The sequence below is a fragment of the Salipaludibacillus sp. CF4.18 genome (genome assembly GCF_051262595.1).
GTDB lineage: Bacteria > Bacillota > Bacilli > Bacillales > Salisediminibacteriaceae > Salipaludibacillus > Salipaludibacillus neizhouensis.
The window spans coordinates 1-57,671 of the sequence record NZ_JBIMEV010000022.1; the positions used below are offsets into that span (position 1 = coordinate 1).

54 protein-coding genes (1 of these 54 running past the window's edge) are annotated in these 57,671 nt (G+C 40.2%); 22 read left to right on the forward strand and 32 right to left on the reverse strand.

Annotated elements, in window-relative coordinates:
- Nucleotides 1-872 (reverse strand): agmatinase (gene speB, locus ACHABW_RS13900; protein WP_435755858.1); only part of this gene is annotated, 872 nt, incomplete at its 3' end.
- 14 nt (nt 873-886) lie between these two features.
- Nucleotides 887-1,714 (reverse strand): spermidine synthase, encoded by an 828-nt coding sequence (speE, locus tag ACHABW_RS13905; RefSeq protein ID WP_435755859.1) that lies wholly within the window; start codon nt 1,712-1,714, stop codon nt 887-889.
- Between the two features lie 511 nt (nt 1,715-2,225).
- Here speE and ACHABW_RS13910 point away from each other — a divergent pair.
- Nucleotides 2,226-3,089 carry an STAS domain-containing protein gene (locus ACHABW_RS13910; RefSeq protein ID WP_435755860.1) on the forward strand — a complete coding sequence of 288 codons (864 nt, stop codon included), beginning with the start codon at nt 2,226-2,228 and terminating at the stop codon, nt 3,087-3,089.
- Nucleotides 3,090-3,331: 242 nt separating this feature from the next.
- Nucleotides 3,332-5,434, forward strand: coding sequence for a transglycosylase domain-containing protein (locus ACHABW_RS13915; RefSeq protein WP_435755861.1), 2,103 nt, complete (start codon nt 3,332-3,334; stop codon nt 5,432-5,434).
- 121 nt (nt 5,435-5,555) lie between these two features.
- Here ACHABW_RS13915 and ACHABW_RS13920 read toward each other — a convergent pair whose 3' ends face one another.
- Together ACHABW_RS13920 and ACHABW_RS13925 are read right to left on the reverse strand one after the other, a co-directional pair.
- Complete coding sequence (locus tag ACHABW_RS13920) at nt 5,556-5,678, reverse strand: hypothetical protein (protein ID WP_435755862.1); 123 nt, start codon at nt 5,676-5,678, stop codon at nt 5,556-5,558.
- Between the two features lie 618 nt (nt 5,679-6,296).
- A complete protein-coding gene (locus tag ACHABW_RS13925) occupies nt 6,297-6,833 on the reverse strand; it encodes a YwhD family protein (RefSeq protein WP_110938822.1) in 537 nt (178 codons plus the stop codon).
- A gap of 205 nt (nt 6,834-7,038) precedes the next feature.
- Between ACHABW_RS13925 and ACHABW_RS13930 the strand changes: the two genes are divergently transcribed.
- Nucleotides 7,039-7,227 carry a 2-hydroxymuconate tautomerase gene (locus tag ACHABW_RS13930; RefSeq protein WP_435755957.1) on the forward strand — a complete coding sequence of 63 codons (189 nt, stop codon included), beginning with the start codon at nt 7,039-7,041 and terminating at the stop codon, nt 7,225-7,227.
- A 40-nt stretch (nt 7,228-7,267) separates the two neighbouring features.
- Here the strand turns inward: ACHABW_RS13930 and ACHABW_RS13935 are convergent, their stop codons facing one another.
- The 3 genes from ACHABW_RS13935 to ACHABW_RS13945 all read right to left on the reverse strand — a co-directional run bounded on the left by ACHABW_RS13935 (nt 7,268) and on the right by ACHABW_RS13945 (nt 9,539).
- Nucleotides 7,268-7,789 carry a YwgA family protein gene (locus tag ACHABW_RS13935; protein ID WP_435755863.1) on the reverse strand — a complete coding sequence of 174 codons (522 nt, stop codon included), beginning with the start codon at nt 7,787-7,789 and terminating at the stop codon, nt 7,268-7,270.
- 2 nt (nt 7,790-7,791) lie between these two features.
- Nucleotides 7,792-9,096 carry an HD domain-containing protein gene (locus tag ACHABW_RS13940; protein WP_435755864.1) on the reverse strand — a complete coding sequence of 435 codons (1,305 nt, stop codon included), beginning with the start codon at nt 9,094-9,096 and terminating at the stop codon, nt 7,792-7,794.
- Between the two features lie 221 nt (nt 9,097-9,317).
- Nucleotides 9,318-9,539: a DUF1450 domain-containing protein gene (locus ACHABW_RS13945; protein ID WP_435755865.1), complete on the reverse strand. Its 222-nt coding sequence runs from the start codon at nt 9,537-9,539 to the stop codon at nt 9,318-9,320.
- Nucleotides 9,540-9,688: 149 nt separating this feature from the next.
- On the opposite strand from ACHABW_RS13945, the gene ACHABW_RS13950 reads away from it, so the two are divergent.
- On the forward strand, nt 9,689-10,525 hold the full coding sequence (locus ACHABW_RS13950; protein WP_435755866.1) for a lipoate--protein ligase family protein: 837 nt from the start codon (nt 9,689-9,691) through the stop codon (nt 10,523-10,525).
- Between the two features lie 216 nt (nt 10,526-10,741).
- On the opposite strand, the gene ACHABW_RS13955 is transcribed toward ACHABW_RS13950, so the two are convergent.
- Nucleotides 10,742-11,602, reverse strand: a complete 861-nt coding sequence (locus tag ACHABW_RS13955; RefSeq protein ID WP_435755867.1) for a Ku protein — start codon at nt 11,600-11,602, stop codon at nt 10,742-10,744.
- A gap of 237 nt (nt 11,603-11,839) precedes the next feature.
- On the opposite strand from ACHABW_RS13955, the gene ACHABW_RS13960 reads away from it, so the two are divergent.
- A complete protein-coding gene (locus tag ACHABW_RS13960; RefSeq protein ID WP_435755959.1) occupies nt 11,840-13,660 on the forward strand; it encodes a DNA ligase D in 1,821 nt (606 codons plus the stop codon).
- A gap of 210 nt (nt 13,661-13,870) precedes the next feature.
- Here ACHABW_RS13960 and pta read toward each other — a convergent pair whose 3' ends face one another.
- Entirely contained in the window at nt 13,871-14,836 is a 966-nt protein-coding gene (pta, locus tag ACHABW_RS13965) for a phosphate acetyltransferase (protein WP_435755961.1), read from the reverse strand.
- 350 nt (nt 14,837-15,186) lie between these two features.
- Between pta and ACHABW_RS13970 the strand changes: the two genes are divergently transcribed.
- The 6 genes from ACHABW_RS13970 (at nt 15,187) to gerQ (ending at nt 21,531) form a co-directional block, all read left to right on the forward strand.
- Entirely contained in the window at nt 15,187-17,115 is a 1,929-nt protein-coding gene (locus tag ACHABW_RS13970; RefSeq protein WP_435755868.1) for an FAD-dependent oxidoreductase, read from the forward strand.
- Between the two features lie 92 nt (nt 17,116-17,207).
- Nucleotides 17,208-18,044 (forward strand): enoyl-CoA hydratase/isomerase family protein, encoded by an 837-nt coding sequence (locus ACHABW_RS13975; RefSeq protein ID WP_435755869.1) that lies wholly within the window; start codon nt 17,208-17,210, stop codon nt 18,042-18,044.
- Nucleotides 18,045-18,232: 188 nt separating this feature from the next.
- Nucleotides 18,233-19,357, forward strand: a complete 1,125-nt coding sequence (locus ACHABW_RS13980; protein WP_435755870.1) for an RNA-guided endonuclease InsQ/TnpB family protein — start codon at nt 18,233-18,235, stop codon at nt 19,355-19,357.
- A gap of 224 nt (nt 19,358-19,581) precedes the next feature.
- Complete coding sequence (gene hemQ, locus ACHABW_RS13985) at nt 19,582-20,325, forward strand: hydrogen peroxide-dependent heme synthase (protein ID WP_435755872.1); 744 nt, start codon at nt 19,582-19,584, stop codon at nt 20,323-20,325.
- A 214-nt stretch (nt 20,326-20,539) separates the two neighbouring features.
- On the forward strand, nt 20,540-20,971 hold the full coding sequence (locus tag ACHABW_RS13990) for a cell wall hydrolase (protein WP_435755874.1): 432 nt from the start codon (nt 20,540-20,542) through the stop codon (nt 20,969-20,971).
- Between the two features lie 80 nt (nt 20,972-21,051).
- Nucleotides 21,052-21,531, forward strand: coding sequence for a spore coat protein GerQ (gene gerQ, locus ACHABW_RS13995; protein ID WP_435755876.1), 480 nt, complete (start codon nt 21,052-21,054; stop codon nt 21,529-21,531).
- Nucleotides 21,532-21,627: 96 nt separating this feature from the next.
- Here the strand turns inward: gerQ and ACHABW_RS14000 are convergent, their stop codons facing one another.
- The 7 genes from ACHABW_RS14000 to ACHABW_RS14030 form a co-directional block, all read right to left on the reverse strand.
- Nucleotides 21,628-21,999 (reverse strand): DUF423 domain-containing protein, encoded by a 372-nt coding sequence (locus ACHABW_RS14000; protein ID WP_183040947.1) that lies wholly within the window; start codon nt 21,997-21,999, stop codon nt 21,628-21,630.
- 146 nt (nt 22,000-22,145) lie between these two features.
- A complete protein-coding gene (locus ACHABW_RS14005) occupies nt 22,146-22,460 on the reverse strand; it encodes a YwdI family protein (RefSeq protein WP_110938282.1) in 315 nt (104 codons plus the stop codon).
- A gap of 216 nt (nt 22,461-22,676) precedes the next feature.
- Nucleotides 22,677-23,366, reverse strand: coding sequence for an NAD-dependent epimerase/dehydratase family protein (locus ACHABW_RS14010; protein ID WP_435755879.1), 690 nt, complete (start codon nt 23,364-23,366; stop codon nt 22,677-22,679).
- Between the two features lie 102 nt (nt 23,367-23,468).
- On the reverse strand, nt 23,469-25,133 hold the full coding sequence (locus ACHABW_RS14015; protein ID WP_435755881.1) for an ATP-binding protein: 1,665 nt from the start codon (nt 25,131-25,133) through the stop codon (nt 23,469-23,471).
- A 2-nt stretch (nt 25,134-25,135) separates the two neighbouring features.
- Complete coding sequence (locus ACHABW_RS14020; RefSeq protein ID WP_435755883.1) at nt 25,136-25,618, reverse strand: cache domain-containing protein; 483 nt, start codon at nt 25,616-25,618, stop codon at nt 25,136-25,138.
- A gap of 154 nt (nt 25,619-25,772) precedes the next feature.
- Nucleotides 25,773-26,642 carry an NAD(P)-dependent oxidoreductase gene (locus ACHABW_RS14025; protein WP_435755885.1) on the reverse strand — a complete coding sequence of 290 codons (870 nt, stop codon included), beginning with the start codon at nt 26,640-26,642 and terminating at the stop codon, nt 25,773-25,775.
- A gap of 83 nt (nt 26,643-26,725) precedes the next feature.
- Complete coding sequence (locus ACHABW_RS14030) at nt 26,726-27,418, reverse strand: uracil-DNA glycosylase (RefSeq protein WP_435755887.1); 693 nt, start codon at nt 27,416-27,418, stop codon at nt 26,726-26,728.
- Between the two features lie 381 nt (nt 27,419-27,799).
- On the opposite strand from ACHABW_RS14030, the gene ACHABW_RS14035 reads away from it, so the two are divergent.
- A complete protein-coding gene (locus ACHABW_RS14035) occupies nt 27,800-28,105 on the forward strand; it encodes a response regulator (RefSeq protein WP_435755889.1) in 306 nt (101 codons plus the stop codon).
- Nucleotides 28,106-28,189: 84 nt separating this feature from the next.
- Here the strand turns inward: ACHABW_RS14035 and ACHABW_RS14040 are convergent, their stop codons facing one another.
- Together ACHABW_RS14040 and ACHABW_RS14045 are read right to left on the reverse strand one after the other, a co-directional pair.
- The gene (locus ACHABW_RS14040; RefSeq protein ID WP_435755891.1) at nt 28,190-29,137 is read right to left on the reverse strand and encodes an aminoimidazole riboside kinase; all 948 of its coding nucleotides are present in this window, start codon (nt 29,135-29,137) and stop codon (nt 28,190-28,192) included.
- 362 nt (nt 29,138-29,499) lie between these two features.
- Nucleotides 29,500-31,497 (reverse strand): methyl-accepting chemotaxis protein, encoded by a 1,998-nt coding sequence (locus ACHABW_RS14045; protein ID WP_435755893.1) that lies wholly within the window; start codon nt 31,495-31,497, stop codon nt 29,500-29,502.
- Nucleotides 31,498-31,764: 267 nt separating this feature from the next.
- On the opposite strand from ACHABW_RS14045, the gene ACHABW_RS14050 reads away from it, so the two are divergent.
- The gene (locus ACHABW_RS14050; protein WP_435755895.1) at nt 31,765-32,115 is read left to right on the forward strand and encodes a YojF family protein; all 351 of its coding nucleotides are present in this window, start codon (nt 31,765-31,767) and stop codon (nt 32,113-32,115) included.
- A gap of 167 nt (nt 32,116-32,282) precedes the next feature.
- Entirely contained in the window at nt 32,283-32,954 is a 672-nt protein-coding gene (gene bshB2, locus ACHABW_RS14055; RefSeq protein ID WP_435755897.1) for a bacillithiol biosynthesis deacetylase BshB2, read from the forward strand.
- Nucleotides 32,955-33,180: 226 nt separating this feature from the next.
- Here bshB2 and ACHABW_RS14060 read toward each other — a convergent pair whose 3' ends face one another.
- Nucleotides 33,181-33,699 carry a hypothetical protein gene (locus tag ACHABW_RS14060; protein WP_435755899.1) on the reverse strand — a complete coding sequence of 173 codons (519 nt, stop codon included), beginning with the start codon at nt 33,697-33,699 and terminating at the stop codon, nt 33,181-33,183.
- Nucleotides 33,700-33,790: 91 nt separating this feature from the next.
- Nucleotides 33,791-35,644 (reverse strand): LTA synthase family protein, encoded by a 1,854-nt coding sequence (locus ACHABW_RS14065; RefSeq protein WP_435755901.1) that lies wholly within the window; start codon nt 35,642-35,644, stop codon nt 33,791-33,793.
- Nucleotides 35,645-35,925: 281 nt separating this feature from the next.
- Between ACHABW_RS14065 and ACHABW_RS14070 the strand changes: the two genes are divergently transcribed.
- From ACHABW_RS14070 to ACHABW_RS14085, 4 genes are all read left to right on the forward strand, one after another.
- Nucleotides 35,926-37,164 carry an aminopeptidase gene (locus tag ACHABW_RS14070; protein ID WP_435755903.1) on the forward strand — a complete coding sequence of 413 codons (1,239 nt, stop codon included), beginning with the start codon at nt 35,926-35,928 and terminating at the stop codon, nt 37,162-37,164.
- 334 nt (nt 37,165-37,498) lie between these two features.
- A complete protein-coding gene (locus tag ACHABW_RS14075; protein WP_435755905.1) occupies nt 37,499-38,863 on the forward strand; it encodes an alanine/glycine:cation symporter family protein in 1,365 nt (454 codons plus the stop codon).
- A 301-nt stretch (nt 38,864-39,164) separates the two neighbouring features.
- Nucleotides 39,165-40,541: a YjiH family protein gene (locus ACHABW_RS14080; protein ID WP_435755907.1), complete on the forward strand. Its 1,377-nt coding sequence runs from the start codon at nt 39,165-39,167 to the stop codon at nt 40,539-40,541.
- A gap of 499 nt (nt 40,542-41,040) precedes the next feature.
- Nucleotides 41,041-41,400, forward strand: coding sequence for a DUF2512 family protein (locus tag ACHABW_RS14085; protein ID WP_435755909.1), 360 nt, complete (start codon nt 41,041-41,043; stop codon nt 41,398-41,400).
- 354 nt (nt 41,401-41,754) lie between these two features.
- On the opposite strand, the gene ACHABW_RS14090 is transcribed toward ACHABW_RS14085, so the two are convergent.
- From ACHABW_RS14090 to ACHABW_RS14135, 10 genes are all read right to left on the reverse strand, one after another.
- The gene (locus tag ACHABW_RS14090; RefSeq protein WP_435755911.1) at nt 41,755-42,135 is read right to left on the reverse strand and encodes a RidA family protein; all 381 of its coding nucleotides are present in this window, start codon (nt 42,133-42,135) and stop codon (nt 41,755-41,757) included.
- Nucleotides 42,136-42,275: 140 nt separating this feature from the next.
- Entirely contained in the window at nt 42,276-43,238 is a 963-nt protein-coding gene (locus tag ACHABW_RS14095; protein ID WP_435755913.1) for a biotin-dependent carboxyltransferase family protein, read from the reverse strand.
- On the reverse strand, nt 43,235-44,002 hold the full coding sequence (locus ACHABW_RS14100; protein ID WP_435755915.1) for a LamB/YcsF family protein: 768 nt from the start codon (nt 44,000-44,002) through the stop codon (nt 43,235-43,237). The genes ACHABW_RS14095 and ACHABW_RS14100 overlap by 4 nt, the downstream gene beginning before the upstream one ends.
- Nucleotides 43,983-44,750, reverse strand: coding sequence for a 5-oxoprolinase subunit PxpB (pxpB, locus tag ACHABW_RS14105; RefSeq protein WP_435755917.1), 768 nt, complete (start codon nt 44,748-44,750; stop codon nt 43,983-43,985). The genes ACHABW_RS14100 and pxpB overlap by 20 nt, the downstream gene beginning before the upstream one ends.
- A gap of 246 nt (nt 44,751-44,996) precedes the next feature.
- Nucleotides 44,997-45,953 (reverse strand): type I pantothenate kinase, encoded by a 957-nt coding sequence (coaA, locus tag ACHABW_RS14110; RefSeq protein WP_435755920.1) that lies wholly within the window; start codon nt 45,951-45,953, stop codon nt 44,997-44,999.
- A 295-nt stretch (nt 45,954-46,248) separates the two neighbouring features.
- Nucleotides 46,249-46,431, reverse strand: coding sequence for a hypothetical protein (locus ACHABW_RS14115; protein ID WP_435755922.1), 183 nt, complete (start codon nt 46,429-46,431; stop codon nt 46,249-46,251).
- A 49-nt stretch (nt 46,432-46,480) separates the two neighbouring features.
- On the reverse strand, nt 46,481-47,344 hold the full coding sequence (locus tag ACHABW_RS14120; protein ID WP_435755964.1) for a transglutaminase family protein: 864 nt from the start codon (nt 47,342-47,344) through the stop codon (nt 46,481-46,483).
- A gap of 32 nt (nt 47,345-47,376) precedes the next feature.
- Entirely contained in the window at nt 47,377-48,330 is a 954-nt protein-coding gene (locus ACHABW_RS14125) for an alpha-E domain-containing protein (RefSeq protein WP_435755924.1), read from the reverse strand.
- Nucleotides 48,323-49,783 (reverse strand): circularly permuted type 2 ATP-grasp protein, encoded by a 1,461-nt coding sequence (locus ACHABW_RS14130; protein ID WP_435755926.1) that lies wholly within the window; start codon nt 49,781-49,783, stop codon nt 48,323-48,325. The genes ACHABW_RS14125 and ACHABW_RS14130 overlap by 8 nt, the downstream gene beginning before the upstream one ends.
- Nucleotides 49,784-49,947: 164 nt before the next feature.
- Complete coding sequence (locus ACHABW_RS14135; protein ID WP_435755928.1) at nt 49,948-50,715, reverse strand: SDR family NAD(P)-dependent oxidoreductase; 768 nt, start codon at nt 50,713-50,715, stop codon at nt 49,948-49,950.
- 185 nt (nt 50,716-50,900) lie between these two features.
- Here ACHABW_RS14135 and ACHABW_RS14140 point away from each other — a divergent pair, with 185 nt between their 5' ends.
- From ACHABW_RS14140 to ACHABW_RS14155, 4 genes are all read left to right on the forward strand, one after another.
- Nucleotides 50,901-52,415: an FAD-dependent oxidoreductase gene (locus ACHABW_RS14140; protein ID WP_435755930.1), complete on the forward strand. Its 1,515-nt coding sequence runs from the start codon at nt 50,901-50,903 to the stop codon at nt 52,413-52,415.
- 269 nt (nt 52,416-52,684) lie between these two features.
- Nucleotides 52,685-53,854 carry a M20 family metallopeptidase gene (locus ACHABW_RS14145; protein ID WP_435755932.1) on the forward strand — a complete coding sequence of 390 codons (1,170 nt, stop codon included), beginning with the start codon at nt 52,685-52,687 and terminating at the stop codon, nt 53,852-53,854.
- 140 nt (nt 53,855-53,994) lie between these two features.
- Nucleotides 53,995-54,252: a PilZ domain-containing protein gene (locus ACHABW_RS14150; protein WP_435755966.1), complete on the forward strand. Its 258-nt coding sequence runs from the start codon at nt 53,995-53,997 to the stop codon at nt 54,250-54,252.
- Between the two features lie 366 nt (nt 54,253-54,618).
- Nucleotides 54,619-55,293, forward strand: a complete 675-nt coding sequence (locus tag ACHABW_RS14155; protein ID WP_435755935.1) for a type 1 glutamine amidotransferase domain-containing protein — start codon at nt 54,619-54,621, stop codon at nt 55,291-55,293.
- 194 nt (nt 55,294-55,487) lie between these two features.
- On the opposite strand, the gene ACHABW_RS14160 is transcribed toward ACHABW_RS14155, so the two are convergent.
- Together ACHABW_RS14160 and ACHABW_RS14165 are read right to left on the reverse strand one after the other, a co-directional pair.
- Nucleotides 55,488-57,137: a glutamine--tRNA ligase/YqeY domain fusion protein gene (locus tag ACHABW_RS14160; RefSeq protein WP_435755937.1), complete on the reverse strand. Its 1,650-nt coding sequence runs from the start codon at nt 57,135-57,137 to the stop codon at nt 55,488-55,490.
- A 311-nt stretch (nt 57,138-57,448) separates the two neighbouring features.
- Nucleotides 57,449-57,671: the end of a class I SAM-dependent rRNA methyltransferase gene (locus tag ACHABW_RS14165; RefSeq protein ID WP_435755968.1), read on the reverse strand. 968 nt of this gene lie beyond the right edge of the window; the window shows 223 of its 1,191 coding nt (coding positions 969-1,191); the start codon falls outside the window, past its right edge — the gene reads right to left on this strand; its stop codon occupies nt 57,449-57,451.

Here is a 57,671-nt window from a genome sequence, read left to right on the forward strand (position 1 = left end):
TATTTTACAAATCCCAGCAGCATCTCACGAATGAACTTACTTGCAGCTATCGCTGTCTGTTCGGAGGGATCATATGCAGGTACTACCTCGACGAGATCACACCCGACAACCTTTATTTCTGAACCAGCAATCGCATGAATCGCTTCTAATAACTCCTTAGAAGATATTCCACCTGCTTCTGCCGTGCCTGTTCCAGGAGCAAATGCAGGATCTAGTACATCGATATCGATGGTGACATAAACAGGCCTGCCTGCTAATTCCGGTAACATCTTTTTTAATGGTTCTGCCACGTCAAATTTACTCATATGCATTCCTGATTCTTTTGCATATTGAAACTCTTCGCGCATGCCTGATCGTATTCCGAACGAGTATACATTTTTAGGACCGATCAGCTCACATGCTTTACGAATCGGTGTCGAGTGCGAAAGAACTTCTCCCTCGTATTCCTCTCGCAGATCAGCATGAGCATCTATATGTATGACCGCTAAATCAGCATACTTTTTAAACATCGATCGAATCACCGGCCATGAAACAAGATGCTCCCCACCAAGACCAACAGGGAATTTTCCGTCTTTTAGCAGCTGCTCTGTATACGTTTCAATCATCTCGATACTTTTTCCGGCATTACCGAATGGTAAAAGCATATCTCCAGCATCGTGTACGTTTAAATCTTCCAAGTGTCTGTCCAAATAAACACTGTACTCTTCTAAACCAATCGACGCTTCCCTTATTCGGTTTGGTCCGAAGCGTGAGCCTGGACGGAAACTAACCGTATAATCCATTGGCATGCCGAATATGACGATATCACCATCGTTATAGGATTTATCGGCCATAATATACTTTCTTCCTGAATACCCCTCATCAAAAAACATGGGCAATACCTCCTTTATTTCAGTAAATCCGAGACAAACTTAGGCAGCGCAAAAGCAGCGAAGTGAATCTCATTCGTGTAATACTTCGTTTTTATATCATGGAAACGATTCGCTTTGACTTTCAATGGATCGTGTTTTTTAGACCCAATTGTAAATGTCCATAATCCACTTGGATATGTTGGGATATTCGCCGTGTAAAGTCGAGTAATTGGAAAGGTTTCACTTACATCTCGGTATGCATTCTGAATGATCTCCTGGTGAAACCAAGGGTTATCGGTTTGTGCGACAAGAATACCGTCTTTTTTCAATGCTTTGGAGATTCCTTCGTAAAAACCCTTTGAAAACAAGTTTACAGCAGGTCCCACCGGCTCTGTGGAATCAACCATAATGACGTCGTACTCGTTCTCACTTTCGGCAATATGCATGAAGCCATCTGCCACTTTGACTTCTACACGAGGGTCATCGAGACTGCCGGCAATTGAAGGTAAATACTGCTTCGAATACTCAATTACTTTCCCATCGATATCTACTAATGTTGCTTTTTTTACTTCCGGATGCTTTAAAATCTCGCGGATCACTCCGCCGTCTCCCCCGCCAACTACGAGAACATCCTTTGGGTTCGGATGCGTGTGGAGTGGCACATGTGCAATCATTTCATGGTATACGAACTCATCTTTTTCCGTTGTCATGACCATGCCGTCAAGTAAAAGCATGTTTCCGAATTCCTCGGTTTCTACCATATCCAGCTGTTGAAAATCTGTCTTTTCACTCACATACGTTTGCTTAACCTTTGCTGTAATACCAAAGTTCTCTGTCTGTTTTTCTGTAAACCATATTCCCATTTACTTTCACCTCATTATATTGTTAGCTCTGTTAGTTTCGTTTTTATAGTGGTCTGACGCTGAAAGTCTATTGACTACCGCTTTCGGTCGTATAAGGTACCGTTTTGAAAAAATGTACGTTAACAGAGATTTATGGCCTTGACTATTTCATTGATTTTGCAGGAAACGATACTCATTCACATTGTTCAGGTTCTTATTATACGCTCTTAAATGATCTGCATTATGGTCCTGTTCACTTTCACTTTTAAAAGATAAGAATTTTAAAATTGGCGGCTATGCCGTTTTTCTTATATGCTATCCTTCACTAAAGTCATGTATAATAGTATTGATTCAAAAAATTGATCACTTTCCTAATTAAAAACCAACAGAAAAAGTATACTGCATGAGGTCAAAAATAGAAACTACTTTATCACGTATTTGTGCTTGTTTAAAAGAATCAGTGCCAATTTTTATCTCAAAGCTTTCTAAAGTGCTTCAAATAACATATAAAAAAAGATTAGAAGAGGTGACTATGAGAAATTATAATATTACTAATCCTGCCGTTTTAGATGAGCTCGAAAAAATTAGTGTAGAAATAAATGCTAAACGAGAAGAGATTGTTCACTCTATTGCTCTTTTGGCGAATGAAAAAGAAAATTACGATGTTCACGGAATTGTAACGGATGAGGAGCTTTTCAATATAAGACTTGAGTTTGTAGACCTTGCTGTCAAAACTTTTTATGGTGTAGAGAGCAAACTTTTGCTTGAAGAGTGGGCAAATAAACTGGGCGAATATGCGATTGTCCGAGGCGCAACCTTGCCTGCTATACTCCCCGTTACCAATCAGTATCGAAGAGTTATTTGGGAGCTGATTGAAAAAATGTCTGAAGAAAATGGCCTATTGCCTGAAACTATCTTCAAATCCTCTCTCATCTTAAATGGTATCGTAGACCGAGCGGCTAATACCTTTTCCGTCGCTTTTGTTAAACATCACGAGAAAAAAATTAATGAAACAAATGATTTCATCAAAGAAATGTCTGCCCCGATCGTTCCAATTTCCAAAGGAATTGCTGTCCTTCCTTTAGTCGGTCATTTGGATGAAGAGCGTTCTGCAGTGTTAATGGACACAACCGTAAATCAAATCGTTGATCATCAACTAGATGTTATCTTTATCGATCTTTCCGGTGTTTCTGTCATTGATACTTACGTTGCCAGAAGGTTATCTGACGTTATGAAGTTATTAAAAATCCTGGGGATTACCCCTATCCTAAGTGGTCTTCGCCCGGAGATGTCACAAACTATCGTTTCTTTAGGAATTGATCTTAAAGCTTTTAAAGTAGTTAGTAATCTTAAACAAGCGTTAATTGACTACGGAGTATGTAAAGACATCCGCTAATTTCGCGGATTCATACTCCAATACTTTTCTAAGCCCCCTTGGGATCAAGGGGGTTTTTTTTTATGTCTTAACAACGAGAAATTAATTCCGCCTAAGCTCGTGTATAAGTCACCCCTTTTTTAGGAAAACTATGGAAAAGGGGTCAGACCCCCCATATTTTGGAATTTATAATAACTTTCTGACATACATATTCCATTTTGGAAATAAATGGGGGTCTGACCCCGAAAAGGAGGTGGGCGGCGATGGAATTGGCCACGAGGAAATCATATATGAAACGAAGACGTTTGATTCGTAAGTTTGTTTGGGGTTGCGTTTTATCCGTGTTTGGCGGTTTTATGGCGTTGAGTGCTCTTGTCATCTATGCCTATCAGATGGAGGCACCTTCTTTAAGTGTTCCGGAAACGACCGTCGTTTACGATGCAAATGGCGCAACGATCGGAGAATATCATAAAGGTGAGCAGCGGTACTGGGTACCTATAGACCATATGTCCGAGTCTATTGTAGAAGCGACACTCGCGATCGAGGACAGACGTTTTTACGATCATTATGGCTTTGATCCTATCCGAATTACCCGAGCAGTTATTGCTAACTTGCAAACCGGAACGAAGGGGCAAGGGGCAAGTACAATTACGCAGCAATATGCGCGAAACTTATTTTTGACACATGATAAAACATGGATGCGTAAATGGCAAGAGGCGCTGTATGCATTGCGGCTTGAACTTCATTATTCGAAAAAAGAAATATTGGAAGGTTATTTAAATACGATTTATTACGGCCATGGTGCCTACGGTGTAGAGGCGGCATCCCTGCTTTACTTCCAAAAAAACGCAGAGAATCTCAGCTATAGTGAGGCCGCTCTTCTTGCCGGGATACCAAAAGGACCAAGTGTCTATTCCCCATATTTAAATGAGGATATGTCGATTGAACGCCAGCATGTCGTCCTAAACGCCATGGATGATGCGGAATATATCTCAGACTCACAAGCCACTAAGTTTGAAAACGAAGTAATTTCTTTTTCTAAAGACATGGAAATCCACGGCAATCGTATCGCACCCTATTTTCAAGATGCTGTGCGAATGTGGCTTATAGAAGATCTCGGAATGGAAGAATCAATGATTGACGGTGGTGGGCTAGATATTTATACGACCCTTGATTCCTCAATGCAGGAGAAAGCTGATGCTATTGTCGCAGAAGAAATGGCTCCCGACCATGCTTTGGAAACAGCCTTTGTAGCAATGGATCCACGGACAGGTAAAGTCAAGGCGCTTGTGGGCGGGAAAAATTATAAGGAAAGCTCTTTTAATCGGGCGACACAAGCTCGACGACATCCGGGTTCAGCAATGAAACCTTTTCTTTATTATGCTGCACTCGAACATGGTTTGAGTCCTAATTCCATGCTAAAAAGTGAAGAAACAACCTTTGTTTTTGATGAAGGGCGCGAGGAGTATTCTCCTAGTAACTTTAATCATTCGTACGCAAATGATTATATTACAATGCTTCAGGCATTAGCTATTTCTGATAATATTTATGCGATGAAAACTCACTTTTTGTTAGGTTTCGAAGATTTAATTCATACTGCAAAGAGGTTCGGAATAGAAAGCCCTTTGAAGCCAGCTCCTTCGTTAGCACTTGGTTCCGTTGACCTTGGCGTGCTGGAAATTACGAAAAGTTACAGTCCTTTGGCAAATGGAGGGTACGTGGTCAATCCTCAATTTGTTGAAAAAGTGATCGACCGAGATGAAAATGTGCTTTATGAAGCCAATGAAGAACCCGTTCTGGAATTAAATCCTGCCTACACGGCAGTGATGACGAATATGATGGAAGGGATGTTCGAACCCGAGCTAAGTACTAGCTATGGTGCAGTAACAGGAGGAAGCATTTCTGAAAGCTTTGATCGACCTGTAGCCGGAAAAAGTGGTTCTACTGATAAGGATAGCTGGATGATTGGATATGCACCACAGTTGTTAACCGGGGTATGGGTTGGATATGACGAGGCAATTCCATTAGAATCAGGAGATGCCAAACACTCCAAACAAATTTGGGCAAAATTTATGAAAGAATCGCTTGATGGAGAATTAAAATTAACCTTTCCAATTCCCGAAAACGTCGTGGAAGTGGAGATCAATCCATTTAATGGGCTGTTAGCAAACGAACATTGTCCATTAACAAGAAAAACATTGTTCTTTCATGGAACGGAACCAACAGAATATTGTCAGGCACCTGAGCAAGGATTAGACGAAACGGAACTGGAAGAAACTGATGACAAAATGGATGAAGAATACAAAAAAGACGAAGAAGAGAAAAAAGAAAAATGGCTCGATCGAATTTTTGATTGGTCGAGTTGATGAATAAAAATATAAAAACAGACGAAGTGGGAATTGGGGTCCCTCCTCGTCTGCTTTTTTGTCTTAGCACTTCTGTGGGTGCGTGGCTTAAGTTTACAAAATAGTGGAAGCGGTAGCAATCTTATTTCGAATTGTTCACATTTTGTTCACAAATAACCCTGTCTATCGTATCCATTCCGTTTAAATAATTCCCTCTAGTAACTTGTTTTTTCAATTGGTAATTTAAGTTTAGATACGAAGCCAAAACGGCGACTCCCGGGAAAAACAACATCCGTAGACAGATGATTCAAGCACCTTTGTTCGAAACAAACAACAATCCCTAAGAAAAACTGCATTGGAATATTTTTCATTTAATTAGTTGCTTTTGTTATCACAGAAGGTTGTTTGGAAGAATTCCCGCTCGCTTTCCGTGGATGACCCGCGAGCCTCCTCGAGCAAACGAACGCTCTGCGGGGTCTCACTTGGATCATTCTTCCACAGGAGTCTCGCAGATTCTTCCAAACAACAATTTTTTAGAAAGGCAGTTTACGTAACTGTTATTGTTTCTGAAAAAGATCAAAGTAGCGAAGGCGGCGACTCCAGCGGGAAAAGCAATAGCTGAAGACCCCGCAGGGACGAACTTTCCCGAGGAGGCTGAAGCATTGCCCACGGAAAGCGTCCGCCTAGAGCGGATTCGAGCACCTCTATTCAAAGTAAAACATCCCGTTATTGTCTCTGATAAGCAGTTTGAAAGAGTCTTACCCGTAAAAAAAACAAGGCCACAACACAGAATCTGTGTTGTAGACCTTGTTTTAAAATTCCCTATACTTGAAATAACACTATTCCTACTATATAAAATTTCGTTTTAAACGTTCGTTTACTATTAAGAGCTAGTCAAATCCTCATTAAGTTGAGCATCTGCCCGCTCCCACATGCCTTCATCAAACGTCTGTAAAAAGTCTTTTAAAATAGCTTTTCCTTTATCATCCATTTGTGAGACGACAATTTTTCGTTTCAACGATTTATCCATGTTATTTACATGCTCCGGCATGCTTTTATAGCCTCGGCGAATTTCCCGGTCAACAATCATTTCACAAGCAGTTACACCAACATATGCCGGTCCACCTTCCATAGGTTCTACGGTCACCCACACAAGCCAGAACAAGTTTCCATTAGGGACTGCTTCTTTTTCTTTTAAAAACTTGATTCTTTTTTCTACTGCGCTCCGGGCGTGTAATGCTCCCATATCAACAAATGCTTCTCCGCCTTCAACATCCACAAACACAGGAGTAATATTATTTAAGTTCAACGTCCCAACACCATAGCCGCCATGGCCATCGGTCGAATCGCCACTTAGAATATTAAAACTGGTAGACATCTTTTTTATCTTCTCATTTTTCTCTTTATCCTTTTCATTCATCAATAATCCCTCGCCTTCAATCATTCATTGATACCTATTTCTAGTCTATCATACAACGTTTTTCCCATGTTTCAAAAGCAATGCGCATTCTGAGCACTCTGAGAAAAACGCGTAGCGTCTTTTATTAAAAGATTCAAACCGTCCTTCTAGAATGTTATCCTTTAGTGGGCTATACTAATCATCTAAAGAGAAAAGGAGAGATCAAATTATGCCAATCGTAACCGTTCAAATGTTAGAAGGTCGTACGGACGATCAGAAACGTGACCTTGTAGAACAAGTGACAGAAGCTGTGACGAATACTACAAAGGCACCTAAAGAAAAAATATCCGTAGTTATCGAAGAAATGTCTCCAGCAAACTATGGCGTCGCAGGCAAACGAGCAAGCGATCAATAAACCTTACCAGTAGCACCTGACCAAAGCCAGTTCGCAGGTGCTACACTCTATTCAACACCGCAACAGTATTATTCCTTAGTCTTCCTATGTATGCATAGGCTTTATCCACATCTTCCTGTGTATAATTCAGCTTTGCTTTCCATTTTGAAACCTTAGCTGTTACTTCCTCTCGAGACAACTCCTCGAAATAAAGCACTGTCGATACAAGCTCGAGAAACCGAATAGAATAACCATTCATCTCTTGAAGAATTTCCGTTTCTTCGGGAAACCCCTCCGCCATAACCGAAAGAAATTCCCGCCCTTTATCCGACAGCTCATAGCGGTAATGCTGATATCCAGCCTGTTGCTCTTTCACTTCCGTTACGAATTCTAATTCACACATTTCCTCCACGCGAAGCGTAAGCTCTTCAGAATACGGACCATACATGTGGAACTGATATTTCTCATAAAAAGGGAAATCCATCTTTTTTGCTATATAAACGATCTTCTGCAGTTTCTTTCGTCCTTCAATTTCACCAGTTTGATTGATTAAAGCCATAATTTTGGCATGTTCTTGTAACAAAGCTACCCCTCCTGATTTACCAGCAAAGCCATAATTCGTTGTTTCTCCTCGGGAAATTCCGTTTGATCCATTAACAAATCCTTAGGATAATACAGCTTATGATCCGTCCGCTTTTTACCCGAAATCGATTCAACAAGATCCGATTCACGCGATAGTTCCCGCAGCTTTCCATCCGGCATTAATAAATGAATCGGCACCCGCTCGTCCTTCTCCCCTGCCCGATAAAAATCGTACGGCAAATCCGAGGATGAATCGATGACCAAATAATAATCCGGGTCAAGCCTGATTTTCTGATAAAGAGCCCGTAACTCTTGCCAAATGACCATTTGCTTACTAGGATCACATTCCACATATTTAAATAAATTCCGGTGCATGAAACGACTGCACAAATCCTTAAGAATGGAGTCTTCCTCTTCTTCCCATTCCTGAAAATAAAATAAAATGACCGATTCATCCATTTTCAAATAATCCCTTAATGTAACCTTTCCATTGAACATCGATAAAAAATGATGTGGCGTCAGTTTAAAAGCATAATCCTGAGCTAACAGCTCTTTCGCCCGATGCAGGATCTTACTCAAAATAACCTCCGCACTTCTCGTCACTGGATGAAAATACACCTGCCAGTACATCTGATAGCGACTCATGATGTAATCCTCTACAGCATGCATTCCGCTATGCTTAAATACCGCCTGGTCCTCATCCGCTCTCATTACCCGAAGAATTCGCTCCATATCAAACTGACCATAACTCACTCCCGTGTAAAACGCATCACGCAGCAAATAATCCATACGATCCGCATCAATCTGACTCGAAATAAGACTGACTAGCAGCTTATTATCATACGTTTTCGCAATCACATCCGCCACCTTTAACGGAAAATCATCCCCCATTCTTCGCAGCACGCTATTAATTTCCGTGTCACCCAGGATAATTTCGCGCGTCCACTTTTCATGATCCATATGAAAAATCTTCTCGAAAGAATGGGAAAATGGACCATGGCCAACATCATGCAGCAACGCCGATGATAAACAAACCAACCGCTCATCCGCATCCCACTTCCCCTTTTTCTCCAGATTTTCAACCATCCTGCGCATAATCTCATACACACCAAGCGAATGATTAAAACGTGTGTGCTCAGCACCATGAAAAGTCACATACGTCGTTCCCAGCTGACGAATCCTCCGCAGCCGTTGGAATTCCTTCGTACCAATCAAGTCCCAAATCAACTCATCCCTCACATGAATATAACGGTGAACCGGATCCTTAAAAACCTTTTCTTCCTCAAGTTCTCCATCAGGTCTTCTCATATTATTTCGTTCCCCCCTCCGTAAAGACTGTTTATGTATTAAATACGTTGCTTCAATTATACGTTACAGTGCTTGGAAAAATAAGGTTTAATTGTTTTAGTTCCTAAATCTTTTTGCCTTGCAAGGCTCATTCCGTTTATGTTTTTCTCATTTGTCTGCTGTTTTTCCCGTCCGCTGCCGCAAGTTTTTCTCCTTGCACATTCATTAAAATAAGCCAAACATTACTTCATTCGTTTTTTCACTTTTTCCAGCAATAGATCCTCATCGATGGCTGCTACTGGACGATCGTTGACAAAAGTGAAGACTTTTTTTCTCCCAGGGCCGCAATAGGATTGGCAACCTATCTCGATTTCCGCATCTGGATCTAGTTTTTTGAGCTTCGGAACTAATGTTTTAATGTTTGTGGCATCACAATCATCACAAATTAAAAATTTATTTGCCAAATTCTCCACGTCCTTTGAATACTACTATTATCCTTAAATCATTTTACAGTCTCTATTGAACCGATTGCAACGGCTATAGCGATAAATTATGTGAAGAAAATGTGATATAATTTTTCCATATGCGTTTAGCTTGTAGAGGAGTTTAGGAAATGGAAAATATTCAACCGTTACTTACCCGAAAAAACTGGCTTGTTCTCGATCAATCGGTCTCTGGTCTTGCAATGAATCCGATGTATTCTTTTGCCATGGATGATACATTGTGCCGCCGGATTTCAGAAATGCCCGAGACAGGAATTGCTCGGACGTGGGTGCACAATAAAACGATCGTGTTAGGGATTCAGGACAGTAGACTACCTTTTATCAATGAAGGAATTACTTTTTTAAAAAACCAAGGATACGAAGTCATTGTTCGTAATTCCGGCGGGCTGGCTGTTGTTCTTGATCCTGAGGTGTTTAATTTATCCTTGATTTTTAAAGAGGACCGAGAGCTTACCATAAATCGCGGATATGATCTAATGGTGGCATTTACCCGCGCGTTACTCTATGAAGTTGCTGATGAAATTTTGGATGGGGAAATTAAAGAATCCTACTGTCCCGGGAGGTATGATTTAAGTATCGGAGGACGGAAATTCGCTGGTATTTCTCAACGGCGTTTACGTGGAGGTGTTGCGGTACAAATTTATCTTGCGGTTAGTGGAAGTGGTTTTGATCGGGCAGCTCTAATTCGAGAGTTTTATGATCGAAGTGTGCAAGATACAACGACCAATTTTGACTATCCAAAAATTGAACCCGCTAAAATGGCTTCTCTTGAGGAGTTATCCAGTGCTCAGTATTCGATTGAATCGATCACCCATCGAATGCTGCTGCAACTAAAAGACTTAAGTTCCCACTTGGCTATGTACGAGCTTGATGAAAAAGGCTGGCAATTGTATGAAGAAAATATTGCGCGAATGTTAAAACGAAATGAAAAGCTTGCGGAGGACTAACGAAAGCTTCTGCTCATAGTTAGGGGTGTCTCAAAGGCTAAATAACCTTTTGAGACACCCCTGTTTTTTTAAGAAATAATGTATGACAGCTATCTTTACGCCACGCGTGTCAAGGGAATCCACCTCCATTCGAGTAGCACCTACACACACTTCGTAGGTGCTACTCGGGCGACGGAAGCTGGCTGTATTTAACAAAAGACGGCTCTGCCGCTTTTCTTAAGATACTCCCTTACTTTTTCCGGTTTTTGGCTTAGGCGTTGCAGGAGCCCTTTTCTTCGCGGTTGTCTTACCTGGTTTCTTCTTCGTTCTATCTACTGAAGCCTGAAGTGCTGACATTAAATCGGTAACATTTGATTTAGCTGCCGGCTTTTTTGCATCGGTTGTTTCGACAGTGTCTTTCCCGGCACGTTTCTCTTCAATTAATTCCAGTAAAGCAGAACGATACTCATCATGATACTTATCTGCTTCAAACGGAGTCGTTAATTGTTTGATCAGCATAAGTGCCGTATCTAATTCTTTTTTACTGACGTTCTGATCATCTGGAAGCTGTAATTCTCCCGTTCCTCTTACTTCATCCGGGAAGTGAATTGTCTCCATAAGAAGGGTATTTTCATAAACACGGACAACGGCAAGTTGTTCTTTTGAACGAATGATGATTTTAGCTACACCAATTTTCCCCGAGTCTTTCAGCGCTTCTCTTAACAAGGCATAGGCCTTGCCTCCACCATCGTTCGGCGCAAGAAAATAGCTTTTTTCAAAATATATAGGGTCGATTTCCTCAAGCTTTACAAAATCAATAATTTCCACGGACTTATCATCGTTTTCTTTCTTCAGCTTTTCTAAATCTTCGTCATCCAAGACGACAAATTTATTTTTTTCATACTCATACGCCTTCACGATATCATCATTTGTTATTTCCTTTTCACAGCCAGGACAAACTTTTTCATATGAAATTGGCGTGTGACACTCTTTATGAAGCTGTCTCAATTTTAGATCTTTATTTTCTGTTGCTGCGTGGAGTTTTACCGGTATACTCACTAATCCGAAGCTGATGCTTCCTTTCCACATTGTATGCATGTACATTCACCTGCTTTTTATATTTTTATGCTGGTTTTTAACAAGCTGTTATTTACTTCCCACAGAGATGCTGGAATTGACAAATTCGAATTTCACGATCCGCTTTCACGACCAGCTTTGATGTTCAAAGTGGTTACGCTTTTCTCATTAACTTGCAGGTTTTTGCTGTTTTTTATGCATGGTTGCTTGGGAAATTGTTAAAAATAATCATGCTAAAGGAGGTCTTTCGTGAAACCAATGTTATTAACACCTGTCGAGGAGTTTCCTGAAACATCAGGGTGGATTTATGAAGCGAAGTATGATGGATTTCGATGTTTACTGCATTGGCGTGAAAAAACACCTGAATTATCTAGCCGTAATGGTAAAAACTTAAATGCTAATTTTCCTGAGATCATTCAGTTTTGTGAAAAGATGTATGAAGAAGTGAAGCCCTTCCTCCCTCTTTCGCTCGATGGCGAAATTGTATTTCTCCTTAATCCATGGCGCAGCAAATTCTCCGAGGTGCAGCGCCGTGGCCGGATGAAAAGTAAAGATGTCATTTCAAATCATGCCACTTCTTTTCCCTGCAAATATATTGCGTTTGACCTCTTAACGTTAAAGGGGGAATCTCTTAGGAATAAAACGTTGCCATCCCGAAAAAAGCAGATGTCTTCTTTTTTCAAGAAACTTCATCTCCCTCTCAAGGTTGATGCGCAGGATTCTCACAGTTTGCAAGCAATCGAAGTTTTTCAAAACTGGGAAGAATTGTGGCATAATATTGTCGTCTATCATGGCGAAGGTGCTATCGCAAAAAGAAAAACGAGTACGTGGGAAAGTGGAAAACGGACAACTCAGTGGCTGAAAAAAAAGCATTGGCGGATGATTACAGTGGCGCTGTCCACTTATAATCCTAAAAACGGATACTTTGATGGCGGCGTTTATGACGGTAAAAAGTTTCTGGTCATTGTCCAGTTCAAACACGGTTTGGCTGAGGAAGAGGAGAAAACATTACGTACTTTATTTCAAAAAAACGGGGTGAAACAATCAGACGGAAGTTTCCACATTCCCCCATCTGTATGTGCAGATATTGCTTGCATTGATTTTGATGGAAAGCATCTTCGTGAGCCAAGATTCCACTCCTTTCAATTTGAAGTAGACCCTTCCTCGTGTTCGTGGAAACAAATGGAGAAACAGCTTTTCGAGCTTCCGGAAACGGTTCCGATTACTAGTCCAGACAAACCTGTCTGGCCTGAGCAGGGTATCCACAAAGACGACTATTTATTGTATTTACAACACATGTCACCATACCTTTTACCATTTTTAAAGGATCGTCTTTTAACCGTTATACGATACCCTCATGGTGCTGATGGAGAGCTTTTTTATCAAAAGAATTCTCCTGATTATGCGCCTGATTTTGTCCAAACTGAAACGAAGGACGAGATTGATTATATTATTTGTAACGAATTAGAAACACTGTTATGGCTCGGCAACCAGCTAGCGTTGGAATTTCATACGCCGTTTGAAACGATCCGTACTAGTTATCCGACTGAGATTGTCCTAGATTTGGATCCGCCTTCTATGAAGGAATTTTCCTTGGCTGTTGAAGCAGCAGTGAGGATGAAAGCGATATTCGATGAGTTTCAGCTTGAATCTTTCGTAAAAACCTCAGGCAGGAAAGGGCTCCAGCTTTACATTCCATTACCCGAAAATGTATTCAGCTATGAAGACACACGAATATTTACCTCGTTCGTCTGCAAATTTTTATGTGAGCAGGAACCTGATTGGTTTACGATCGAGCGAATGAAAAAGAACCGCGGCAATAGACTGTACTTGGATTACATTCAACATGATAAAGGAAAAACAATCATTACTCCTTATTCTCCGCGAGGTCATGAAGCCGGACTCATCGCTACACCCCTCTTCTGGCCTGAAGTGGATTCGGGATTAACTCCCTATTCGTTTAACCTCCCTGCAGTCATTGAGAGAGTTGCAAAGGAAGGGGATCCTTTCCGATCGATGCGCCAAGTTGATAACGAAGTAGCATTTAAGGAGGTTTTAGAAAAGTTGAGGGAGTTTTAGAAGATCGGCGAAAAACGCCTTCTCAAACTCCCTCATCCTCGCTTATACTCCCGTTTTCTTCCTGCTACTTTTGTAGGTGCTTCGCCGGTAGCAATGTTTTCTGCGACGAGTAACCCAGGAGCACCTACCACCTACAAATGACGAACGCCCACCACAAAAAGACAAATAACCCCCGCCAGCTTCTCGCCGAACGGGGGTCACTTTCTTTATTTACTCTGTCACACCTTGCATTGCTGTAATAAGTGCGAGCTTGTACACATCTTCTTCATTACAACCTCTGGAAAGGTCATTTACCGGTTGGTTTAACCCTTGCAGGATTGGACCAATTGCTTCGAACTCTCCTAATCGTTGGGCGATTTTATAGCCAATGTTGCCAGATTCCAAACTCGGGAAGATAAATGTATTTGCTTCTCCTTTAAGCGGAGAATCCGGTGCTTTTTTCATTGCAACAGATGGCACAAATGCAGCGTCGAATTGGAATTCCCCGTCAACGGTAAGATGCGGTGCTTTTTCTTGAACGATCTTGGTAGCTGCGATAACTTTTTCTGTTTCAGGACTAACAGCAGAACCTTTTGTTGAAAAACTAAGCATTGCTATTTTTGGATCGATACCAAATACCTTTGCCGTTTTTGCAGCTTCGACAGCAATTTCAGCGAGGTCATTACTATCTGGAGAGATATTAATCGCACAATCACCAAATATATAACGCTGATCTCCTTTAACCATGACGAATACTCCAGACGTCTTTTTCACGCCTTCTTTTGTTTTAATAATTTGAAGTGCCGGACGGACCGTATCGCCCGTTGAGTGAGCAGCGCCACTAACTAACCCAAGTGCTTTACCCACGTAAACAAGCATTGTTCCGAAATAATTTGGAGTTTTCAAGATTTTTTCTGCCTCTTCTTTTGTAGCTTTGCCTTTTCTACGTTTCACAAATGCTTCCACAAGTTCATCAAATTCGTACGTTTCAGGGTCAATGACAGTAAGTGTGTCTGCTTCAAGATTCAGACTTGCAGCTTTCGAGAAAATTTCTTTCTTATTTCCAATCAGAATTGGCTTCAAAATTCCTTCCGCTTGCAACCGAACCGTCGCCTTTAATATTCTCTCATCTGTTCCCTCGGGAAAAACAATTGCCGGATTCTTGTCTTTTACTTCCTCTGCTATTCCTTTAAACATATCGCTCACAGGAAAACCTCCTTTAATACTCTCTACCTTTTAGCATACTCTTTCTTTAGGTAAAAATAAATTATTCATGCGCTTCAAATTAAAGTTCTAATTTTCCAAAAAGTGTAATCGTTTCCTTCAATCATAAGGAAAATGATCCGTCTTAAAAAGGAACTTTTATTACTATACCCTTCCTTCTCCAATCTTAAAAATCCTGATTGTTTCAAATCGATACTTCCTTCTCATTGCAATCTTCTCCCTTTTTTCAGTATAATGAATGAATAGTCACTCATTTTATTCAAACGTAATAAAAGGAAAGAATCAACTATTTCTTTACCTTGTCAAAATCTAAGGGGGATTTTATGCATTGCGAATCGTTATTTAAGCCGATTTCTATCAATGGTTTAGCTTTGAGAAGCAGAGTTATTATGGGTTCGATGCACGTTGGAATTGAAGGTCTTGAGAATGGGATTGAAAAGCTGACTGAGTTTTACAAGCTCCGGGCTAAACATGATGTTGGTCTGATTGTCACGGGTGGTGCTGCTGTGAATGCAGAAGGCAGCGGTGGCCTTGACTTCATGACGATTTATGAAGAAGAGGATGTTCAACGATGGAAACCGTTGACGCAAGGCGTTCATGACGAAGGTGGCGCCATTGCCCTGCAATTATTTCATGCTGGCCGATATGCGTATAAAGCGAGTACTCAACTAGACCCGGTTGCCCCCTCTCCTCTTCAATCACCAATCAACCCTGATCAACCGAGGGAAATGACCGAGGAAGACATCAAACGAACGATTGAAGACTTTGCCCAAGGCGCACGCCGAGCGAAAGACGCCGGCTTTGATGCCGTGGAAATCATGGGTTCGGAAGGATATCTTATTAATCAATTCCTCTCCCCCGTTACCAATAAACGGACCGACAACTGGGGTGGCTCATTTGAAAATAGACTTCAATTTGCCTTGAAAATCACCGAAGCTGTCCGTCGCACGGTTGGACCCGACTATCCTGTTTTGTTTCGCATGTCAGGACTTGATTTAATTGAAGGAAGCACAACTGAAATGGAAACGCTTCACTTTGCAAAAAGAGTGGAGAAAGCTGGGGCAGATCTGCTCAACATCGGGATTGGCTGGCACGAATCTCGCGTACCTACTATTTCAATGAAAGTACCTCGGATGAAATTCGTACCTGTTGCTGAGAAAATTGCTCAAGAAGTCGATATTCCCGTGGTAGCAAGCAATCGAATTAATGATCCGCAGGACGCAAATGACATTCTTGAGAAAGGGACGGTTCAATTAGTGTCGATGGCCCGTCCATTTTTAGCTGATCCCGAGATTGTCACCAAAGGAAGGGAAGGTCGTTTTGACGAGGTAAATACTTGTATTGCCTGTAACCAAGCCTGTCTTGACCATGTTTTTGAAGGAAAAGCTGCGACTTGCCTCGTAAACCCAGAGGCAGGACGTGAAACGGAACTTCTCATGATTCCAGCAAAAACGAAGAAGAACATTCTTATCATTGGTGCAGGGCCGGCAGGATTAGAAACAGCACGAGTTGCGGCTGAACGCGGACATTCTGTCACTATTGTAGATGAAAAAGATCAAATTGGCGGTCAACTCAATTATTCAAAACGAATCCCAGGAAAACAGGAATTCTATGAAACATTACGTTATTACCGTGTCCAATTAAAGCTACTAGGTGTCACCGTTAAACTCGGTACACACCTTACTGGAGAAGACCCACTTATTAAGCAAGCAGATGAAATCATTCTTTCTACAGGTATTATTCCTCGTGTACCCGAAATTGATGGGGTGAATGATCCTAATATTATTTCCTACCGCCAAGTTTTTGAAGGAACTGCGAAAACTGGTAACAATGTTGTGATTATTGGTGGTGGTGGTATTGCATGCGATTTGGCGTTATTTTTAAAAGAAAAAGGGGTCTCATCGATCACACTTTTACAACGAAGCAAGTCGTTTGCAAAAGGAATTGGCAAAACAACACGGTGGGCAACGATCATGGAAATGAAGCAAAATGGCGTCCAAATGATTGGTGGAATCGACCATTATCACTGTATAGACGCCTATTCCGTTACGTATACGCTTGATGGCGAAAAGAAAACGCTAAAAGCAGATACCGTAGTTCTTGCTGCTGGACAGCTGACTAATAATGATTTGGTTGAGACTCTGACTCAACTAGGTAAACCGGTGCATATTATCGGTGGTGCCAAGGATGCACTTGGATTAGATGCAAAAAAAGCAATATACGACGGCGCTGTATTAGCACGAGCTTTATAAAAAAATGCTTAGCGTCTTATATTAAGAGATACACTAGAATTTATAAAATTGGCAGCTACCTTCAAACCGCACGTATCAAGGGAAACCCACCCTTGATACTTAAAACATGGCGGTGGAAGCTGACCCTACATTTAAGAAAAGACGGCTATGCCGTTTTTCTTAAACAAGGAGGAACTAATAAACAAACTACCGTCCTTTATGATGTACAAGATGGTCTGGCGACGATTACGATGAATCGGCCACACGTGAAGAATGCGATAAACACCGAGATGCATGAGGAGCTATACGAAGCCTTTTTAGCTGCCCGGAAAGATGGGGAGGTTAAAGTCATTCTCCTCACTGGTACCGATGGCTCTTTTTCTAGTGGCGCTGATCTAAAACGTATTCCTGTAAAAGAGATGGAATCCTTTGATTACGGAGCGTATTTAGAAAGTACCTATAACAAACTCGTCATGCTCATCGACAGCATAGAGAAACCAACCGTAGCTCACATGAACGGCACTGCTGTGGGGGCTGGCCTCAGTCTTGCCCTTGCCTGTGATTTCCGATTCGCCGATCCCGGTATTAAAATTGCCTTGAGTTTTCTGCATATAGGTTTAACTCCTGATGCTGGTGCTTCTTATTTCTTACCGAGAATTGTCGGGTTTGCCAAAGCTCTTGAATTAGCACTCGGTGACACAATCGATTCAGAAGAAGCCCTCCGCATTGGACTGATTCAGGACATCGGTCATCCGGAGAAATTTATTCATGTATTGACGCGTGTCCCTATGCCTGCCTACTCTTCCATGAAACAGAATATGAAAGCAGGAACAGTTTTGCCTCTAAGACAAGTGCTGGACGCTGAAGTAACCGGCCAACGTGCTGCTGGCAAATCAAAGGATCATCATCGTGCGATTCAGGCATTCTTAAGTCGTTCTGGATCAAAGTAATCTTGTAAACTAATTTAACGAACTATAGCCAGAAGTCTCCTTCCTCAAAAATTTGGTAGAATTTTAGGTGGGAGATGAATGGCTCTTTTTTTTATCTTTTTTTCAGAAAATAAAAAGCAAAAACAAAGACAAATAGACAGGGATTTGGTAAAATAAACCTACAAACACATGTTTGGAGGTGTCTTGATATGACCAAAAAGAACAAAGCATTCAAATTTCGTTTATACCCATCAATCGAACAACTTCATTTAATGAAGAAAACATTTGGTTGTGTACGATTTACGTACAACAAAATGCTAAATGATAGAATCGATACGTATGAGAGATTCAAGGATAACAAAGATATGTTGGTGAAACAAAAGCATCCAACTCCAGCTAAATACAAAACGGATTATCCGTTTCTAAAAGAAGTTGATAGTCTTTCCTTAGCGAATGCTCAAATGAACTTGGATAAAGCGTATAAATCATTCTTCAAAAAGAATACCAAGTTTCCGAAATTCAAAAGCAAGAAACATAAGCAATCCTATACGACCAATCTTGTGAATGGAAATATAGAAATTTTGGATGGTCATCTCAAGTTACCTAAATTAAAATGGGTAAAGGTAAAGCAACATAGAGACATTCCGGAAACGCATCGATTGAAGTCTGTTACCATCTCGATGACTGGTTCGGGGAAAATCTACGCTTCGATTCTAACGGAATTTGAAGAAGCAAAGAAACCCGTTGATCCTCATAACATTGTTGGACTTGATTTTTCAATGAGTGAATTGTACGTGACAAGCGATGGTGAGAAAGCCAATTACCCTCGATTTTATCGTCAATCTCTTGAAAAACTTGCGAAAGAGCAGCGAGTTTTGTCACGCCGTAAAAAGGGTTCCAATCGTTGGGACAAACAGAAACGGAAAGTGGCAAAGTTACAAGAAAAAACGGCTAATCAACGTCGTGATTTCCTCCATAAAAAGAGTTATGAGTTGGCAAATAAGTACGACGCCGTTGCTATCGAAGACCTTGATATGAAAGGCATGTCTAAGTCTCTTACATTCGGGAAAAGCGTATCTGATAACAGTTGGGGTAGGTTTACAACTTTCTTACAATACAAGTTCGAAGACCGTGGGAAGTCATTTGTCAAAATTGACAAATGGTTCCCTTCTTCGAAGATGTGTTTCGAATGTGGGGAAGTGAAAGATACGCTATTTCTCTCAGAAAGAACGTATACATGTTCATGTGGGAACGAATCTGACCGTGACGAAAATGCGGCAAAGAATATTAAAAACGAAGGAAAAAGACTCCTTTCTGAAACAAAAATAGCCTAAATAATAGATGGAACCGCTGGTACAGCGGAGATAGCTCGGTCAATTTGGGTGGCTAATAAAAGCACCTATTATTCGAGAAGCCCCCACTTCAATATTCGTTAGAATTTAAGTGGGGGGTAGTTCACGGCGTGCTGTTTGTTTTTCGAGTCGGTGCTTGTATAATAGAAGTTGTGATGAAATGAGTGACGAGTGATCATACATAATAAGAAATGGAGTGAATAAATATGGCAGAACCAGCAAAAACGTTAGATGGATGGTATTGCTTGCATGATTGTCGAAAGATGAATTGGACAGAGTGGAAAAAGCTTTCCTCTGAAAAGCGTGAATCGATCATGTCTGAATTTATGAAACTACTTGAAAAGTGGAATAAAACACAAGCAAAGTTCGAAGGAAGTCATGGACTTTATTCGATTCTTGGTCAAAAGGCTGACTTTATGATTTTTCTTTTGCGCCCAACAATGGACGAGTTAATTGAACTGGAAACTGCTTTTAACAAAACAGAATTGGCGGAATATACTGTTCCTACCTATTCCTATGTTTCTGTCGTGGAATTAAGTAATTATCTTCCTGCCGATAAGGATCCTGATCAAGACCCTGAAATTCAAGCTCGTTTGAAACCTATATTACCGAAATGGAAATATGTTTGTTTCTATCCTATGGACAAGCGTCGTCAAGGAAATGACAATTGGTACATGCTGCCGATGGAAGAACGCCAAACGATGATGAGAAGCCATGGTATGATTGGCCGAAGCTATGCTGGAAAGGTACGCCAAATCATCTCTGGATCGGTTGGGTTAGACGACTGGGAGTGGGGAGTTACTTTGTTTGCACATGATGTATTGCAATTCAAGAAACTCGTATATGAAATGCGCTTTGACGAAGTGAGCGCTCGCTACGGTGAGTTTGGTTCCTTCTATGTTGGAACCATGTTAGATGACGATAAAATTAAACAATTTTTGCATATATAAAAATTACAGCAAGTCTTTAATACGATAAGTTCGGTAACATCTTTAGTGGTACAAAAAATAAACTCTTTTAAAACCCGATTGCGGAACAATGCAATCGGGTTTTTTATGTGAAAACTCAATTGATGCTCTTTTTTAGGACTCTTTTTTTGTGTCATAACTTGGGTGTCAGCACATACAATGTCTTTAGCATGGTTGTATTAAGGAGGTGTTGAAAATGGCCGTTATTAAAACACGGGAACGTGATATTGAACTGCTTGGTCGCTTAATGCGAGCAGAGGCAGAAGGCGAAGGGGAACTTGGAATGCTCCAAGCGGGAAATACGATGGTAAACCGAGTTCGCGTTCCTTGTATGGATTTTGAGAACATTACAGACGTTACAAAAATGGTATACCAATCTCCTGGTGGGTTTGAAGCAACTCATAAAAGTTACTTTTATCAGCATGCACGAGAAAGAGATAAGCGTCTTGCTCGCAGACTGGTTCAAGGGGAACGATTCCATCCTGCTGAGTTTTCACTTTGGTTTTTCAGGCCTGAAGGTGACTGCCCTGCTGAATGGTGGGGTCAGCCTAATACCGGGAGATATAAATTGCATTGTTTTTACTCCCCTCGAGTCGAAGATTGTGAGGATGTGTACAACGTCTACTAAAGTGCGATCAGGAAAAATTGTAAGTGAAAAAATAACAAAGAGGGAGTGACGATATGTATCCACAAGGAGGTTCTCCATATATGTCAAATGGGGCTTACAATGGATATCAAGGGGGTGGCTATCAAGCTGATAAGGCTCCTACTGCCGGCCAACAACAATATCAGCAACAGCAACAACAGCCTTACCTACCAGGTGCATCGATGCCACCGCCGCCAGCTTTCGCTCAACAGCAGCAACAACCATTTTCACCTGTTATAGATGTTCCGGGTCAACTTCCTCCTGAGCAGTCCTATATCGAAAATATACTACGTTTAAATCGTGGTAAAGTCGGTACCTTTTATATGACTTTCGAAAATAACGACAGATGGAACGCAAAAATTTTCAAGGGAGTCGTTGAAGCTGCTGGTCGTGACCATATCATTTTGAGCGATCCAGAAACGGGTAAACGATACTTACTCTTAATGGTGAACTTTGATTATGCCACGTTTGATGAGGAATTAGATTACGACTATCCTTTTAACGGAGCACAACAAGGCTTGTCGGCCTATCCACCGAGGTAAGATATAACTTTTTCACTATCATTCTTAGTAGCACCTACACTAGTAGCACCTACGAATTTCGTGTAGGTGCTACTAGAAATGGTGCTATTATTTAATTTATTCCATCCATGCGGCTGCGAATAAGAGCGCCCACCCGACTAGGAATGCTAAACCTCCAAGTGGCGTAATTGCTCCGAGAATTTTAATTCCTGTTAAACTTAGGGCATAAAGACTCCCCGAAAAAAGAATGATTCCAATCAAAAATGCCCAACCCGCTCCATGGACAAGCCCTGTAGCAGACAAATACTTTGTGAGGATGGCTACTGCAATTAAAGCCACCGCATGAATCATATGGTATTGGACGCCTGTTTCAAATGTTTTAAGGTAACCTGTCGCTTCGAGTTTGTCCTTCAAGGCATGTGCACCGAATGCACCAAGTGCAACGAATAGAAATGCATTTGCACTTCCTAATAGTAAAAATAGCTTCATCATTCATTCTCCTTTTTACCACGCTTTATGCTGGATAATTTCTGTGTTTATTTCCCAAGAAAAGCATACCATATCTATTTATCGAATCGTAATTTTCATCATACTGGTCTTTAATCTTTTCAAAAGCAACCACATTTAAAAAGTCTTTAAAAATCAAACAAACTGTCACTTTCCGGGTTATCTCCTCCGTCATATACAGTGCCGCTTTTCTTAGCGGAATGACTTTCCGGTGTTTGCTGATGTTCGGTTCTCTCCCCTTTTCGGCCATGAACATCGTTTACGGTTGCATGCTGAACCTTTGGGGCCGGTGCTTCTGTTTTCGTGTCGAGAAGAAGATCACAATACGTTTTTAGCACTTGAGCATGTTCTCGATATGTATTTTCAGAGGCGTTAACGGAAACCTTTAGCTTATCCAGCTCCTCCTCCATCTTTCTAATGACTACGCTAGCAGGAATGTCCACAGACCTAGCCCCTTTCGTTTTATATTAGGTTAATTATACAACAATAATCGATAGTCAGAAAATCCTACCGGGTTTTGATGTACTAAATCATATGTATATTTCCAACGAAACTTTATAATGTTTTTTTCAAGAATAAAAGAAAAAACCGACAAGTGCCGGTTTTAAGAAAAGCTTTACTGTCTATTCTGAAATCCATAGAAAGTATCGGTTCATTCATTATTTTTTCAATACCTCTCCCAATCGGTGGATAAGATTAGATTCATAGACATGAATTCCTTTACTGTCTACTTGTGCCACTTCTACCATAACCGAGGCTACGGAGGCACCTCTTACAGGTACATACTTTTCCAGCTTCCCTTTAAAAATGAAAGAAAGAGGTTTACTAACCACTTCAGCAGCTCTTTCCCCCGGTCGATTTTCGAATCTTTCTCCTGTAAGGAGCGATGGACGGAATATATGTACCGATTGATGGTTAAGCATAAGGATCTGATCCTCCAGCGTGCCTTTAACTCGGCTGTAAAAGAAGCGTGAATTTCGGGATGCTCCCATCGAAGAAACGAGAAGTATTTTCTCTGCGCCTGCTTCCGTTGCATATTCTGCAATTCTCAGTGGATACGTATAGTCAACTTTTATAAATTGTTCTTGTGATTTTACCTTTTTCATCGTTGTCCCAATGGCAATAAAGACATCCGATACTTGGTCAAACAAATGCTTTTTTAGATCCAAGAAGTCAAAATCGATAATATGTTCCTTTACCTTGGGATGATCAGAAAATAATGATTTTGATCTAGTAAGAAGATGAATTTCTTCATACTTATTGCTTTTAATCAACTCTTTGACAATATGTCTGCCTACAAGTCCTGTAGCACCTACAACTAATGCCTGTTTCATATCCATCTCCTCCATTCTGTTACCTCCAATGTATCATGAACTGTCTGAAAAATGAAGAATACTATACGAGGGGTCTACCCGAGGGGTCAGACCCCCCATTATTTGGAAGTTGTCTTTTTATTTCATTTCCAATGGGATATAGACGGTGAATGTGGTGCCACCTTGCTCGATTGATTGAACGGTTATCGTTCCACCCATTTCCTCGATAATACGATAACTTGTCGTAAGTCCTAAGCCTGTACCCGATTCCTTTGTTGTAAAAAATGGCGTACCTAGTTTTTGGAGCGTTTCACAACTCATCCCCGAACCACTATCTTTCACTGAGACAACTATTTGTTCCCTTTGATCGTCTAGACTGGAGCGAATGATCAAGTTACCTCCATCAGGTATTGCTTGAATAGCATTATTAAAAAGATTCATGAAAACTTGCTGTAACTTGTTCCTGTCGGCAAGAGGCTCTGGTAAATCCTTTTCAAAAAATACCTCTAGCTCGATATGATTATCATTCATATCTGACTGATGCAATGTCAAACAATTATTTAACAATTTCTCTATATCAATCGTTTCAAATTTCTTGATAGAATTCGGATTTGAGAGTTCCAAAAGTTCATTCATCAGTTTATTTACTCGATCAATTTCATCCCCAACGAGTTCGTAAAACTGTTCATTTCTCGAATTATCTCGTTCATTAAACAGTTGTATAAAACCTTTTATTGTCGTAAGAGGATTTTTGATTTCATGAGCAAATCCTGCAGCCATCTCTCCAACTACTTTTAGCCTTTCAGACCGAACCAACTCAAGTTCCATTTTCCGTTTTTCCGTCAGATCATTAAATATGATAAGCATTTCATCGTGTGCCTCACTATCTGGACCCGGCAAGCTAGTTATACTCAACAAATATGTTTGCATCTCTCCAGTATCTTCAGAGATAAAATCTATTTCATACTTGTCTTTCACTTCTCCACGCTCACTTAACTGATGAATATTCCCCTTTTCAACGATGTTTCTCATAGTTGGAGATTGCTCTATAAGAATGTCCAGTTCAACCCCAATCGCTTGTTCTTTCGAAAGAAGAAATGTCATTTCACATTTTCTATTAAACAACGTTATTTTCTTGGTTTTCCGATTGATTGCTAGAACTCCACTATCTGTTGATTCCAAAACCACCGTTGATTTTTTATTCTTTTTTTCTCTTTCCTCTAACTGTTCTGTCATATGATCGAACGTTGCATTTAAATAATTGACTTCTTCATAGGCAGATACGTATTTTTGATTCTTTTTATTACCCTCTGCTAAGTTCTTCGTTGTCTCGACAAGTTGTTGAATAGGCAAAACAAGATATTGTGACAATTTATAAACGGCAAGTGTAATGACAATCAACATGATACTGAAAAACACCAAGTATTGCATGAGCAAATTTCTTAATGGGGCATAGAGCTCTTCCCCATCTACTGCTACTCCTACATACCATTCATTATTAAAACCCGAAAATGTCTCTATTCTCGAGAAAGAGTGTACTTCCCCTCCTTCCACATTGACCATTCCCCTTTGATCGATAAGATCATTAACAGTCCCTTTCGATATTCCTTCCTGCTGAAAATAATTTGCATGGAAAATTTCCTCTGTATCGGGATGAGAAATAAAATTTCCATCATTGTTTAGTAAAAATGCATAGCCACCCCACCTTGTATCTTGCTGCTGATCTGTATGTTCTTCCAGCACTTGATAAAGGGAACCTAAATCGAATATAGGTGCGAGCACACTATGTAAATTTTGGTCCATATCTAAACAGGTGATGCCATTGCAAGGGCGGGGGTGTCAATAAGTGAAGAATAATAAATATCTGAAATAACGATATTACCTTTCAGCGCCTCTTCAAACCAAGGACGTTCACTCAAGTCCTCTCCCAGCACACCTAATTCTGTTTCAACCGCTACCGTCCCATCTGTAGTTATATAAAGAGAATCAAAATATATGTTATGTATCATCAAGAATTTATACATCTGTTCCCTTATGTCCAGAGCCTCACTGTCCTGATCCATTAATACAGGATTATTGGCTAAAGTCTGTATGTCCTTCAATCGTTCCTCTAAAAACCTCGTTATCTCCACCGATAAACTTGTACTTTGAATCGCTAAAGACCGTTCAGCACTATTTGTTATTTCTTGTTTTTGAGCGTTATAACTAATTATCCCAACGATGATCATCGGAATAAAGGCTACTAGAATTAAAAATATCAGCAATTTTGACCGCAGTGTATGAAACATTTGAACTTCTCCTCAGTATTTCTTTTTGTCTCAAACACCATTATAAATTAAAAAAAGCGAGAATTGTGCAGAAAATTCGACATTTATCGCACTACTAATTTCTCTACCACAGCGATTCCCAATATATGGGGGGTCTGACCCCAAAAAGCGGGTGCTATTCGTGATCGTAATATTTATATAGGGCTTGAGTTCCTGAATTTCCCTCTCCGTCTTCTGCCAGTTGTTCATATAAGTTCTTTGCCTGAATCAGACCTGGAGTATCCATTCCTAACTCTTTTGCTGAATCAATGGCAATTCCCATGTCCTTGATAAAGTGCTTAATGTAAAAACCGGGGGCAAAGTCTCCAGCTATCATTCGTGGTGCTAATTTTGAAAGCGAAAAACTTCCCGCTGCTCCTGTTTGAATGGATGACAAGACTTTTTCTTGATCCAATCCAGCTTTTTTAGCATAAGCCATGGATTCACTTACACCCATCATCGTGCTAGCAATCGCTATTTGATTGGCCATTTTTGTGAATTGTCCAGCTCCTGCTTCACCTTGCAAAACAACATTTTCTCCCATTAATTTAAAAATAGGTTGCATATGGTCAAATACCGCTTGTTCTCCACCGGCCATTATCGTTAGCTTTGCATCTCTCGCTCCAATATCCCCACCGGAGACAGGAGCATCTAAACTATACAATCCCTTTTGTTTTGCTTCTTCAAATATCTCCTTTGCAAGAGCAGGGCTTGACGTCGTCATATCGATTACATACGTACCTTGCGAAGCATTCTCTAAAATCCCTTGAAGACCTAAGTATACTTCCCGGACATCAGTTGGATATCCCACCATTGTAATGATGACATCCACACTTTCCGCAAGCTCTGACACCGTTTCGCACCACTTGGCACCATTTTCAAGCAAGCCATTAGCCTTTGATTTTGTACGTGTATAAATAAAAAGTTCGTGACCACCTTTCATGAGATGATTGGCCATACTTTCTCCCATGACGCCTGTTCCAATAAATCCAATCCTTTGCTTCATAATGTACCGACTCCTTTTCCAGAAAATTATAATTATCTTCCATAACCATGTAAGTCAATTCATCTTTTCTATCTTATGCAATCTCATTTCTCTTCTACTAGATGCACAGGTAATTTCCAGTCGATTTCCTCTTCTCCGATCTGCTGGAGAAATTTATTCGCTGTTGAAAATGGACGACTTCCGAAAAAACCACGACGTGCAGAAAAAGGACTAGGATGAGGACTTTTTATGACTAAATGATGATCATTTGTAATCCATTCTCCTTTTTTCTGTGCGTGTTTCCCCCATAAAATAAATACCACGGGTTTCTTTCGCTCGTTCAACCTTTGAATCACCTGATCCGTAAACACTTCCCACCCTTTCCCTTGGTGAGAATTCGGTGTTTGTTCTCTTACTGTCAATACATTGTTTAATAAAAGGATTCCCTCCCCTGCCCACTTTTGTAAATATCCATGCTGAGGGACAGGATACCCTAGATCATCATGAAGTTCTTTAAATATATTTTTCAGTGAGGGAGGAACTTTAACTCCCCCCTGCACAGAAAAACTCAATCCGTGAGCTTGGCCAAAGCCATGGTACGGATCCTGACCAATAATAACCACCTTCGTGTTTTCAAACGACGTACTATGTAATGCATTGAAAATGTCATCCATCTGTGGAAAGATATTGTGAATTGCGTATTCCGCGTTTAAAAATTCCCGTAATTCAAGATAATAGCTTTTCTTAAACTCTTCACTCAATTGCTGTTTCCAATCATTTTTAAATGGGTTAGCCATGAGGATTCCCTCCTTTGTAATTGCGTTTGAACACCAAGACTTTTTATAGAGATCATTATTTCAATCAAACCCGAGGTGCTTTAAGCTGAGTCCTATTTTATTATTTGCCTATTAGGTATTCCTCTTCTACAAATAGTTAAATAGACCCAATTACGCAAATAGAAATATCTCTACACCCTTATTTTACACTATTTCCCTTTAATTTTCTAGATAACTACATATACGAAAGGACTTTAGAAGTAATAAATCCGTTGACAATCCACCTCTTTCGTACTATATTTAGAACAACGATAGTGCTTTGAACCGAAGAGGAGGATCATTATAATGGCGAGATTATTAATAACTGATGATGCTGCGTTTATGAGAATGACATAAAAAAAAATGGTCACTGATGCTGGTTATGAAGTTGTTGCAGAAGCTGAAAATGGGCAACAAGCGATTGATTTATACCTAGAACATAAACCCGACTTAGTCACAATGGATATAACGATGCCCGAAATGAACGGCATTCAAGCTTTAGAAAAAATTAAAGCTTTGGATCCAAATGCTAAAGTTGTTATGTGCTCGGCAATGGGACAACAAAACATGGTTGTCGATGCGATTCAAAAAGGAGCAGTTGACTTTATTGTTAAGCCGTTTGATGAGCCGCGTATAAAGGAAGCCATTGAAAAAGCTCTAAAACGATAAATAGACGGATAAACTCAGATTAAGATGACTCCAAAAGATCTCTCCGATCATTTGGAGTCATCTTTTTACATTTATAAAAATCTGCTAATCCGCCAATTGATTTTTCACTTCATTCAAGGTTGGTAAGGCTGTCATCGCACCTTTTGTGGCTGCGGCAAGTCCACCGGAAACAGCAGCGAATCGCGTCATTTGTTCCAGATCATCCAACGTCAATTCTGAAACTGCCTTGTCGGTCTCATGAAGTTGATAGAGAATTGCCGAAACGAAAGCGTCTCCTGCGCCTGTTGTATCAACAGCTTTTACTTTCATCGCATTTACATGAACTTGATTCCCTTTTGCAAATATAAAGCTTCCTTCGGCTCCAAGTGTAATAAAGATAATTGGAATTTGATAGTCCTCCAGTTTTTTAACTCCTGCAACGATGTCATGTTCTCCAGTGATAAATTCTAATTCTTCTTCAGAAATTTTTAAAACATTTGCGTACCCTAACATGCTTTTAATTTCTCCACGCGCATGGTCTTCATTTTTCCATAGTCCTAGGCGTAGATTGGGATCATAAGAGACAATTAAGCCTTTTTCTTTTGCAAGTTTTACTGCTTTTATAGTGGCTGATTTCGCCGGTTCACTTATCAAACTAATCGACCCAAAATGAAGAAGGTTATGTGTTTCAAACAATGCTCTGTCCACATCTGCTTCTGTTAGAAAGCGATCTGCACTTGGATCTATGTAAAATTCAAAACTTCGCTCGCCCCCTGCTCCCAGAGTCACAAATACAACTCCTGTCCGAGCATCCTTCGTGAAAGTCATGTGAGAAGTATCCACACCATAACCGTTCAATGTATCCTTTAAAAACCGACCTAGCACATCGTCACCTATTTTACCTAAAAAAGTTGTTTTTGCTCCAAGTCGTGCTAGGCCTACCGCAACGTTTGCAGGTGCTCCACCGGGGCTTTTCTGAAAGATTTCATTCTTATCATCTAACGGGATGAAATCAATTAATGCTTCACCTAAACTTATAATACCTTTCCCCATTAAATTTCCTCCTTATTATTATCAAGTGTATCCACTTAGAATTTCTTCCATGTCTTCTCTCCATTATACTTATCCACACCTTTATCAACAACGGTAAAAACTATAATATAAAGGATGATTTCTTAGCGCCTATTTCTTTTACGATCGGGAGGGACTCCAATTCTATCGAGGAGGCTTGCGGATCATCCAAGGGAAGCTAATCGAAATTTTCACAAACAACCTTCGATGATAACAATCCAGCTAGATAGGTGTGATAGGCACTAAGTCTTTTTTTCTTTAGAACAGAGTTTACGAAAACAGCCAAAATAAAAGAGAGTATGTCAAAGTCAAAGACCTGACACCCCTCTAATCTTATGCTTCTCTTATCCGTTATTTATTTTAAAACGGTTTGTTTTCTCCTGAAGCTCTGTACTAAGATCATTGAGCTGTTCAGATGTTTTACCTACCGTCTCGATAGCTTTGGTTTGCTCTGCAGCTGATGCAGACACTTCCTCTGCGGTTGCAGCCGCCCCTTCGGAAACTTGTGCAATACTAGCCATCGCTTCAACTATCTGACTTTTTTGATCATTTACCCCGTTTAAATCCTTCGTTAGTTCTTCAAGAGATTGAGACAGCGTTTCAATATATTTAACGATCGATTGGAGAGATGCACCTGTATCTTCCACTGCTTGTTTTTGATCATTACTCATTCCATTAGCAGTGGTCATTGCATCTACGACTCTTTTCGTTTCTCCTTCGACTTCATCAAGAGTTCCACGGATTCTCCCTGTCGCGCTCATGGATTGTTCTGCTAGCTTTCTTACTTCATCTGCCACTACCGCAAATCCTTTTCCATGCTCTCCTGCTCTTGCCGCTTCAATACTGGCATTTAAAGCTAAAAGGTTGGTCTGATCAGCGAAGTCAGAGATAGTGTCGACAACAGAACCAATATCACTTACCTTTTTCATTAGCTGGTCAACTGCTTGATCAACATTAGAAAATACTTGACGAGTTGCCGACGTTCGATCTGTTAGCACATTCATTTGCGTAAGACCTTTTTCATTTGCCTTTCTGATATCCATCGATACTTTGTTCATTTGGTTCGTTTGTTCCGTTGCCCTTCCTACCTGACCAGACAAATGTTGCATTTGCTGATTCGCTTCTTCCATATCCTCGGCCTGTTTTGAAGCCCCTACAGCAACTTCGTTCACAGCAGAAGACATATCATCACTTGTCGCTAACGTCTCCTCGGAGACAGCACTTAGCTCCTCAGCCATTACTTTACAGTCACTAGCCGATCCTTGAATCGAACCTACAAGATGTCTAAGCTCTTTACTCATTTCATTCACAGACACTCCAAGTTGACTAATTTCGTCTTTTCCTTTTACGTTAAGATCCTTGGAAAAATCCCCTTGCGCCATTTTTTTTACTTGATCATTTAAACGTTGTATCGGTTTGGTTAACTTATTTGCTACATAAAATGAAGCAAGAAAAGCAAATATAACCGCTATGATAGACACAATAATAAATGTATTCCTCGTATTATCTAGCTCTGCGTACAGAAGATCATCGTTATATATAGACATGACTTTCCAGCCATAGCCGTCAATTTCATCGTAATAAATTGTTTCTCCATTATTTTTCAAAGAGCCTTTCGTATCGGCTGACTCCACTATTGCATTCAGTTGCGTATCTTCAGCCAAATTATTTCCAACTTGCGAGGGATCTCCATGAGCAATAATAACCCCTTCTGTATCAATAAGGGCTAATTGACCGCCATAACCAACCTCCTTAGATTCCAATAACGAAACCATTTCATCGAGTGACAAATCAACTGCCATAACCCCTAACACCTGATCAGAATCGGGGGTTGGTGTAATAGATTTTGCTGCCGTAATAACAAGCTCTTCAGTATCTGCATCTATATATGGAGATGTCCAAATAACTTCCCCAACGTTTGTGACTGCTTCCTCATACCAGGGTCGCGTTCTCGGATCATAATCTGCAGACAATTCCAACATTGGTGTAGTCCTCATATCACCTTCTGCTGTACCATAGTATGTAGCCTGTGCCCCTTGCTCCCGATTCATAAAACTAGTATGAGCAGTAGTCAAACTAGACCACAACTCTTCGTCTCCTTCTGTAATACTTCCTATTGTTCTATTATCCTCAGCCATCATCGCTACTATTGTTTTAAATCTATGTAAGTAAGCTTGAATAAACTGATCAGCATCCTCCGTCGTTGCTGTCGCACTCTCTTCCACTGATGTTTCAATTCCTTCACCCAATTGATTATAAATGACGAAAGAAGTTACTAGCATCGTAAAAATTATAAGACCACCAGTAAAACTAATAAGTTTCCCTTTTACCGAACCTGTCATTAAATACACCCCTATTTTCACATTACTTTATGACTACTTTTCATATTATGGATTACCTATCTTAATATAGCAAGACTTATTTTCGTCCGGTAAGAGTGATCTTTTGCATCCACCGTCATAGCTGATACAATGGGAATAGTGACGTTAAAGGATAGTAGGAAATGAACAAAATTCAAGATAACGAAACAAATTCTCCACTTCTATCATTCGTAATACTGAACATTATAAAAGATCTAACTAATGCTAATAAAGGGGTTGAACATAAAGATGAAACCAATTGATCCACAGCTCGTACAAAACAATTTATCAAAACTAATAGGAAAAAACCTGTATATTCACCTTGAAACGACAAATGGTGCTTATGCTTCTCATCGTGATCAAAACTTTTTTTCAGCAGGAGCTTTTATTCGTAACGTTGAATTAACATTTACACAAGCGAAAATATCGGGAAATGGTCCTTATCGTATTGGTTTGGAACTCAAACAAGGTTGGGTTTACTCAGAAGGGTTAACTGACTGGATAATTGATGATGAAAACCGACTGCTTTTTGCCGGGCATGATTCAGAGGGGAAATTAGCAATAGCTTTAGAATTAAGTGAAACACCATTTCCAAAATAAGAAAAATTAAATATTGCCCTTGTAAAGTGTCCGCCTAGAGCGGATTCGAGTCTCTCTGTTCAATAGAAAACAACAGTCTCTTAAAATTACAATGATCGACTGAGTTGCAGTCAGCAAACAGAAGAAACTAATAAATAGATAATATTATTCTAAAAGGAGTGTCACCCATGGAAAATCATGTTCTTGTAATCTTTCCACACCCTGATGACGAAGCATTTGGAGTAGCCGGAACTATTATCTCCCACACCCAAGCGGGGACACCTGTTACTTATGTGTGTTTAACCCTTGGTGAAATGGGCAGAAATATGGGACGACCACTAATTGCAAATAGAGAAACATTACCCGAAATACGAAAAAAGGAATTGGATGAGGCTTGTCGCCTTCTTGGTGTAACAGATTTGCGAAGACTCGGTATGCGTGATAAAACCGTGGAATTTGCTGATCAAATTGCTCTGGAAAACAGACTGTTTGATATTATCAAAGATGTCGATCCTTCCCTTGTCATTACTTTTTACCCAGGTTATGCCGTTCACCCCGATCACGATGCTACCGGAGCTGCAGTCATTCAAGCCATTCGAAGACTCTCTAAAGAGGAACGACCAACAGTCCATGCAATCGCCTTTTCAGAAGGTTCCGAGGAAGTGATTGGCGCGCCTGATATTCGCTTGGATATCTCTCCCTACCTGGAGCAAAAAATGAAAGTAATCGACGCTCATCGATCTCAAACAGCAGGAGTAGTCGATGCAATGAAAGAGCAATTTACTTCAGAGGATGAAACGATAAAACAACGATTAAACAGTGAGTATTTTTGGACGTACCCAATCAACGAAGACAATTAAGCATTGTAGTCTTTAATAAAACTTAGTGTCTTTTTTTCTATTTTGTTGCTATATTATCACGGAACGTTGTTTGGCAGAATTACCGCTCCCCTTTCCGTGGATGATCTACGAGCCTCTCCGTTCGACGAAAAAAACATTTTCTGAAAAACGGTAATTTTATAAAATTACCTTATAAAAAAAGGGTGTCATAAAAGGTCAAGAAAACCTTCTATGACACCCTCTCTCATTATAACGAGTTATTTTTCTTCATCTTATCGTACTTATATGGAAGTGATTTTCCACTTTTCTTTAAAAGTAACGCTTCGACTTTCACCGGAGAAGAAACATAGAACTGGAACATCCGATGTTTATTAGGAAACTTCACCGTTAACTCTAATATTTGCCCATCAAATTCATGACGCACAATTTTATTTGTGTCAATTACCGTCTTAATGTTGCTTAATAAAGGAACAAAGATTAGAAAGGTCTTCGTAACTACCAGAAATCCTTTTTGATCTCTCCCATATCGCAACGCATCCAGTACTAATTCTGCATTTTCCTTCGCTATACTTTTCGCTTTCCTCTTTACAATTTCTCTCACAATTAAATCATATCCAACCGTGAATAAAAGTGCTAACACAATGCTTATCGTCGTAAGTAGCACATCGCCAGGCCATAATACTAATGGACCCAGCAGTCCTAAGAAGAGCCAAGCCATAATATAACGAGTATATTTACCTGCAAATGGTCTTGTATGCTTTACCATTTATAAACACCCCTTCATTTTGATAATCGAATTCACCCACTCCTTCTTCCTGTTGTTATTAGTATGATTTTCCTAGCTTATTATGAGTAGATTATTCAGAGTTCTCATGAAATCGGATCAGGTCTCCGTAAATGATTTTATCGGAATAAATAAGTTCATTTTGCCCTCGATCATAAGCACCGGTGCAACTTTCCATTGCCAGAACTGAACCGTCCACAGCATCAAAACAAGTATCCTTCGTATAGATGATCTCATCTGTGATGACGGATCCATCTCGCTGGACGACGAAATCATCACGTTTTTCGGCTAGAAGATCCCTACCAAACATCACATGCTCGTCTTCAGATATCCCCAGTAAATTTACTAACGTTGGCATCACATCAATTTGTCCACCAACGGCATCAATTGTTTCGCCTTCTAACCCCGGAACGTGAATAATAACTGGCACTCGATCTAATTTTCGTGCTTTATCATCTGTTATTTCATATCCTACAAATTCCGACAATTCCTCATAATGACTCTCAGCAATCCCGTAATGATCCCCATATAAAACGAAAATTGTATTCTCATAAAGACCCGTTTCCTTCATTTCTTCAAACATAACACGCATTGCTTCATCGGTATACCTGACCGTTGGAAAATAGCGGCTAACAATGTCACTCTCTGATTCAAAAGGATCTATATATTGGTCTTCAGGATCCAATTCATAAGGAAAATGATTCGTCAGCGTTAATAATGTAGCAAAAAATGGTTGTGGTGCCTGTTTTAAGTATTCCATCGACTGTTCAATAAAATCAATGTCTTTTAAGCCCCATCCCACCGAATTTTCCTCTGTCACATCATAAGAGTCAATATCATAGTAGCGTTCATATCCTAAGTTTTTGTACATCACATTTCGATTATAGAAGGTCTCATCATTTGCATGATAGGAAGCTGTAAAATAACCTTTGTTATTCAGACCACGTTGCAGAGGTGCATATTCATTTTCTGCGTGGGTATGGAAAACTGCGCCCCTTCCGAGGGGATACATGGAGTTACTCATCATAAATTCTGTATCTGATGTTTTTCCTTGGCCACTCTGGTCATATATATTTTCAAAGTAAAAGCTGTCTTCGATGAGGTCATTTAAAAATGGGGTTATTTCATCGCCATTCTCCATTGTTTCATTAATTACAAAGCTCTCCACGGATTCCATCGATACCATCACCACATTCATACCTTCGGCTACACCAGATAACTCCGTATTAGGTTCAACATGATACTTATCTAAATGGTCTTCAATCAAGTCCCAGTCATCACGATCCGCAAATGCTGTTTGACTATTCGTCGTTAAGTGCAGATAGGCATCATATACATAGAAATTATAAACACCTAAATTTTTAATAATTTGGTCTCGATTAAATGTATCGGTATCTTTATTTGTGCTGTCCAGTTGGCCACCTGCAATAATCGTTGCTACCACTAAAGCGATGAGCGCATATTTTGATTTGCTTTTTTTGAATATTGCCTTATTAACAGGTAAGAAGTTTGGCTTTTTCACCATAAATATTCCTATTACAACGAGATCAAGAAAAAATAACATATCATAGCCATTTACTAATTCCAAAACACTTGTACTTAAGTCTCCTGCATTTCCACTCATGACGAGCATAGGAAGTGTAATTATATCGGTAAATTCACGGTAATAAACGGCGTTGGAATACAAAATAATCGTCAGGAATAAACTAACGATAAAATAATATGGCCTCTGGCGGCTCGTCTTCAGAAGTAAGCCAAGGCTAAATACCACTAGAAGAAATGCAAGGGGATTTACTGCAAAAATAAGCGCTTCTAAAAATTGATTTATCGTCAAGTCAAAAGTAAGACTTGAAACAACAAATGTTTTTAGCCAGAGGATCCCAAGGCAAAACCACATGAATTTATGTTGTTGATAAAAATTAATCATGTTTGCCAATCCTCTCACATTTTCATTAGTATAAATAAATAAGTAATTCCATATAACTGGATATAGATATTACTATTATATGGCAATACGGCTCCTTACTCAATAATAATGATCGATCTTACAAGGTTTTAGAGAATTAAATGCTTCCCTTTATATACCCTTCTTCTCGGACAATAACACCTTGTTTTTCAATTCAATTTATTTCGGATCTCTAAGTTTCAATCTATTCTCAAAGCTGTTAAACTATTCGTGATACGAAAGAAAGAAAGGAAGATGCCAATATGACAACACAAAATTTCGATGAAAAATTAGAAAAATACGCCGAACTAACTGTTAAAGTTGGGGTAAATATTCAAGAAGGTCAAACATTGGTCATAAACGGACCAGTAGGAGGCGCAAACTTTGTTCGTCTAGTTGCTAAAAAAGCTTATGAAGCCGGTGCAAAGCACGTTCATGTTGAATGGAACGATGATGATCTTGCTCGACTGCGCTATGACCTCGCTCCATTTGAAGCCTTCAAAGAATTCCCTGTATGGAAAGCTAAAGGATTTGAGGAAATGGCCGAGAATGGTGCAGCTTTCATGACCATTAAATCAACTGATCCGGATTTATTAAAGGGAGTAGATGGCGAAAAAATCGCAGCTGCAAACAAAGCTTCAGGCCAAGCAATGAACACGTTCCGGAGCTACATACAATCTGATAAAGTCAGCTGGCTCGTTGTCTCCGCCCCCTCTAAACCATGGGCAGCAAAAGTCTTCCCGGATACACCTGAAGAAGAACAGGTACCAAAGCTTTGGGAAGCAATATTTGAGACGGTACGTATAAACACAGCTGATCCTGTTGCCGAATGGAAAAAACATGATAAAACGTTACAGGATCGGGCCATATTTTTAAACGAGAAAAATTATAAAAAACTTCATTATAAAGCACCGGGAACAGATTTAACTATTGAACTACCTGAAAACCATATATGGTTAGGTGGCGGTGGTCCTAGTCAAGACGGGGTGCACTTTGTTGCTAATATGCCAACAGAAGAAGTCTTTACTGCTCCGAAAAGAGACGGGGTTCAAGGTACGATTAAAAATACAAAACCTTTGAATTTCGGCGGAAACGTGATCGATAACTTTACACTTACATTTAAAGACGGTAAGGTCGTTGATTTTTCAGCAGAAGAAGGCGAAGAAACACTCAAACATTTACTGGATACTGATGAGGGAGCATCACGATTAGGTGAAGTAGCTCTTGTCCCGCACAGCTCCCCTATCTCCCAATCAGGTATTCTTTTCTATAATACGTTATATGACGAGAATGCCTCGAATCACATTGCGTTCGGAAGTGCGTATTCCACGTGTTTGAAAGACGGTGCACAAATGACGAGCGAGGAACTGAAAAACGCTGGGCTAAATACAAGCATTACACACGTTGATTTCATGGTCGGTTCCGACGAGATGGATATTGACGGTGAATCAGCAGATGGAACGACTGAACCGGTTTTCCGCAAAGGCGAATGGACAATATAACAAGAAATTTCCTAATCTTTCGTTTAAATTTGAAAATATTTTTTCCTTAAGTAGAATTTTGTAAGAAAATCTAACTCGGAAATTTTCTGAGTTAGATTTTTTTCTTTTCACCTCTATTAGATATTTTCTGACAAACAAATGTTGATATATGGCGATTTCTATCACTTTGAATCTGACAATTTAGCCGCATGCTTCGTTTTTTCTTCAATAGTTATCATAATAGTCTAAAAAATTTGTTTCTTTTTATGTCTTTTTTTGAATATAATGGGTTTAAGACTAGCCTTCCTGGTTGATACCGAAGCATGTCTTTAGAAAACAAAAAGGGGGTATTCATTTGCAGGATTGGTTAACAGAAACAATAGGAGCAATTAGTAATATTGTTTGGGGCGTTCCCACACTTATATTAATTGTAGGTACAGGGCTCTATTTAACACTTCGACTCGGGTTTTTACAATTTAGGACTTTACCGTATGCGCTAAAGCTCGCCTTCAGTCCGGAAAAGAAGGATGAAAAATCTGAAGGAGATATCTCTCACTATCAGGCACTCACAACCGCTTTAGCCGCAACCATCGGGACAGGAAACATTGCTGGTGTTGCTACCGCAGTAGTATTGGGTGGACCTGGTGCAGTCTTTTGGATGTGGATTTCCGCACTTCTGGGAATGGCAACGAAGTATGCGGAAGCCATTCTCGCCGTGAAATACCGAGTCAAAAACAAGCACGGAGAGTATTCCGGCGGACCGATGTATTATATTGAAAAAGGACTTAAATTAAAATGGTTAGCCGTTATCTTTGCTATTTTTGGTGCCGTTGCAGCTTTTGGAATTGGAAACATGGTTCAATCCAATTCTGTTTCAGGGGCATTGTCAGAAACATTTAATATCAATCCTTGGATTACTGGAATTATTCTTACAGTTTTATCAGCATTCGTCATACTTGGGGGCATTAAAGCAATAGGTAAAGTTACTGCATATGTCGTTCCAGCAATGGCTTTATTTTATGTTATAGCAGGTCTTCTTATTATGATTCTTAACTGGGACCTCGTCCCTGCAGCTGTTGGCCTCATTTTCTCTGATGCTTTTACAGGTCAAGCCGTCGCTGGTGGTGCTATCGGAGCCGTCATCCGTTGGGGTGTCGCTCGTGGAGTCTTCTCAAACGAAGCTGGTCTTGGTTCTGCACCAATTGCAGCTGCTGCTGCGAGAACAGACTATCCTGGTCGTCAAGCGCTCGTTTCGATGACACAAGTATTTATTGATACAATTATTGTCTGTTCAATCACAGGAATTACGATTGTTATGGGGAACATGTATTTGGATGGTATAGAGGGTGCTGCACTTACCTCGGCAACCTTTGAGTTCTTCCTAGGCCCTATCGGTGGTATTATTGTTGCGATCGGGTTAACATTCTTTGCATTCTCCACGATCCTTGGTTGGTCTTATTACGGAGAAAAATGTTTCAGTTATTTGTTTAGTGAGGATTTCATTAAGTACTATCGTATTGCTTTTGTTCTTGCAATATTCGTAGGTGCAGTAGCTCAACTAGACCTCGTTTGGGGTATTGCCGATGTCATGAACGGACTTATGGCAATTCCGAACTTAATTGGACTTATTGGTCTATCAGGTGTTGTTGTATCCGAAACGAATAAATTCTTGAAAGTAGCACGAGAGGAAAAACAAAGAAAGCTTTCTTCTGGAAGCTAAGTAAAAGGCTCCCAGATTTGTTGAAGGGCACTGAAAAGTTGGTTTTAAACTTTTCAGTGCCCCTTTTTCATGAAAGATTAATGCCTAAGCATCTTTTAAGAAGCCTTTCTTATCCTTACAGAGATATAGAGAAAGGAAACCACTTCCAAATAAATTTCCACACATTCCCACCCCTCTTTTAATATTTCAATTCTTTAACAACATTCAGTTGTTATTCGACTCAAAATGCTGTATTTTAATTAGAGGAGACGGTTATTTATTCACCGTTCTACTAATTACTTAAGTATTGAGGCGATGTAACATGACAGAGAAACACCCATCACAACAACACTCTCCCTATGCCGCTTGGAAATTCATCATTCCTTCCATTATTGGTATCGGTCTTTTTATGGCTCCAATCCCAGTAGATGAGGGGATCACAATTCCAATCGCTCTATTGGCAGGCGCATTGGAATCGGCATTAGTCAATTTTCTGCCTGCAATTATCACTGCAATTATCTTAATCAGTTTTATAGGTTCTATTATTCATAAAGGATTTCGACCGCATTTTTTAGATAGCCGATCTTTTTTCAAGAACTTATTTGATGTGTCTAATTTTTGGGTAATTGTCAGGTTTCTCGCGAGTATCTTTGCAACCATGACACTGTTCCAAATTGGACCGGAATTTATCTATTCCGATGTTACCGGCGGATTGTTATTGCGTGATCTTCTTCCGTTATTATTCACCATCTTTTTCTTTGCAGGACTTTTCCTCCCACTTCTATTAAACTTCGGTCTATTAGAGTTTTTCGGAACTTTGCTGCAAAAAATTATGCGACCTTTATTCACATTGCCGGGTCGCTCCTCTATTGATTCCCTGACCTCCTGGCTTGGAGATGGAACGATAGGTGTTATATTAACGAACAAACAGTACGAAGAAGGATTTTATTCTAAACGTGAAGCTGCGATTATAGGTACAACCTTTTCCGTTGTTTCCATCACGTTCTCTTTAGCTGTAATTGAACAAGTTCGTTTAGAGCATATGTTTATTCCGTTTTATTTAACGGTCATTTTTGCTGGAATTGTCACTGCACTAATCATGCCAAGAATTCCACCACTATCACGGAAGCCACAAACCTATGCAAATGGTCAATCAAACCAGTTAGACGAATCACTTCCTGAAGAATATAAAAAGAAAAGCTTCCCTTCCATCCGCTATGGTTTTACGAATGCAAAAAAACGAGCGGATCAAAACGCAGGCCCGGGTAAGTTTCTTCAGGACGGTATTAAGAATATTCTTGATATGTGGTTAGGTGTTGCACCTGTCGTCATGGCATTCGGAACGATCGCTGTCATTATTGCTGAATTTACTCCCGTGTTCACATGGCTCGGAACACCGTTTGTACCAATTCTCGAGCTAATGCAAATTCCTGAAGCTCAAGCTGCTTCGGAGACGCTCATTGTCGGATTCGCAGATATGTTCCTCCCTGCGATCTTTGCAACTGATATCGAAAGTGAAATGACGAGATTCATTATTGCCTGCGTTTCCGTGACACAGCTCATCTATTTGTCCGAGGTCGGCGGCGTGCTTCTCGGCTCAAAGATACCAATCAATTTAAAAGATTTATTTATAATTTTCTTAGAAAGAACCATCATTTCCTTACCAATAATCACGATCATTGCTCATATTATTTTTTAATAGGATTATTTTAAAACTTTGATTGAATGTAGATACGATCGAAAAAGCGAAAGACTCCAGGAAAACAACAAAGGGTACTGAAAAAGTCAGTTTTTACTTTTTCAGTACCCTTTTGATGCAATGAACGGAGCTTCCGCAGTTTTTTAAAGCCTATTATGAGCACCTTTCTCCTAATGGGTGCACGGGAAAGCCCAAGTACTCAAGCGGATCTCAAATACATCTTGCCTTAGGTTTATAAACAATCTCTATAAAAACAAATCCAAATATACCCCCAGCAAAACTTATTCTGAACTTGAAATTATGGATATTTCTACTTTTGCTTTAAATGAGGATTATAATTCTAAGAAAGTTGTGCATATTTATGAGGCGTAAAACAGATAATTATGATGTAACCTCTTCGAAGAGTCATCTCAAAACAACAGCTAAAAGTTTGCTCTTCGTAATTTTACATTTATTGAGATGCCCATTTGATCGGTAATAATAATTTGGAGGGACTTTTATGATTGGCTTAATTATTAAGATATTTGTTTGCCCGATAACAGTAATGATAGCTTGGTTAATATTCCCCAATGTCGAATACTCTACGATATATCAACCAATTATTGTTGGTCTGATTTTAGCGTTTTCGGCTCATGTGATGGAAGTATTTATTCTTAAAAAAGGTACCTTTTGGTTAAGTGCAATCCTCGATTTCATTGCAGCAACGGTTATTGTTTATGTTGTATCGTTCTTCCAAGTTGCACAAGTAAGCTTTTTCGGCGCAATATTAACAGCAGTTTTGCTTTCTGTAACTGAACTCGTTCAACACAATTGGTTAATCAAGTCCGGTAGAACTGAAAAATCCCCTAATCCAACATAGGAAAAACGCAAATCCTATCTTATATGTTTTGTTGCTTTATTAGTATGGAGCGTTGTTTGGAAAAATTACCGCTCCCTTGGAACATTCTTGAGGGCCGTGAAAAAGTCGATTTACACTTTTTCACGGCCCTTATATTCTTCCACAATGAAATACAAAAAGTTATGAAATATTGCCTTTGTTAAACATAGGGAAATGATGTTACAAACTTCGATCTATTTTTACATAAAATGGAACAATAAAAACAAAAGTGAAGGAGAAGAAGTGCAATCGTACTTTAACCCGGTGAGTGCATTACCCTAAATGTGAAAAGAAGGTGTTCCAAAAGATCTTTTTGACCTTTTGAACACCTTCTGTTTACTTTTTCTTTGCAATGACCTCAACTTCAACCAAGGCATTTTTAGGCATACGAGCAACTTCCACAGCACTTCTAGCTGGATATGGTTCCTCTAAATAAGAGGCGTAAATTTCATTCACCTTCGCAAAGTCGTCCATATTTTGCATGAAGATCATCACTTTCACAATATCAGTCATATCGCAATCTGCTGCAGCTAAAACTGCTTTGACGTTATCCATTACTCGATGAGCCTGTGTTTCCAATCCTTCTACCATTTCTCCTGTTTTAGGATCCAGACCAATTTGTCCGGAAGTGTAAATGAAGTCTCCAATCTGAATTGCTTGTGAATATGGACCGATTGCTCCTGGTGCTTCGTTTGTTTGAATTGGTTGTTTACTCAAAGTTATCCTCGCCTTTCGAATAGTTTTAATTTGTGCTTCGTTTATTTAAAAATTGTTTTTAAAATACGGATTTAAAGCTACTTGTTTCCTCGTTTAGTTTCCGCTAAATACTTCTGATAATACCTGTTTGAACTAAGCTGTTACCTTTGTTTTATCGCCATTTCAAGGACCTTGCATACATTTGCTTCTGCTTCTAGACAACGATGCGCTTCTTCCAACGTAGTTTTTTCGAAAGTAATGGTTTGACCAGGGAGAAGTTGCGCAACTCTCCATAAATCGTGCGAGATAATTGTACCGATTTTTGGATAGCCACCCGTGGTTTGGCGATCTGCCATGAGAATAATTGGCGCTCCTCCCCGTGGCACTTGGATAGAACCAAAAGCAACCGCATCTGAGAGAATTTCGCCATCTTTTTTACGTTCCAGACCCTTCCCCTCTAAACGATACCCCATTCGATCAGATTGGGCAGTAATCTTGAAGGTCTGGTTGTAGAAGTCTTCTTGAGAATCTTGCGTAAAAAACTCTGCTTGCTCATCAGGAATGACTCGAACAATTTGATGAGGTCTGTAATAAGCACGAAGAGAATGACTTAAGTGTTTTCCGCCTCTTTTTTTCAGGATCGAATCTTTTAAAACTATCCCTGGTACTTCATCTCTGCTATTTAGCGCTTCCCCATCAACGCCGCCTAAAACTGCCCGGACATTAGTTGAACGGCTTCCTAGTATTTTATCTGTTTGAATACCGCCTGCTATCGCTAAATAAGACCTCGCACCATGTTTCGGCTTCCCAAAACGCAGCTCTTGTCCTTTTTTTACATAGATACTTTGCCACATCATAACTTTCTTACCGTCGATTGTCGGTGATAAATTTGCACCGGTCAGTGAAATAACGGTGTTTTCCATAAATGAAACGGTTGGGCCTACCATGGTTATTTCCAAGACTGCTTCTTCCCGGTTATTTCCTGCCAGCAGGTTGGCCAGCTTAAATGCCCATGGGTCCATTGGGCCGGATGGGCCGATTCCAAACTCCTGATAACCATGCCTGCCTAAGTCTTGAATGGTCGTATGTAATCCCGGATCAATGACTTTCATAAGCGCAGTCATCGGCTCACCGATTCTATTTTTATCTCAGCCTCTTGAAACATTTCTGTTAAATGCTGCACAAAATTCAGTGCGTGTATCCCATCTCCATGAACACAAACCGTATCTCCATGAATAGGAATTTCCGTTCCATCCACTGTTGTCACAAGATTATCTTCAATCATTCTTTTTATTTGTGCACTTGCAATGTTTTTGTCATGAATAACGGCATCAGGAAAATTCCTTGGAGACAAAGTGCCATCTGATTGATACGTCCGATCTGCAAAAATCTCTTCCGCTACGTGTAAACCATATTTTTTTCCTGCATGAATTAATTCGCTGTTTGCCAGTCCATACAAAATCAAAGCAGCATCAGTGTCATAAATAGCTTTCGCGATTGCCTCAGCTATCACAATATTCGTTGCTGCCATATTATAAAGGGCACCATGAGGTTTCACGTGGTGAAGAGAGCCGCCATGGATATGAGTGAATCCTTTTAGAGCATTCATTTGATAAATGATCATATTATAAACTTCGTCAGCCGAGACTGCCATTTCACGTCGACCAAAACCAGTGAGATCTTGCATACCAGGGTGGGCTCCAATCGCGACACCTCTGTCTATCGCCATTTTAACAGTTTTATTCATCACATTGTAATCTCCTGCATGAAATCCGCAGGCAATATTAGCCGAACTGATGTAAGGAAGGATTTCCTCATCTTGACCAATTTTATAGACTCCAAAGCTTTCTCCAATGTCACTGTTTAAATCAATTTTTCTTTTCTCCATCTTGGTCATCTTTCCTCCCTTCATCATTCTTCCATTCGATACGCGGCTCAAAAATCCCTTTTTTATCTTGATGTATTATTTTATCAAACTCGGCCTGTGAGATAGATTGAAAGGTTAAACGATCACCTGATCTCAGCAGACTTGGAACTTCCTCATCTTTGTTAAATAACGAAACTGGCGTCCTGCCGATAATTTGCCAACCGCCGGGAGAGGTTAGTGAGTATACTCCTGTTTGTTTCCCTGCAATCCCAACAGATCCATGTTCTACTTTTCTCCGTGGGTTTTTCAATCTCGGCGTCGCAATACCTTCATCCATTCCCCCTAAGTAAGGAAATCCGGGGGCAAACCCCATCATATAGACAAGGTATTCCCTTGATGTATGCCGATGGATTACCTCTTCTTCATTAAGGTTGTGGTAATCAGCTACAGATGAAAGATCCGGTCCTTTATCGCCGCCATATAAAACTGGAAGAGTGATTTTTCGATAAGTCAAAAATTCTTCTTTATGAGTTTTTTGAGCTTTCATTAACTCGGTCTTCATTTGATTAATTCCCTGAACAATCAACGGGTCATAAAAAACAGTTAAAGTAGTATATCCTGGAATCATTTCCTCTATATAAGGGTACTGTTCCTTGTTTTTAAGCTCATGAAAAGTTCTTCGAATATCTGCATTTATTTGTTCGGACATTTCTCTTGCAAAGGTCATCCTTATTGCCCGGTCACCTACCAGAGAAAAGCTGGGATACATCCTGAGCCCCCCATTCTTTATAAAACTTCAGCTTAAAGCTTTCCTTAACATTATCATTCACAACTGTGAAACTGCAAACCGGTTACTCTATCTTATGAATAAACCATCATGTACCATAACGCCGGTGCTGAAAAAGAGTGATAGTCACATTACAATCACCGGTGCTGCATACAAACTAAAAGGGCACTAAAAAGTAATCTCAACTTTTTTAGTGCCCTGCTTCTGGTTCGGAGGTAATACGTGTCGCTATAACTTCCGCATTTTAATTTCAGTAACTAAGTGGTGGACACCTTTTTTAAGAATTAAATCCGCCCGATGGCGCGTAGGCAAGATGTTTTCATGAAGATTTTTACGGTTTATTCTTTCCCATATATCTTTTGCCATATGGTAAGCCTCTTCATCATTTAAGTCCGCATACTTTTTAAAATAGGACAAAGGGTCTCTGAACGCCGTTTCTCTTAATGTCTTAAATCGTTCTACATACCAGTGAAGGATATTCACTTCCTCTGCATCGACAAAAATAGAGAAGTCAAAGTAGTCGGAAACATAGACTTGATCGTCATATTCACCCTCCGCACGTTTTGGAGGCTGAAGAACATTAATTCCTTCGATAATCACAATATCAGCCTCTGTAACTACTTGTTTCTCATCATGAATAACGTCGTATGTAAGATGAGAGTAAACAGGTGCTTCCACATGAGATTTTCCGGACTTCAATTCTTCTAAAAACTTGAGTAAGGAATGGACATCATAACTTTCAGGAAAACCCTTTTTATTCATGATCCCCCGTTTTTCAAGCTCTGCATTCGGGTATAAAAAACCGTCCGTTGTGACGAGATCCACCTTGACGTCCGTATCCCAGCGTGAGAGTAGTGTTTGAAGTACACGGGCGATAGTACTTTTTCCTACTGCTACACTTCCTGCAATACCAATAATATAAGGAACCTTCTTCTCCTGTTTTTGCAGAAAGATGTTCCGACTTCGATAAAGCTCTTGAGAAGCTATGGCGTGCAGGTTAATTAGCCTCGTCATCGGTAAATAAATATCCGCTACCTCGTCTATATTCAGAACATCATTAACACCTTTTAGTCGTTCAATTTCTTCCGGAGTTACTTCCATTGGATAGGATTGGCGTAGCTTTGCCCACTCTTGGCGATTAAAGGTCATAAATGGCGTCATATTTTCAATTACTCCCATTGTCATAGCGCACCTCATTAAATATATAGCTTACGTCATAAACATAGTTATGATTCTCTCTCTGTGTTTGTATCCCTTATTTTAACATGATTCATTTAGTACGTCAGTCTATTTTGCTCACACGATGAAATCGCTTTCTATATTATACCTGTTTCCTCTGGAAAGTTCTATAAGAAGCTTTGGAGGATTTCAACATTTGTCGTTTTGATTTTGCCAATGTCATTTAGAGGGTGTAATGCTGGTAGCCAATGTTTTCTGCGACTGCAGGAGCACCTACCGATATTTCTCTTCCCAACCTCCCTTATACTCGCTCATTCTCTCGTTTTCTAGGTGCTACTTTTGTAGGTGCTACCCCGGTAGCACCTACCGATATTTCTTCTTCCCAACCTCCCTCATACTCTCGTTTTCTACCTGCTACGTTTGTAGGTGCTACTCCGGTAGCACCTACCGACGAGTAACCCCAGGAGCCCCAACCTACCACCAAAAACAACAAAAAACCTGGAGCACTTTCTCCTCCAGGTTTACAAAACTTATTACCTTAGACCATTCTGCTCCAGTAATTGCACGCCTACTTTCACGTCAAGTGTGTGTTTACCGCCTCGGTAGACACCTTGTAATGGGCTCATGTCTTGATAATCACGGCCTACACCGATACAGATATGATACTCCAGTGCTTCCACATTGTTTGTCGGATCTAGTCCAACCCATCCTATGCCGGGAATCATTACTTCTACCCAAGCGTGCGTAGCTGAGTCCCCTATTAATGCAGAATCTTCCCCCACATATAAATAGCCACTGACGTAGCGGGCCGGTAAGCCCTTTGCCCGTAAAATACCTAACATGATATGCGTTAAATCCTGACAAACACCTCTTTTTAAAGTAAAGGCTTCATTCGCTTTTGTATCGACACCGGTTGCATCCGGATCATAGGTAAATGAATCGTGCATATATTGCATGACTGCCAACGCGCATTCTATTGGATTGTCAAACGTCCCAATTGCACGATTGACTTCCTCGATTTGTTCTTTATATAAGAAAGTGAAATCCGTTTCACTTAAAGAGGCTAAATAATGTTGATGAAATAAATCTGATTTAAAGATACTTTCCATTTCAGGAGAGAACTGCACCATTCGAATAAACGGACTTTTTTGAATACTGACGACCGACGTTGTTTTTACCATCAGCTCTTGATGTTTCTCTGCGATAAAAAATGTTTCCACATGGTTTCCCCATAAGTCGATATGTTCCTTCGTTAATGTTACCGGTGTAATGTCAGGCCGGTACGATAATAACCGCTGACACTCATCTGTCCGTGGCTTTAATCGAATGTGGTTCAGGCTCTGGTCTACAAATGTATCATAATGTAGATGATTGACGTGTTCTACTTGATATTTCATCATTATCCTCGCTAACCTCCAACTTACCCTCGCTATTCAAACAAATAATATGTTTTCGAAAATACATAACCAATTCGATTACAATCATTTTGAAATCGATCTAAAAATGGTTCCATTTCCTCTGAGGTCATACGTTGAAATTTAATTTTCATAAATTCATTACTTACATGGTCTATCGCATCAAAAAGTTCCTCCGAATAATGGGAGACCTTTCCGTCCTCAAGACCCTTCACCGCTTCTCTCACATGATCCACACAATACTCAATCGAGCGAGGGAACTGATGATAAGAAATAAGGAACGGCAACACGTACTTTGGCTCCATCGTTGGCGGATATTTCTTTAAATACGCGTCATATCCATTTACAAACTGCAAGGCACTTAACCAATAATAATATTGATTCGTTTGCGTAGCTTCTTCTTCTTCTCTCGTCTTTTCACAGACGACGTTCAGAATTCGTGCCGTTTTCTCTCCTCGCTCCAGCCATTTTCCGATCTTCATAAATTGATATGCGTCTTCTCTTGGCATGACTCCCTCTATTATACCTTGGATCGTAAATGATAAGGTCTTTACTGACTGTAAAAACGAGTGAATTTTTTTCATCGACCAATAAGCTTTATAGTCCTTGTTCATTGCCAGGTAAAATTCGTTTAACGCTTCCCACAATTCTAAAGGAATAATTTCTCGAATGGATCTCGCGTTATTTCTAGCATATTCTATACAGTTTACAATCGAATTAACATTTGTCTGATCAAACGAGACATAATGGGCGACGGTCTCCGGCAAAAAATTATCATATGTTTGATGATACTCCTCGATGGAAGAGGTAATCTCTACGATCGCTTCCCAATCACCAACTGCAATACCATCCGAATCTGGTAGTTCCAGTGCATTTATGAGTCGGGATTCGAGGATTCGTGCGTTACTCTCCGCTCTTTCAATATTCCTGGACATCCAATAAAGACCATCCGCTACTCGACTAAGCATCCTCTAACTCCCCCTTTTGAAGCACCCATGTGTCTTTTCCTCCACCGCCTTGAGAAGAGTTAACGACGAGAGATCCTTCTTTTAAGGCAACTCTTGATAAGCCACCCGGAAGAACATGTGTCTCTGCACCTGACATGACATAAACACGCAAGTCCACATGACAAGGATAAAACCTTTCTTTTTGGAATGCAGGTGCTCTTGATAGTTGGATCGTTGGTTGTGCAATGTATTGTTCCGGAGTTTCCAGAATTTTTTCACGAAATATTTTTAATTCCTCTTCCGTAGCATGGGGGCCAATCAACATGTCATATCCGCCGGACGCCCCGACGTTTTTGACGACCAGTTCTTCCAATCGCGATAGCACATCCTTGCGAACTTCGGGATCGCGTAAGAAATACGTATCGACATTTGGGATGAGAGGTTCTTCGCCTAAATAATAGCGAATCATATCAGGGACATATGCATACATCGCTTTATCGTCCGCTACCCCGTTTCCTACGCCGTTTAATATGGCAACATTCCCTTTTCGATATGCCCTCATCAGCCCTGGAACACCTAATTCAGAATCTGGATTAAACTCTTCCGGATCCAAATAGTCATCGTCAATACGGCGATAGATAATATCGACGCGCTGCAAGCCACGTGCGGTTTTCATGTAGACGACATTCCCTTTTACGAGCAAATCTCTGCCTTCTACTAGCTCAATCCCCATTTGTTGAGCTAAGAATACATGATCATAATAAGCAGAGTTGAACATGCCCGGTGTTAAAAGAACAGCTACTGGCTCCTTCGCTGGGTCTGCATTTCTAGGTTTGTGACTTACTAACGATTCATGCAAATAGGACATTTGATGCTCTAAAGTTTTGATAGAATGTTCAAAGAAAAATTCCGGGAATACTTTGCGCATGACAAATCGATTTTGGAAAACATAGGACATGCCTGACGGATTACGAAGATTATCCTCGAGTACGCGATAAACTCCATCCTGATCACGAATCAAGTCAATTCCACCTAGAAAAATATGGTTAATATGCGGAATATCTAAACCTTTCGCTTGCTCATCGTAAAAGTAAGGGTTCGTCTCTACTAATTCACGAGGTATAACTCCATCTTTCAGTATCTTTTGTTCATTATAGACATCTTCTAAAAATAAATTTAAAGCTTTCACACGTTGAGTGATTCCTTTTTCAATTTTACTCCACTCATTCCGTGTGAGTACAATTGGAATAAAGTCAAATGGCATCGTTCGTTCAGTTCCACCTTCGTCATGATAAACCGTAAACGTAATACCTTGTCTTAAAAAACTAAGCTGCGCCGTCTCATGCTTCTCACGAAGGTCTTCTATCGTAAAACGTTGTAAGATATTGTTAAACTTTTCATAATGCCGCCTTGGTTCGTTCGAATCAACCATCATTTCATCGAAAAATGATCCTACCCAATAATCACTTAACATAAAAGGCCCCCTCTATAAATTAATTTTCAGAAAAGTCTGATTATTATTCTTGTCCTTTTCCCTATAACCTGGAAAACGAAACTTCAAACAAAGGAAGGCATGTCCCGATTTATTTTTTGAATACTCTGACTCTATTATAACAGAGACCGCCAATCACCGGTATGTTAGTCTTTTGGCAGTCTTAAAGCACCATCCAATCGGATCGTCTCCCCATTTAACATCGAGTTCGAGATGATTGCTTTGACAAGAAGAGCATATTCATCAGGATTTCCCGTTCGATCCGGAAACTTTAACTCGTCTTTTAAAGCATCTTGCGTTTGTTTGTAAAGTGACTCGAACATCGGGGTTTGAAAGATCCCTGGAGCTATTGTCATCACCCGAATACCACATTCGGCCAGTTCTCTGGCAAGAGGAAGAGTCATACTAACGATTCCACCATTTGAGGCACTGTAAGCCGCTTGACCTGATTGACCCTCAAAAGCAGTGATAGAGGCTGTATTAATAATTACACCCCTTTCGCCATCTTCATTAGGTTCATTGTCCTTCATCACATCCGCAGCAAGTCTAGTCAGATTAAATGCGCCGATGAGGTTCCCGCGGATAATCTCTGAAAAGACATCAAGACTATGAACCCCTTGTTTTTTCAACACCTTTTCAGAGTGCGATATACCTGTTGTATTTATCATCCCTTGAATCGCACCATATCGTTCCATTCCCCGTTCCAAACTTTTTCTGACTTGGTATTCTGACGTAACATCTGTTTTTTCAAAGTGTACGCGTGAACCAATGTCCTCCTGAACGGCTCTCCCGGATAACTCGTTGTAGTCTAAAATTAAAACTAAAGCACCGAAATGAGTAAGCATTCGTACTGTTGCCTCACCTAGACCAGATGCACCGCCGGCCACAACAAATGTCGAACCCTTCATATCCATTTTCTCATCCTCCTTGAGTAGTCAGAACAATTACCTTATAGTCAGTATTTTTTATAACATCTCTAAAATCCTTCTTTTAGTGGAAATTTGTTGAAATTTATTTCTTTTCTGTCGCATAGAAGCCTGCTTCAATACAAACACTAGTTAAATACTAGGTTTCTAAGAAAGGCAGGGAAATAATCATTATGTCCGTTCAAAAACATGACTCATACTGGCTTGATTCAACAAACTTATCCCCTCACGAACCTTTAACCGAGAATATTAAAACGGAGGTAGCCGTGGTTGGTGGAGGAATAACAGGTATTACCGCTGCTTATTTACTGGCGAAAGAAGGTAAAAAAGTCATTTTACTTGAGGCTGATCGTCTGTTTCATGGAACAACAGGATTTACGACTGCAAAAATCACTTCCCAACATGGTTTATTTTATGATGAACTTATTCAACATGTCGGAGAAGAAAAAGCTCGAATTTACTATCAAACGAATGAAAAAGCGAAAAAGTTTATCGAATCTATCGTCAACGAACACAACATTGACTGTGATTTCGAGAAAAAAGATGCAGTTCTCTATGCCGTTTCAAAGAAATCGAATGAAAAACTCGAAAAAGAAATTAAAGCCTATGAAAAACTTGGTATTCCGCATGAAGTAGTCCACGAGCTTCCTTACAATGTAAAAATAGAGCGCGCTCTTCACATGAAAGATCAAGCCCAGTTCCATCCCCTTCACTACTTAAGCTTTTTAGTTGACGAGTTTCTTAAATTAGGTGGAAAATTGTTTGAACATACGGTGGTTGTCGATGTTTTAACGAATACAACCGGAGATCAGCCCAAAACATTAGAAACCCGTGATGGTCACACGATTACTTGCGAGCATCTTTTATCCTGCTCTCACTTTCCGTTCTATGACAGAGAGAACCTCTTCTTTTCACGTCTTCATGCAGAGCGTTCTTATATTGTAGCTGCTAAAGGCAAGGACGTGCCTGGAATGTACATAAACGTTGACAGTCCGTCACGATCGGTCCGCTCCGTCAAAATTAAAGGAGAAACCCATCTTTTACTTGGGGGAGAAGGTCATAAAACGGGGCAAGGTAAATCGACAATTGAGCACTTTCAAGCTTTAGAAGCCTTCGGTCGTGATGTTTTCGGATCTGAAGAGTTTCCCTTCGAATGGTCCACACAGGATTTGTACACGCTAGATAAGATCCCTTATATTGGAGTTCTCACTGGGAATATCACGAATAGTTATGTTGCAACAGGTTACCGCAAATGGGGCATGACGAGCGGAACTGCTGCTGGCTTGATATTAAGGGATTATGTTTTAGGCCATGAAACGGAAGAAATGGATCTTTATCAGCCGGATCGTTTTATCGCAGATCCTAGCGTCAAGCAACTACTGAAACATAATTCTGATGTAGCTGGTCATTTTCTCGCCGGTAAAATAACACCTTCCGAGAAAAAACTGGAGGATGTACAAGTTGGTGAAGGCATCCATGTTGTCTATGACGGCCTGAAGTCAGGCGCCTATCGAGACGACGATGGAAAACTGCATATAGTAGATACAACTTGTAAACACATGGGCTGTGAAGTTGCCTGGAACTCCGGGGAACTTACTTGGGATTGTCCATGCCACGGTTCTCGCTATAATTTCGACGGTACAGTCATCGAAGGACCTGCGAAAGAGCCTTTAGACAAATTATATTAAACGAAAGAAGGAAGAGCGTGCTACAAATGTGCCGCTCTTTCTTCTATTTCTAATAAATAAGAAAAATGGTGCTTCTTAAAATGAGGAGAGGCCTCCCTTAATACGTTCGGCGTAAAGAGGGCTCTCAACTTTACTTTTTCCTTTAATAAGAGATAAATATTTAATAAACCACCACTATACTAAACTTTAAGTTGCAGTTGTTTAGAATTTTAGGCACACTGAAGCTATGAAAGTTTGAAAAAACATATTTGAAAGAAGGCTTCTATACAATGAAGGATTCCATTATTCACTCTATCGATAACAACCGGGACTCATTTTATAAGATTAGCCAGTCTATTGGCCATAACCCAGAGCTTGGCAATGAAGAATATCATGCTAGTAATCTACTCATAACCAAATTAAAAGAACATGGTTTTTCCGTAACTGAAGGTATAGTAAACCAACCTACTGCATTTGAAGCAGTCTACGATTCGGGTTTACCCGGTGCAAATGTCGGCTTTATGTGCGAATATGATGCTCTTCCGGAAATCGGCCATGCTTGCGGCCACAATTTGATCGGAACGCAAGGCATTGCTGCAGCAATAGGGCTAGCCTCTGTATTGTCCGAAACGGGAGGGAAAATTTTTGTTTACGGCACCCCTGCCGAGGAATCAAACGGTGCCAAGGTGACGATGGCAAACGAAGGAAAATTTGGTCATTTAGATGCAGCTTTAATGGCACATCCATCTGGAGATTACGTGACAAGCGGTACTTCCCTGGCAATGGATGCGATCCAATTTTCCTTTTACGGAAAAAGTGCCCATGCCGCCGCTGCCCCTCATGAAGGAATCAATGCACTGGATGCCGTTATTCAAACTTTTACAAGTATAAATGCTTTGAGACAGCATGTAACGCCCGATGTTCGGATACACGGGATCATTCCCGAAGGAGGCAAAGCTGCAAACGTCGTTCCTGATTATGCCGTTGCTCAGTTTTATATCCGTGCAAACGAGCGTCGAACCCTAAGCCCTGTGACAGAAAAAGTTATTCAGTGTGCACGAGCCTCTGCTTTAGCAACAGGCGCTAAATTGGAAGTTTCCAATTACGAATATTCCTATGATAATTTAATAACAAACGAGCCTTTATCTTCTATTTTCACAAAACAGTTAACGTTTTTAGGTATCCCAACCGATGAAATTCACTCGAACCAAACCGGTAATGGCTCTTTGGATATGGGGAATGTTAGCCATCAATGCCCGTCTATTCATCCATATGTTCGAATCAGTACTTTGCCGATTAGCCCTCATACACATGGCTTCCGTGAAGCTGCCTTGAGTGATGAAGGTTTTGAAGGAATGCTGATTAGCGCTAAAGCTCTGGCATTAACCGGATATGAAGTATTATCTAATGACGGGAACCGTCACAAAATAGCGGGGTTTTTTCAAGAAATTAAGGATTAAGCAGCAGGGAATTAATGTGCGGTCCTAAAGGTGATGATCCATTTGAAACGTTATAAACGCAAGGAATCTTTGCGATTTGAATTTGCACAGCCAATAGATACGAGCTTCTATATTAGTCGTTTGAAAGGAAAAGAGCTTAAATCGCCAAATGGAAAGGGGTAATTCTCAATGTGAGCCCTGGTGGCTTAAAACTGGAAACAAACTTGGACCTTCCCGAAGAAATAGAAATAAGCTTGATTTTTGACATTGCGAACCACTCATTTCATCCGACTGGTTTGATCTCTTGGCGAAAGAAAGAATGGAATGGCTATCATTATGGGATAGACTTTTTAGAGGGGCACGATCAACCTGATTTAATCGAAGCGATTAAAGAATATCAAAGGCAAAACAGAGCATAGAGAGACTCTGCAAAAAGGTAGTTTTTTTACCTTTTTGCACAACCTCATTTAAACAAACTCTTAGAGTAAGGAATGAACTCTTCTAGATGAAAAAGTATAGGGAATTATTCAAATGCAATTTGACTTCTTGCTTTGATGCTTTACGCGCGCAATTCTTCAACCTTTTCTGCAAAGCCACATCCCGCGATTTTTCCTCTATTACTTATTCCCCAAGAGTTGCCACCTTTAGCTTCTTCGACTTTCCTCACCAAAAGTAACTCCGTTTTCTAAAACAAAATACACCTTGAAAATTTCAATGTTTATGAATAAATAGTTAGAGGGAATATACACATAGAATGAAGAGTTTTTTTGAGGAGGAATATTGGCATGAGAAAAAAAGTATTAATTATCGTGACAAGTCACTCAGTCATAAAAGACAATCAGGCAACTGGTCTTTGGCTAGAAGAATATACAGCTCCATATGTCACTTTCGTAAAAAATGGGTTTGATGTAGACGTCGTAAGTATGACTGGCGGACAGGTGCCATTGGATCCTAATAGTTTACCAGAAGAAGAGAAATTTGAATGGCAGGAAGCACAATCCAAATTAGTGAACACGGAAAAGTTAGCAGATGTCAGTACTTCTGACTATGACGCTATCTTCTTACCGGGTGGACACGGTACGATGTTTGATTTCCCATACAACCCGACTCTTCGCAGTGTTCTTGAAAAACACGCTGATGCAGATAAAGTAATCGGTTCTGTCTGTCACGGCCCTAGTGCTCTTGTGAATATTACTTACAAAGATGGTACCCCGATTGTGAAAGGTAAAAAAATCAGTGCCTTTACTGATGATGAAGAGCGGGAAATGCAGTTAGATCTACATGTTCCCTTCTTATTGGAAACAGAATTAAGAGCTAAAGGCGGGGAATTCGTCAGAGGCGATAATTGGAGCGACTTTTCGGTTCGTGATGGAAACTTAATTACTGGACAAAATCCTCAATCGAGTCAAAGTACGGCTGATAAAGTTGTCGAAGCGTTAAATGATAAGAAAAACGCATAGCGTCTTTTATTAAATACAGCGTCAGCTTCCACCACCTCGAGTAGCACCTACGTAGTACGTGTAGGTGCTACTCGAGAGGAGGGTGTTTTTCCCTTGATACGTGCGGTGTGAAGGTAGCTGCTGATTTTATAAATTCTGGTGTATCTCTTAAAAAACCCGTGCGAGAGTTATCGCGCGGGTTTTTTTATGGAAATTTATAATTTAAAGGAACTTTTTAACTCAACGATTCGGTTGAAGACAAGCATCTCTTCTGTTGTATGTTTTGGATCTACGTTAAAATAGCCATGACGGAAAAACTGGAACTTATCCTGCGGTTTTGCATCCTCCATATTAGCCTCTACATAGCCATGAGTAATCTCAAGTGAATCCGGATTCACAAAGTCAAGGAACGAATCGCCCTCTCTCTCATCCTCAATTAACGAATGATACAAACGATACTCAGCTTTTTTCGCTTGCGTTGCCTCAACAAAATGAAGGGTCCCTTTCACTTTACGGCCCGTAAATCCTGAACCACTTTTCGTTTCAGGGTCATACGTGCAATGAATCTCAATTACATTTCCTTCTTCATCCTTAATGACGTCGTTGCATTTGATGAAATAGGCATGCTTTAACCGGACTTCATTTCCAGGAAATAAACGAAAATACTTCTTTGGAGGATCCTCCATAAAGTCGCTCTTTTCAATATAAATCTCTCGGGAAAATGGGATTTTCCGCGTCCCCATTTCTTCATTTTCCGGATTATTATCCGCATCCAGCCACTCGACTTCTCCTTCAGGATAATTTGTAATAACGACCTTTAGAGGGTCTAGAACCGCCATCGTACGAGGTGCTTTTAGTTTTAAATCTTCACGTAGGAAGTGTTCAAGCATACGAACATCCACCAGGTTATCTGACTTCGCGACACCAATCTCGCGTGCAAATGTCCGAATGGATTCTGCCGTGAAACCTCGACGTCTTAAACCTGATATAGTGGGCATCCTTGGATCGTCCCAACCATCCACATAGTTTTCATCTACAAGTTGCTTAAGCTTTCGTTTGCTCAGCACAGTATTTGTTAAATTCAGGCGCGCAAATTCATATTGTCTTGGTGTGGCATGAATCTCACTATGTTCCACCACCCAGTCGTACAATGGACGTTGATCTTCAAACTCCAGCGTACAAAGGGAGTGTGTCACCCCTTCAATAGCGTCCTCTAATGGATGCGCAAAGGAATACATCGGATAGATGCACCATGTGTTGCCTGTGTTATGGTGTTCCGTATGTGAAATACGGTAAATAACGGGATCTCGTAAGTTAATATTTGGAGAACCCATGTCAATCTTAGCGCGGAGAACTTTTTCTCCATTAGCAAAGTCGCCATTTTTCATTTTCTCAAAAAGTTCAAGATTCTCTTCCACACTTCGGCTTCGGGAGTCACTTTCTTTTCCAGCTTCATGCAACGATCCCCGGTACTCGCGAATTTCCTCTTGTGAGAGGTCTTCCACGTAAGCCATCCCTTTTTTAATTAATAAGATTGCCCGACTATACATTTCCTCAAAATAATTCGAGGCAAAGTGTAAGTTATCCCACTCATAACCAAGCCAAGAAATATCTTCTTTAATGGCATCAACGTATTCTTGGTCTTCCTTTAAAGGATTTGTGTCATCAAAACGCAGATTGATCTTTCCGTTGAATTCTGCTGCAAGTTCAAAATTCAGTACGATAGATTTTGCGTGTCCGATATGCAAATAACCATTTGGTTCCGGTGGGAATCGAGTAATAATTTCCTTGTGTGTCCCGTTTGCTAGGTCTTCTTTGACAATGTGTTTAATAAAATTTGAGGTATTACTTGTATTTTCACTCATTCAATTCACCTTTCTGGTACCAAATTTCTATTGTTGCGTGATCCCGATTTTATCAAAATAACTTCTATTTACCGTTATATCACACTTAACGTTGGATATCTATGGAACATTCAATCATAGGCATATTTTAATACCTTAAGTGATTAGGAATGTCCTGATAATATTAAAAAGTTGCATCTGCGGCTACTCATTGCAGGTCAGGCAGTTTTTGTAGCAGTTGGCAATGGCTTCGTTCGCTCCTCGTCCGCTATGAAAAACCTATAGCGGACTTTAAAACATGGAGCGACAAAGCTCATTGCTTTTGGGTTGTCTTATGAGACAACCTTTATAAACAAAACCTTCAAGTAGTCTCCGTCTGGGTACGTCGAGGTTACTCGGTAATCATCTGGTAAAGAAAACTCCTCGACAATATTGTAGCCGAGCCCTGTCTCTTTAAACGCCTTATCTATAAAAGTGCGGAACTTCTTTCTTGAAACGCCAGCATGATTCGTGGAAGCGATGATCAGACCATTGCTTTCAGTAATCGCTATGGCT

What these genes read in the sequence shown, in the direction of transcription:
- ACHABW_RS13925 (WP_110938822.1), bottom strand. Translation starts at nt 6,833, where the DNA reads ATGAATGAAAAGGATAAAGAGAAAAATGAGAAGATAAAAAAGATGTCT.
- ACHABW_RS14160 (WP_435755937.1), bottom strand. Translation starts at nt 57,137, where the DNA reads ATGAGTGAAAATACAAGTAATACCTCAAATTTTATTAAACACATTGTC.
- ACHABW_RS14140 (WP_435755930.1), top strand. Translation starts at nt 50,901, where the DNA reads ATGTCCGTTCAAAAACATGACTCATACTGGCTTGATTCAACAAACTTA.
- ACHABW_RS14080 (WP_435755907.1), top strand. Translation starts at nt 39,165, where the DNA reads ATGACAGAGAAACACCCATCACAACAACACTCTCCCTATGCCGCTTGG.
- ACHABW_RS14060 (WP_435755899.1), bottom strand. Translation starts at nt 33,699, where the DNA reads ATGGTAAAGCATACAAGACCATTTGCAGGTAAATATACTCGTTATATT.
- ACHABW_RS14155 (WP_435755935.1), top strand. Translation starts at nt 54,619, where the DNA reads ATGAGAAAAAAAGTATTAATTATCGTGACAAGTCACTCAGTCATAAAA.
- ACHABW_RS14025 (WP_435755885.1), bottom strand. Translation starts at nt 26,642, where the DNA reads ATGAAGCAAAGGATTGGATTTATTGGAACAGGCGTCATGGGAGAAAGT.
- ACHABW_RS14130 (WP_435755926.1), bottom strand. Translation starts at nt 49,783, where the DNA reads ATGTTAAGTGATTATTGGGTAGGATCATTTTTCGATGAAATGATGGTT.
- pxpB (WP_435755917.1), bottom strand. Translation starts at nt 44,750, where the DNA reads ATGTATCCCAGCTTTTCTCTGGTAGGTGACCGGGCAATAAGGATGACC.
- ACHABW_RS14095 (WP_435755913.1), bottom strand. Translation starts at nt 43,238, where the DNA reads ATGACTGCGCTTATGAAAGTCATTGATCCGGGATTACATACGACCATT.
- ACHABW_RS14045 (WP_435755893.1), bottom strand. Translation starts at nt 31,497, where the DNA reads ATGACAGGTTCGGTAAAAGGGAAACTTATTAGTTTTACTGGTGGTCTT.
- ACHABW_RS14065 (WP_435755901.1), bottom strand. Translation starts at nt 35,644, where the DNA reads ATGATTAATTTTTATCAACAACATAAATTCATGTGGTTTTGCCTTGGG.
- ACHABW_RS13915 (WP_435755861.1), top strand. Translation starts at nt 3,332, where the DNA reads ATGGAATTGGCCACGAGGAAATCATATATGAAACGAAGACGTTTGATT.
- ACHABW_RS14120 (WP_435755964.1), bottom strand. Translation starts at nt 47,344, where the DNA reads ATGAAATATCAAGTAGAACACGTCAATCATCTACATTATGATACATTT.
- ACHABW_RS13960 (WP_435755959.1), top strand. Translation starts at nt 11,840, where the DNA reads ATGTTATTAACACCTGTCGAGGAGTTTCCTGAAACATCAGGGTGGATT.
- ACHABW_RS13940 (WP_435755864.1), bottom strand. Translation starts at nt 9,096, where the DNA reads ATGAGAAGACCTGATGGAGAACTTGAGGAAGAAAAGGTTTTTAAGGAT.
- ACHABW_RS14085 (WP_435755909.1), top strand. Translation starts at nt 41,041, where the DNA reads ATGATTGGCTTAATTATTAAGATATTTGTTTGCCCGATAACAGTAATG.
- ACHABW_RS14040 (WP_435755891.1), bottom strand. Translation starts at nt 29,137, where the DNA reads ATGGGGAAAGGTATTATAAGTTTAGGTGAAGCATTAATTGATTTCATC.
- coaA (WP_435755920.1), bottom strand. Translation starts at nt 45,953, where the DNA reads ATGACAATGGGAGTAATTGAAAATATGACGCCATTTATGACCTTTAAT.
- ACHABW_RS13955 (WP_435755867.1), bottom strand. Translation starts at nt 11,602, where the DNA reads ATGCATACAATGTGGAAAGGAAGCATCAGCTTCGGATTAGTGAGTATA.
- ACHABW_RS14030 (WP_435755887.1), bottom strand. Translation starts at nt 27,418, where the DNA reads ATGGCTAACCCATTTAAAAATGATTGGAAACAGCAATTGAGTGAAGAG.
- hemQ (WP_435755872.1), top strand. Translation starts at nt 19,582, where the DNA reads ATGGCAGAACCAGCAAAAACGTTAGATGGATGGTATTGCTTGCATGAT.
- ACHABW_RS14035 (WP_435755889.1), top strand. Translation starts at nt 27,800, where the DNA reads ATGGTCACTGATGCTGGTTATGAAGTTGTTGCAGAAGCTGAAAATGGG.
- ACHABW_RS13950 (WP_435755866.1), top strand. Translation starts at nt 9,689, where the DNA reads ATGGAAAATATTCAACCGTTACTTACCCGAAAAAACTGGCTTGTTCTC.
- ACHABW_RS14125 (WP_435755924.1), bottom strand. Translation starts at nt 48,330, where the DNA reads ATGCTTAGTCGAGTAGCGGATGGTCTTTATTGGATGTCCAGGAATATT.
- ACHABW_RS13990 (WP_435755874.1), top strand. Translation starts at nt 20,540, where the DNA reads ATGGCCGTTATTAAAACACGGGAACGTGATATTGAACTGCTTGGTCGC.
- gerQ (WP_435755876.1), top strand. Translation starts at nt 21,052, where the DNA reads ATGTCAAATGGGGCTTACAATGGATATCAAGGGGGTGGCTATCAAGCT.
- ACHABW_RS13980 (WP_435755870.1), top strand. Translation starts at nt 18,233, where the DNA reads ATGACCAAAAAGAACAAAGCATTCAAATTTCGTTTATACCCATCAATC.
- ACHABW_RS14050 (WP_435755895.1), top strand. Translation starts at nt 31,765, where the DNA reads ATGAAACCAATTGATCCACAGCTCGTACAAAACAATTTATCAAAACTA.
- ACHABW_RS14070 (WP_435755903.1), top strand. Translation starts at nt 35,926, where the DNA reads ATGACAACACAAAATTTCGATGAAAAATTAGAAAAATACGCCGAACTA.
- ACHABW_RS14000 (WP_183040947.1), bottom strand. Translation starts at nt 21,999, where the DNA reads ATGAAGCTATTTTTACTATTAGGAAGTGCAAATGCATTTCTATTCGTT.
- ACHABW_RS14010 (WP_435755879.1), bottom strand. Translation starts at nt 23,366, where the DNA reads ATGGAGGAGATGGATATGAAACAGGCATTAGTTGTAGGTGCTACAGGA.
- speE (WP_435755859.1), bottom strand. Translation starts at nt 1,714, where the DNA reads ATGGGAATATGGTTTACAGAAAAACAGACAGAGAACTTTGGTATTACA.
- ACHABW_RS14020 (WP_435755883.1), bottom strand. Translation starts at nt 25,618, where the DNA reads ATGTTTCATACACTGCGGTCAAAATTGCTGATATTTTTAATTCTAGTA.
- ACHABW_RS14135 (WP_435755928.1), bottom strand. Translation starts at nt 50,715, where the DNA reads ATGGATATGAAGGGTTCGACATTTGTTGTGGCCGGCGGTGCATCTGGT.
- ACHABW_RS14145 (WP_435755932.1), top strand. Translation starts at nt 52,685, where the DNA reads ATGAAGGATTCCATTATTCACTCTATCGATAACAACCGGGACTCATTT.
- ACHABW_RS14015 (WP_435755881.1), bottom strand. Translation starts at nt 25,133, where the DNA reads ATGGACCAAAATTTACATAGTGTGCTCGCACCTATATTCGATTTAGGT.
- pta (WP_435755961.1), bottom strand. Translation starts at nt 14,836, where the DNA reads ATGTTTAAAGGAATAGCAGAGGAAGTAAAAGACAAGAATCCGGCAATT.
- bshB2 (WP_435755897.1), top strand. Translation starts at nt 32,283, where the DNA reads ATGGAAAATCATGTTCTTGTAATCTTTCCACACCCTGATGACGAAGCA.
- ACHABW_RS13910 (WP_435755860.1), top strand. Translation starts at nt 2,226, where the DNA reads ATGAGAAATTATAATATTACTAATCCTGCCGTTTTAGATGAGCTCGAA.
- ACHABW_RS14100 (WP_435755915.1), bottom strand. Translation starts at nt 44,002, where the DNA reads ATGGAGAAAAGAAAAATTGATTTAAACAGTGACATTGGAGAAAGCTTT.
- ACHABW_RS13970 (WP_435755868.1), top strand. Translation starts at nt 15,187, where the DNA reads ATGCATTGCGAATCGTTATTTAAGCCGATTTCTATCAATGGTTTAGCT.